The organism is Rhodococcus phenolicus (assembly GCF_001646785.1).
GTDB classification, from domain to species: domain Bacteria; phylum Actinomycetota; class Actinomycetes; order Mycobacteriales; family Mycobacteriaceae; genus Rhodococcus; species Rhodococcus phenolicus.
In genome coordinates, this window is record NZ_LRRH01000011.1 from 57,672 (window position 1) to 114,173 (window position 56,502).

Here is a 56,502-nt window from a genome sequence, read left to right on the forward strand (position 1 = left end):
GCGGCTCGTCGCCGACGGCATCGACCCGGCGCGTGCCGCGACCCTCGCGACGATGATCGTCGGCGCGCTCGAAGGCGGGTTGATCGTCGCGCAGGCGCAGCGCAGTGCGGCGCCGCTGGACGCGGTCGTCGGCGAACTCGAACTGTTGTGCCGCGCTGCGGGGGCCGCGACGCCGGATACGTGAGTGCGAAGACCCGTCACTGCCCGATGCGTGTGCGGATCGCCTCCGCCAGTGCTGCGGGTTCCTCTTCCGGAACCCAGTGACTCACATCGTCCAGGACGACGAATTCGTAGTCGGCGTCGGCGTATTCGTGGCAGCGTTCCGCGCCGGCCCGGGCCACCGCGACATCTGCGGTGCTCCACACGTAGGTGGTGGGCACCTTCACCGACGGAAGATCGCGGAAGTCGCGTCCCATCGCGCGGTACCAGTTCAGCGCCGCGGTCATCGCGCCGGGCGCAGTCAGTACCCGGACGTATTCCTCGACGGCAGCGTGGTCGGGCATCGGGCTGTACATCGCGCGCAGGCGCCGGGCGCCGTCGTCGAGCAGCACCGACTCGGCTTTGCCTTCCAGGCGCAGCAGCTTGATGTACGCCGATCGTGACTTCTGGTCCTCGTCGTGCTGCAGCGCCCAGCTGTAGGCGGCGGGATGCGGCACCGAGACCGCGGTGAATGTGCGGACGCGGTCGGGGTGGTGTGCAGCGAGGTGCCAGCCGACGACGGCGCCCCAGTCGTGCCCGGCGACGTGTGCGGTGTCGATCCCCAAACCGTCCAGCAGCCCGAGGACGTCGCCGACCAGCGCACCGATCGTGTAGGACGACACGTCGGCGGGACGGGCGCCGGGGGAGTAGCCCCGCTGGTCGGGGATGACGACGCGCAGGCCCGCCTCGGCGAGCCACCGGCCCGCATGTTCCCAGCTGCGCCCGGTTTCGGGGAAGCCGTGCAGCAGGACGAGCGGGGCGCCCTCCTGGGGGCCGGCGATACGGACGTCGAAGGTGAGGTCGCCGAGTGCGACGCGGCTGATCTCGAACATGGCGCCACCGTACGGTGCGGGGTTCACTCGTGGGTGGGTTTCCACGCCCCCATGCCGAGGATGATCAGACGCATTTGCTTCTCGCCGCGGGTGATCACGGCCGCCTCGTCCGGCCCACCCGGCGTTTCGACGGCGAGCAGTTCGACGGCCACCTCGAGCAGGGCGACGACGAGCAGGGCCGCAGCCATCTCCAGGTCGTCGTCGCTCCACCCGTCCAGCCCCGGCATCCCACCGAGGTCGAGCGCGAGTTCCCCTGTGAGCAATCGCAATTCGTCGTTGACGGCCCGGGACACCTCGGGTGAACCACCGTGTCGTTCGCGGGCCAGGAATCGGAACGAGGCCTCGTGCGCGCGGATCTGCTCGACCAGCACGGCCAGCGACGCCCGGGCGTTGTCGCCCGCGCTCCGGGCGCGGCGGGCGTCACGCAGTACCTGCCGCAGGACACGCATCGTGTCGGCGGCCAGGGTGACGCCGAGTTCGTCCATCGACGCGAAGTGGCGATAGAACGCGGTGGGGACGATCCCGGCTTCGCGAGCGACCTCGCGCAGGCTCACCGTCGAGAAGCTCCGGTCTGCCGCCAGCGCGAGTGCGGCATCGAGCAGGGTGCGGCGCGTGCGTTCCTTGCGGGCCGCCCTGGTGGTGGGTTCGGGGACGGGGGCTACGGACACGGACCCGAGTCTAGGCAGAGCGGCCTCCAGGAATCGAATACCGGTGTAACGGGCGTCACATGCGTGTTGACAGGCGGCGGGTGGGTGCTGCAACACTATTTGAGTGTACAAGTGTGCACTTAAATCGGATCGGTCGGGAGGTCCCGCAATGGTCGTCTCACCCCTCACACGCGTCGGAGCCGGACGGCGTACAGCGAACGTGTTCACCGGCGCCCTGCGGCTGATGTCCTGGCCGCACCACCCGGATCGCTACCTGGAACTGCTGGATCCGCTGCTCACCACGCAGAGCACCCGCGCGCGGATCGTCGATGTCGACCGCACGGTGCCGGGGATGATCACACTCACGCTCCGTCCCGGGCGGCGTTGCCGGTTCGAGGCCGGCCAGCACATCCAATTCGGCGTCGTCGTCGACGGAGTCCGGCACACCCGCTGCTACTCGCCGTCGAATTCGCAGCACGCCGACGACCGGATCGTCCTCACCGTGCGTGCCCACCCCGACGGCGTCGTGTCCCGCTACCTGCACGAATCCGCCGAGCCGGGTGACGTCGTCGACCTCGGCCCTGCGGCCGGCGACTTCGTTCTCCCACCGGTCCGGTCGGACCGCCTGCTGCTCATCAGCGGAGGCAGCGGCATCACCCCGGTGCTGTCGATGCTGCACACGCTCGCCGACGAACGGCACACCGGTGCGGTCACCTTCCTGCACTACGCCCGTACCGCCGCCGACGTGCCCCAGCGCGCGCGCCTCGACGAACTCGCCGCTCGCGCCAACGTCGAGGTCGTCCTCGCTCACACCCGGGGAGACGGCGGCCATCTGCACGGCCGGTTCTGCCGCGAACACCTCGACGCCGTCGTCCCGTGGTTCCCCGGCACCGCCACCTATGCGTGCGGCCCGGCGGGGCTGACCGCGAGCGTCCGCGAGGTCTACCGCGACGCCGGTGCTGAACAACATTTGCGCACCGAGGAATTCACCCTGCCTGCCGTCACGGTCGCCGGTGGTGCCGAAGGTACGGTCAGCTTCACCACGTCCGGAGTGGTTGCGGACAACACCGGCAGGACACTGCTGGAACAGGCCGAATCCGCCGGTCTGCGGCCCGACCACGGGTGCCGCATGGGCATCTGCCATACCTGCACCACGGTCCGCCGATCCGGATGCACCCGCGACGTCCGCACCGGCGAACTCGATTCCGAACCCGACGCCCGCATCCGGATCTGCGTCAACGCGCCGGTCGGTGACGTCGCGGTCGATCTCTAGACCGGCTTCGCTCCTCGGAGCGCAGCCGATCACCCGATCTTTCGAACCCTTTGGAGGACATCATGTTCGGATTGTCCCTACCGTCGATTCCCTTCCTGCCGTTCCTGTCCGGAAGCCGTGCACCCGACCCGGATCCGGTGGTCCTGAGTCGTGAGCAGGTCGAGGACATCGGCCGCGAACTCGACGCCCTGCGCGATCGCACGGTGGCCTCGCTCGGAGCCGACGACCGCGAATACATCTACCGGGTCATCAAGGCGCAGAGAGGATTCGAGGTGGCGGGGCGTGGCCTGCTGTTCCTAGGCTTCCTGCCACCGGCGTGGATCGCGGGTGTCGCCGCACTGAGCGTGTCGAAGATCCTCGACAACATGGAGATCGGGCACAACGTGATGCACGGTCAGTACGACTGGATGCGCGAGCCCGGACTGAACTCGCGTGTCTTCGAATGGGACACGGTGTGCCCCTCGGATCAGTGGCGGCACTCGCACAACTACGTCCACCACACATACACGAACATCCTCGACATGGACCGCGACATCGGGTACGGCATTCTGCGCATGGATCCCGCACAGCCGTGGAAGCCGTACTACCTGGGCAACCCGCTCTACGCCGCGGCACTGATGCTGCTGTTCGAATGGGGCGTGATGCTGCACGACGCCGAAGCCGATCGCCTGTTGGCCGGCAAGCGCGACCTCCGCGAACTCGGCCCCCTCGCGCGCGGCTGGTGGCACAAGGCCGGACGGCAGGTGCTCAAGGACTATCTTGTGTTCCCGCTGCTCACCGGACCATTGTTCGTTCCCACCCTGCTCGGCAATGCGACCGCGAATCTGGTGCGCAACGTGTGGGCGTTCTCCGTCATCTTCTGCGGGCACTTCCCGTCCGGCGTGCAATCGTTCACCGAGGAGGAAACCGCCGACGAGACGCGTGGCGAATGGTACGTGCGACAGTTGCTGGGCAGCGCGAACATCACCGGATCGCCGCTCATGCACCTGATGACCGGCAATCTGTCGCACCAGATCGAACACCACTTGTTCCCGGACCTGCCGGCCCGCCGCTACCCGGAGATCGCCCCGCAGGTGCGGGCGCTGTGCGAGAAGCACGGTCTGCCCTACAACACGGGGGGCCTGCTCCGGCAGGTCGCGTCGGTGTGGCGCAAGATCTTCACGCTGGCGCTGCCGCCGTCCTGGGTGTCCGAACCGTCCGAGAGCTCGGTCGTGATCGAGCGACGCCCCCGTCCCGCACAGTCGGATCCTGTCCCCACCGCGGAGCGCAGGGCCGACGCGGCGCGAACGGCAGAACCTCCGCGTACCCTCGTCCACGACACCGTCTGAGGGGATGAACGCATGGTAGGACGCTTCGAACGCAACAAGGACACGGTGCAGGAGATGACCGAATCCGCCGCCACCCACGTCGGGAACATCGCGGGCATCATCACCGGAGCCGTGCGGGACGTCACCCGCGAGATCGGCAATTGGATCTCCGACGGCATCGAGATGCGCGAGGCCGCACGCAAGGCGCGGCTCGACCACGACGGCCCCACCGACTGACCTGGTCCGATGTGAAAGGCCCGCTCGAACGAGCGGGCCTTTCACATCGACGGGGCCGGATCAGATGACGCCCAGGGCGAACATCGCGTCGGCAACCTTCACGAAGCCGGCGATGTTGGCGCCGTGGATGTAGTCGCCCGGCTTGCCGTACTCGGCGGCCGTCTCCACACACCTGCTGTGGATGTCGCGCATGATGCCGGCCAGGCGCTCGTCCGTGTAGTCGAAGTGCCACGAATCACGCGACGCATTCTGCTGCATCTCGAGCGCGGAGGTCGCCACACCACCGGCGTTTGCGGCCTTGCCCGGGGCGAACGCCACACCGGCGTCACGGAACACCGTGATGCCGCCGGGGGTGGTGGGCATGTTCGCGCCCTCGGCGACGAACTTGACGCCGTTGTTGACCAGGACCTTCGCCGCCTCCTCGTCGAGCTCGTTCTGGGTGGCACACGGCAGTGCGATGTCGCACGGCACGTTCCAGATGTTGCCGCCGGAGTAGAAGTCGGCGTCGGAGCGCTCGTCGACGTACTCGGAGATCCGGCCGCGACGGACTTCCTTGATGTCCTTGAGCAGCTCGAGGTCGATGCCGGCTTTGTCGACGATGTAACCCGACGAGTCGGAGCACGCGACGACCTTGCCGCCGAGCTGGTGGATCTTCTCGATCGCGTAGATCGCGACGTTGCCGGACCCGGAAACCACGGCGGTGCGGCCGTCGAGGCTGGTGCCGGCGGTCTTCGCCATCTCGTTGACGAAGTACGCGGCGCCGTAGCCGGTGGCTTCCTTGCGCACCATCGAGCCGCCCCAGGTGAGGCCCTTGCCCGTGAGAACGCCCGACTCGTACGAGTTGGTGAGGCGCTTGTACTGGCCGAACAGGTAGCCGATCTCGCGGCCACCGACGCCGATGTCACCGGCGGGGACGTCGGTGTACTCGCCGATGTGGCGGTGCAGCTCGGTCATGAAGGACTGGCAGAAGCGCATGATCTCCTGCTCGGAACGGCCCTTGGGGTCGAAGTCCGAGCCGCCCTTGCCGCCGCCGATGGGCAGGCCGGTGAGCGCGTTCTTGAAGATCTGCTCGAATCCGAGGAACTTCACGATGCCGAGGTTGACGCTCGGGTGGAAGCGCAGGCCGCCCTTGTAGGGGCCGAGCACGCTGTTGTACTGCACGCGGAAACCGCGGTTGACGTGCACCTGGCCCTGATCGTCGATCCACGGGACCCGGAAGATGATCTGCCGCTCGGGCTCGCAGAGCCGCTCGATCAGCCCGGAATCGAAGTACACGGGGTGCCGATCGAGCACGACGTGCAGGGACTCGAACACCTCCGCTGCGGCCTGGTGAAACTCGGGTTCACCTGCGTTGCGAGCCTTGACCTGCTCGTAGATCTCTTCGATGCGGTCCGAGGTCGACACGCCCACCTACCTGACTGTGAGAACACTGTTACATGACATTTACCCAGTGCACTATAGGCCGTAATAACCGGTGTTCTTCCATGAGGTGCCCAGGTGGGAGATAGGACACAGTGCGCGGGCCACCGGTGAATCACCGCAGGTGGCGGTACCGAACCGGATTTTCGGCGCATTTTCCCGGCGTGGTTCGTTCACTCGGCACGGTTTCGGCGCACGGCGTGAATGCGGTCACACCTGCCGTCCGGCCAGCCTCGCGGCGAGCTCTGCGCGACTCCCCGCCCCCGTCTTCGCGTACACGGATTTGAGGTGGTCCTGCACGGTGTTCGCAGTGATGTGCCGACGCCGGGCGATCTCGGCTGTCGACAGGCCGCCCGACACATCGAGGCACACGTCCCGCTCGCGCGCGGTCAACGCGTACGCCGTGAACAGCAGGTCGGTGAACTCGCCCGCGGGGGCCGGTTCGATGGTGACCACCGTGCGGCTCTCGTCGCCGTCGGTGACCAGTGCGGTCGCGCGGACCAGGACCCAGTATCCGTGCCCGTCGTGCACGCGCGCCCGGAACACCCCGGTGCGGCTCGATCGTGCCCCGGAGGTGGCGGCGCGCAGCAGCACCGCCAGACGCACCGGTCCTGCGAGCCGGTCCTGCCAGCGCCGGACCGCGTCCGTGAGCCCGATCGGCTGGCCCGCCGCGTCGGTCAGCACCACCGCCGGGCCGGGGTCGCTCCCGGGATACGGCCGCATCGCGTGGACGGCGGCGGCTCGTGTCGCGGCGGCGAGAGCCGGCGCCGCCAAGGTCAGGAACTCGAGTTCGCGATCGGTGAAATCCGACCCCGACCGCACGAATCCGGCTGCACCCCAGCAGTATCCGTCCGCGGAAAAGGCCACCCGAACCTCACGGTCGAGACCGAGGGGGCGCCACACCGCACCGTGGCGGAGGCTGCGCCCGATGGCGGCGGCCGGCAGATCGGAGGCCCGCACGACGATCCGCCCGCTGCGCGCGAGGTCGGCAAACGTCGCGGGATCCTTTCCACCACACTCGGATTCGGCGAGAAGCGGCTCGTACTCTCGGGGGATGCGGTTGCGTCCGCTGGTCATCGAACCGAAGGTCAGGCTTCCCGGATCGATCAGCGCCCAGCACGTCAGGTCGCTGCGGACCGTGCGATCGACCAGTTCGATCGCCCTGTCGTGCACTTGCGTGACGTCGGCGCCGGTGCCAGCCAACGCGAGGATCTCCCGGCACAGCCGCTCCGCCCGCACTTCGAGCATGAACTCAGTATGCGCTGGTACGCGCAATGCGGGCATCCCCGATTCCTGGGATGTCCCGGCGTCTGCCGGAACCCTAGCGTTGCAGGTATGTCCGGTTTTCATGTCGAGCGGTCCGGTGAAGGCACGCGGCTTTCGCTGCCGGACGCGGTCGTCACGGTCCTGTCGTCCGGCGGCCACACCGAGGGCGCCTACGAACTCATGCTGGTGCAGGCACCCCCAGGCGAACCCCCACCGATGCACACGGAGCCCTGGGCCAAGACGTTCCACCTGCTGCGCGGCCGGATCCGGGTCCGGGTCGGCAGCGCGAGCTGCGATCTGGGGCCGGGTGATTCCCTCACCGTTGCGCCCGGGACCGCGAACTCCTTCTCGGTGCTCACCGCCGAGGCGGTGTTTCTCCTCGCCGCGGCCGGTACGGGCATGAGTGGTTTCTTCACCGATCTCGACGGTCTGCTGCGCGAACAGCACTCCTCGGCCGACCTGTCCTCACGGTTGGTGTCGCTCGCCGGCCGGCACGAGATCCGGTTCACGGGCGGGAGTCGATCGCCATGATCGTCGTCGCCCAGGTCGCCGCGCTGATCGCCGGTGGCGTACATCTGCTGGCGTTCGTGTGGGAGTCGATCCTGTTCCTCCGCCCCGGTATTCACGAGGACCTGTTCCGCATCCCCACGCGGGACACTGCTCCCGTCCGGATGTGGGCCTTCAACGTCGGGTTCTACAACCTCTTTCTCGGTTCGGGCGCGATCGCCGGGGTGGTGTTGTGGTGGGCGGGCCATGAAACTCCGGGCCGCACGCTCGTGGTCTACACGTGCACGTTCATGTTCCTGGCCGGGATCGTCCTGTTCGCCTCGGACAGGATGGCGATGAGCAGACCGCGCGGAGCGGGAGTGATCGGCGCGGCCTCCCAGTCCACGCCGCCGCTGGTCGCGCTCGCGGCTCTGCTCGTGACCTAGCCGCGCGCCGGCGCCCTCGTACGGATCGTCTCCACGAGCGCGGCGAGCCGAGCATGGTGGGATCCGGCCCAGAAGATCCGGCCGCAACCGGTGCACCGCCGGAAATCCTCGTAGTACCGGCGGGTCAACGGCTCCAGCCGATCGAGTACCTCCGATTTCGGTACCTCGACGACCGGCTCGTTGCACCGCAGGCAGCGGGTGAAGGGCGAGATCCGGCGCGTCAGATCGAGCCTCCGGATCACCTCGACCACCTGCTCGACGGGATCGACGGCGTGCACGTAGAGACCGTGGGTGACGACCCTGCGTGCGAGCAGGCCGCGGTCGCGGGTCAGCAGAATGCGCTGATCGTCAGTGCTGATGCGCGCCAGCGTGTCGTCGTCCGCGGACGCCGACCAGTTCACGTCGAATCCGAGCAGGCGCAGATAGCGGGCCAGTTTGCCGACATTGACGTCGGCAACGAACCTCGGGTCGCGCAGCGGCGCCGGCCGCAGTCGTTCGATCGGTTCGATATCCAGTGCCTCGAAGACCGGATACACCGCGATGCGGGCACCGGCGCGCGGCCGGTACGCGAGATCGACCGGTTCGCCGTCGACGACGATCAGATCGATCTCGGTGTGCGGAATACCCATCGCCTCGACGACGTCCTTGACGGTCTGGTGCGGGCGGAACGGCCGGCGCGAGGCGACGCCCCGGCACTCGGGGGCGACGAACGCGTTCAGTTCGGCGTAGGGGCGGACCTCCACGAAACCCGTCACGGGTGTCATCGTCCGTCCGTGTCGTAGGCCGGCGCAACTCGCGGGCGGTGGTCGTGTGGATCGCCGTCGCACCCTCGGGGGTACCGGGCGTGGTTCCGGTCCGCGCATACTGAGGACATGGCCGAGAAGCGGATGGCCGGGGCACTCCGCTCGTCCATCCGAGATGTCGCGCTCGCTACCGCAGGTCCGTCCGAATTCGGGCAGGCGGCCCTGCGGGTCGTCCGCACCCGGATCCCGTTCGATCGGGGTTGCCTCGCCACGGTCGATCCGGCGACGCTGATGCTCACGTCCGCCACGATGATCGACGTGCCGGAATCGATCGGCAGTGGGTTCGCCACCGTCGCGGAATTGGAGTACGGCACATCGCCGTATGCGAACACCTACGGCAGGCTCGCCCACGTTCCGGGCGGTGTACAGACGATCCGGGACGGCATCGACGGGGATGTCCGAAATGCTCTGCCGTACGGAGAGATCCTCGAGCCACTCGGAATGGACGACGAAGTCCGCCTGTTGTTTCGCGGCCGCGACGATCGCGTGTGGGGCGCCGGGACGCTGATGCGTGGAGCCGGCAATGGATTCGGCGATCCGGAAGTGAGGGCACTCGCCGCGTGTGCGCGTGAGATCGGTGAAGGACTGCGTCTGTCGTTGATCCGGCAGGCGCCGCTGGTGATGGCGGAGGTGTCCGGCGGTCCTGCCGTGGTGGTCGTCGGGGGGAACGACGACGTGGAATGGGTGACGTCGCGAGCGTCGGAATACCTCGACCGGATCGGCGGCGATTCCTGCGCCCGGATGATGCCCGCGGTCGCATCCGCCGTGCGATTCCGGAACTCGGGGGTGTCGGTGAGCACCCGTGCGCGGACAGCCGATGGTGAATGGCTCGTGCTCCGGGCCGGGAGGTTGGACGGGCGAGGATCGCGGGGGAGGGTTGTCGTCACGCTGGAACCGGCCCGGCCCGCCCAGCTCGTCGCGCTCGTGACCGAACTCCACCGGCTCACCGCGCGGGAGGCCGAAGTGCTCGGACATGTTCTCGCGTGCGAGACGCGCACAGAGATCGGACAGCGGATGTTCATCAGCCCGTACACCGTCCAGGACCACCTGAAGAGCATCTACGCCAAGATCGGTGTGAACAGCCGTCAGGAACTCGTCGCGCATCTGTTCTACACCCACCACCTGCCGCACTTCGGTGCGCCGGTCGGACCGGACGGCTGGTTCACCGGTGAGCACCGGCACGTCGGCCGCGGCCCGGAGGCGAACGCTCCGTAGCCGAGTGCACCGCCCACGCGGTTGCCGGACCTTCCGGATGCCTGCCCGGGCGACAGCAGAACCCGAGGGGCAGCGCGCTGCTCGCCCGACTTCGGCAGCAGCAAGAAGATCGGAAGGAAACATCATGGGAAACAGGGACATTCGCCGCACGCTCCACGGGATGTTCAACGACCGTGACGTCGATGCACTGCTCGAACTTCCTGAATGACACCGTGGCGCGGGGCGGACGCCGGCTTCCGGCCGGTACACCGCCCCACGTTGCCCGGGTGAGGAGGCATGTCGTGTCCGACATCCTGATCGTGACGTTCGAGGCGGGCGGCAACGTGCCACCGGCATTGGGAACAGGCCGGGAATTGCATCGTCGGGGTCATCGCGTCCGGGTTCTCGGTCACGCGATGCAGAAATCGGTGATCGAATCGGCCGGACTCGAGTTCCGCGCTTACCGGAGCTCACCGCGGTGGACGCCGCACGCCCGGTTGAGCACGTGGACCGTGTTGACCATGGGGCTCGCGATGGTGACCGACCCGGGGATCGGGCGCGATCTCCGGGACGAGGTTCGGGCCGATCCGGCCGATCTGGTGGTCGTCGACTGCATGCTGTTCAATGCGCTCGACGCGGCCGCCCGCGAGGACCTGCGGCACGTCGCGCTGTTCCACACGTTCTACGCAGCGTTCGACGGTTCGTTCCGGCGCGGCCCGTTCGGCGTCGTCGCCCGCTCGAAAGGACTCGGGCCGCGGCGGGTCTGGCACGGGGCCGACCTCGAACTGGTGTGTTCGGACCCGGAGTTCGATTCTGCAGCGGGTCGAACGAACGGTCACGTGGCCTGGGCCGGTGCCGTGCACGACGTCCGGGAGGCGGCGGTGGCTCGCACGCCGCCACGAGTGCTGGCCAGCCTCAGCACGGCCGGGTTCCCAGGCCAGCGCAAGGCGTTGCAGAACATCCTCGACGCCGTTGCCGGCATCGACGTCGAGCTGATCGTGACGACCGGACCCTCCGTCGACCCGGCGGGGTTCCGTGCACCACCGAATGCGTCCGTGCACCGGTACATTCCGCACAACGAGATCATGCGGACCTGCTCCGCGGTGATCGGGCACGGGGGACACGCCACCACGTTCCGCGCGCTCGCATTCGGAATCCCGGTGCTGATCATGCCGATGTCGGCCCTCACCGACCAGCCGATCGTCGGGAGGGCAGTGGCCACCGCGGGGGCCGGAAAGGTACTGCGCAGGACGGCGAGTCCCGGCCGGCTCCGCGACGCGATCGACGACCTGGTGGGCTCGCCGCACTATCGGACCGCGGCGGCCGAGCTCGGCACCCGGCTGCGGGCCACCGACGGCGCCGCCGTCGCCGCGGATCGGATCCTCGCGCTGATCGATTCACCCGGTTGATGCTTCACCCGGAACGACCGCGGGCCGGAGCGGACCGGACGGCCGCGGTGCGACGACGGGCGGAGGCGCGCGGGCCGACGTCGACATCCGGGCCCCAACGCTTCGCCGCCGCGCGCCGATATCGTCCGGCAAACGCGTGCAGCAGGATGAATCGTGCCGGTGCGGGCAACGCATCGGCCACCACTCGACAGCGGTCGTCGTCGAGTCCGTCGACGACCCAGGGGACCTCGCGGGCAAGCTCCATCGTCGGCTTGTCCTTCACCACCTCGTGTCCCCAGTCGTCCCATTGCCGGCGGGTGATTGTTCGGGACACCACCGGCATGACCTCGTCCTCCTCGCTGCGCAGATGCGGTAGCAGCACGTCCTCGAGTCCGCCGAGAGCCGTGACCACCGCCTCCAGCGTCGCCGCCCGGTCGTCGTCGCGATACGCCGAGGCTGCGTCGCCGAGGATGTCGATTCGGGGCGAGATGCGGGCGTGGTCCGCGTCCATCCGGTCCAGCAGCGGGCCGGTGTGCGGGTCGAGCCGCCGGATCAGCGGCCACAGGAACTCGTCCTCGACGCCGTGGTGATAGTGCAGGAATCCCATCATCCAGAGCAGATGATCCGAGATGGCTGTCCGCTGGGTTTCGGCGGGTGGATTCGTCGCGGTCAGAGCGGTGCGGGTGCGGATGAGGTCGCGCCGGAGGGCATCGTGGAGGATGCCCATCATCCGCGTATCCGCAGGTCCGTCCGTATTCGATTTCATGGCGTCGACTCCGATGCGGTGAGCGATCCGGCGTGAGGGAGGTGGCTGCGGACGGCGCCCGCGTCCGGTGTCGAGACGATGTCGTCGGGAAGGGAGTGCAGATACGAGCCCGCCTCGGCCGGGCGAGCGACGGCGGAGGGTTCCTCGGTGACGATCATGATCGGTCCCGTCGAAAGGGGTGGTTGCCGGAATTTCAGGACTCGCCGCGGAACACCATCTCGGACAGCGCGACCTCGAACTCCTGGGTTCGGTCGTCGAATCGAACGGTGTAGACGGTGGGGTAGTAGGCGGACCGCTGATAGGCCGACGGCTGCTTGATCTCCTCCTGGAGCGTCGGCTCGGTGAGCAGCCACGCGCGGGTGATCATCGGCTCCATGAACGTGTAGTTGCCGTCCCAGGACCCGTTGATGAACGTCTCGGTGAAGTCGTAGACACCCGGGATCATGCCTTCGGTCGCGTCGAGCCAATGCGTCCCCATGAACGGCACCGCCTGCTCCGCCGCAGGTCCGGGAGGGAGGATGTAACCCTGGGGAATATATTGCGCGGCAGGAAGATTCGCTGCGCGAGTCGCATAGTCCGGTGCGGCGGGATCGATCCGTCCGATCGACGCCATGTCGGTCATGTAGAAGTGCAGATCGAAATGTGGTTTACCGAAAAGGGTGTCCGGGGGATGGCCGCGCGGATTCCAGTTCAGCATCACATGGTCGAAGGCCGTTGCCGTCGCTGCCTCGGGGAGTTCGAGCATGAGCATCGTGCCTTCGCCGGACAGCCCGTCGAGTGCGGCCGCCGACAACCGGATGCCGACGGCCGTCGGGTTGCCGCCGGGGTCCACCGACGTGAATGTTCGAGCCACCCCGTCGCCGAGGGCGACGGTGGATCCGAAGTGCGTGCGGCTCTCGTCCGGCGCGGCGGTTGCGTTGTGCCAGACCGGCCCGCTCGCTACGACGAACGCAGCGACCGCCAGCCCTGCGGACCGGAACAATCGATGATGTCCCATGATTCGACCTCCTTGCCGAGGTCCGTTCGGGTACTGCAGGATTCGCCTGGGTGCACTGCCTGCCGGATCCTGTGTGCCCAGTATCGGACGGTGCCGGGTCCCGGACCATCCCTTGGACGAGGGGGTGTCACGGCGATGGGTCGCCGCTCGGTCGCGTTGCCGGAGCCGAGGTGCCCCAGCCGCGGAGAACTCGCTCCATGGAGGCGATTGTGGTCTTGACGCCGGAGGATGCGGGTGAACTGCTCACCCTGCAACGCGCCGCCTACGGGTACCGGCAGGGCGAGGGTCTGGGCAGTCGGTTGCTCGGGCTCGTGGAGCAGCGGCTTCCCGCCGCCGTCGGCACCGTGCGGTTGTTCACGGGGGAGCGCAGCACAGGCAATCTCCGCCTGCACGACCGGTTCGGGTACCGCGAAACGCACCGCACGCCGACGCCCGGGGGTTACGCGCGCGTCCATCTGGAGAAGCCGGTGCCCATCCCGGTCACCGGAACACGAGATTGACAGCCGGCGGGCCACACAGTCGAATCCGGCGACCCGTCCTCGTAACCGCAGGAGCCCGCATGACCGACGTCGTCAGTCTCTACATCAACGACGGCCTGTCCGAAGAAGAGATCGCGCGGCAGGCCGCGCTGTACGGGCCGCTGGCCGAGGACATCCGTGGGCTGATCCCGCTCGGCATCGCCTCCCAGGCCGACGACGACGAGGTCCGCCGGGCTCGCGAACACCTCGCGGCGGCCGCCGAGATCCTCGGGCGGCGACGCGACCCCGGGCCGTACGGGACCCGGTTCAACGACTCCGGCAACTTCCGGTCCTGGGGTAACGCCGCGGTGGGTCTGCGCAACGCGGTGGCGCCGCCGCTGAAGGTGCACACAGAACCTGACGGGCGAGTGTGGGCGGACTTCCATCTGCACCTCGGCTACGAGGGGCCGGCCGGCCACGTCCACGGTGGAGTCTCGGCCCTGGTCCTGGATCAGGTGCTCGGTGACGCTGCCCGCGTCGGTAGATCACCGGGCATGACCGGCACCCTCACCCTGCGCTACCGCAGGCCGACCCCGCTCGGTGACCTGCACGCCGAGGCGAAGATCGACCGCGTCGAGGGTCGCAAGGCGTTCGTCGTGGGACACATCGCAGGGCCGGACGGAATCTGCGTGGAAGCGGAGGGGGTCTTCATCGCCCCGCAGTGGATCGCGGACGCGCGGGCCAAGGTCGAATCACAGGACTGATCGATCGGTTCGGCCGCGCCGCAGCGAGCCGAACCAACCGGGAGGATCGGGTGACCCGATTCCGAAGGTGCCCCCGGCAGGATTCGAACCTGCGACCTAGAGATTAGAAGGCTCTTGCTCTATCCACCTGAGCTACGGAGGCGCGAGGAGCATCGTATCCGCTCGGTTCCCGGTCGGAAATTTCGGGCAGTCCCGGAGCGGGTGCCCAGGGTGATCTGCTGGGTGATCGGGGTCCCGATCGGCGGATTTTCCTGCGAGATCCGGGCACGAGGATACACTTCGCAGGTAGGGGATGTGAGGTGTATCACATGCAGGTGCCTGGGCCATTCGAATACGAGCGAGCGACGGGGATCGACCACGCGATCGCGTTGCTGGACGAGCTGGGCGACGAGGCGAGAGTGATCGCCGGCGGCCACAGTCTGCTGCCGATGATGAAACTGCGGCTCGCCGCCCCCGAGTTCCTCATCGACATCAACGACCTGGCCGGAGAGCTCGGCTACATCGACGTCGGCGACGAGTTCGTCCGGATCGGCGCGATGGTCCGCCACCGCGAACTGCTCGAGTCCGACGAGCTCGCCGCGATCTATCCGATCTTCCGTGACGCCGAGAAGGTGATCGCCGACCCGGTGGTACGCAACCGCGGCACGCTCGGCGGCTCGCTGTGCCAGGCCGACCCCGCCGAGGATCTGTCGACCGTGTGCACCGTGCTCGACGCCACGTGCCTGCTGCGCGGACCGTCCGGCACGCGGGAACTCGCGTTGGCGGACTTCCAGCTCGGTCCGTACGAGACCGCCGCCGCGAGCAACGAACTGCTCGTCGAGGTCCGTCTGCCGCGCCACGGCACCGGATCGAGTGCGTACGCGAAAGTCGAACGGCGCGCGGGTGACTGGGCGGTCGCAGCCGCCGGATCCGCGGTTTGGCTGACGGGCGGGACGATCGAGCGGGCGCGGGTCGCGCTGACCGCGGTGCGGCCCGACCCGGCTGCGCTCGCCGAACTGGGTGAATTCCTGCGTGGCGCCGAGCCTTCCGAAGACCTGTTCCGAGCAGCCGGAGCGCGAGCGGCGGCGGCGTGCAACCCCGACGCGGACCAGCGCGGAACCGTGGAATACAAGCGCCATCTCGCGTCGGAACTGACCGTCCGCACGCTGCGGCGCGCCGTCGAACGGCTCGGAGTGTCCGAAAGGGGCTGAACTCATGCAGGTTTCGATGACGGTGAACGGGCAACCCGTGACCGAGGAGATCGAACCCCGGCTACTGCTCGTGCACTTCCTGCGAGACCATCTGGGGCTCACCGGAACCCACTGGGGATGCGACACCAGCAACTGCGGAACCTGCGTCGTCGCGGTGGACGGCGAACCCGTCAAGTCCTGCACGATGCTCGCGGCGATGGCGGGCGGGCACGAAGTGCTCACCGTCGAGGGACTCGAGCAGGACGGCGTGCTGGACCCCGTGCAGGAGGGTTTCATGCGCTGTCACGGCCTGCAGTGCGGATTCTGCACACCCGGCATGATGATCACCGCCCGCGCCCTGCTCGATCGCAATCCCGATCCCGACGAGGCCACCATCCGGGAGGCGATCTCCGGCCAGATCTGCCGCTGCACCGGCTACACCACCATCGTCCGTTCGGTGCGCTGGGCTGCCGAGAACGCCCCCGCCGAGCAGGTCACCGAATCCGAGGAGGCAGTGTCGTGACCGCCGTCGAACCCGACCGGCAGGACCCGGAGACCGTCGACAACGACGGGACCCCGTGCGGGCACGGTCGGATGCTCCGCAAGGAGGACCCCCGCTTCATCCGTGGTCGCGGCAGCTACGTCGACGACGTCCGCCTGCCCGGCATGCTGCACCTGGCGATCCTGCGAGCTCCCGTCGCGCACGCGAAACTGGTGAGCATCGACACCACCGCCGCGCAGGCGCACCCGAAGGTCAAGGCCGTGGTCACGGGCGCCGACCTCGCAGCCAAGGGCCTGGCGTGGATGCCGACGCTGTCGAACGACGTGCAGTCCGTGCTCGTCACCGACAAGGTCCGGTTCTTCGGCCAGGAGGTCGCGTTCGTCGTCGCCGAGGACCGCTATTCCGCGCGCGACGCACTCGAACTCATCGACGTCGAATACGACGTGCTCGACCCGGTCGTCGATGTGCGGACCGCGCTGTCGGCGGACGCGCCGGTGATCCGCACCGACCTCGACGGCAAGACCGACAACCACTGCTTCGACTGGGAAACCGGGGACGCCGCCGCGACCGACGCAGTTTTCGCGAAGGCCGACGTCGTGGCCCGCCAGGAGATCGTCTACCCGCGTGTGCACCCGGCGCCGATGGAAACGTGCGGGGCGGTCGCCGATCTCGACCGTGTCACCGGCAAGCTCACGCTGTGGTCGACGAGTCAGGCACCGCACGCGCACCGCACCCTGTATGCGCTGGTTGCGGGACTGCCCGAGCACAAGATCCGCGTGATCTCCCCGGACATCGGCGGCGGCTTCGGCAACAAGGTGCCGATCTACCCGGGCTACGTGTGCGCGATCGTCGCGTCCCTGCTGACCGGCAAACCGGTCAAGTGGATGGAGGACCGCAGCGAGAATCTGGTCAGCACCGGCTTCGCTCGCGATTACGTGATGGTCGGTGAGATCGCCGCGACCCGCGACGGCAAGATCCTGGCGATCCGCTCACAGGTCCTCGCCGACCACGGCGCCTTCAACGGCACCGCGGCACCGGTGAAATATCCCGCGGGTTTCTTCGGGGTGTTCACCGGAAGCTACGACATCGAAGCCGCCTACTGCCACATGACCGCGGTGTACACCAACAAGGCGCCCGGCGGCGTCGCGTACGCGTGCTCGTTCCGGATCACCGAGGCGGTCTATTTCGTCGAGCGGCTGGTGGACTGTCTCGCCTTCGATCTCGACATGGATCCGGTGCAGCTGCGGCTGAAGAATCTGCTGCGCCCGGATCAGTTCCCGTACGTCAGCAAGACCGGCTGGAAGTACGACTCCGGGGACTACGAGACGACCATGCGCAAGGCCATGGACATGATCGGCTACGACGAGCTGCGTCGCGAGCAGGCGCAGCGCCGCGAACGCGGCGAGCTGATGGGCATCGGCACGGCGTTCTTCACCGAGGCCGTCGGCGCCGGACCCCGTAAGGACATGGACATCCTCGGCCTCGGAATGGCCGACGGTTGCGAACTGCGGGTGCACCCCACCGGCAAGGCCGTGGTCCGGTTGTCGGTGCAGTCGCAGGGGCAGGGCCACGAGACGACGTTCGCGCAGATCGTCGCGGAGGAACTCGGCATCCCGCCGGAGGACATCGACGTCGTGCACGGCGACACCGACAACACGCCCTTCGGTCTCGGCACCTACGGCAGCCGCTCGACGCCGGTGTCGGGCGCGGCGGCCGCGCTCGTCGCCCGGAAGGTCCGCGACAAGGCGAAGATCATCGCGGCCGGAATGCTCGAGGTGTCCGTCGCCGACCTGGAATGGGAGAAGGGACGTTTCCACGTCGCCGGCGACCCGGAGGCCGCGGTCACCATCGCCGACATCGCCATGCGCTCGTACGGCGCCGGTGATCTGCCGGAGGGTCTCGAGGGTGGGCTCGAGGCCCAGATCTGTTACAACCCGGAGAATCTCACGTACCCCTACGGTGCGTACTTCTGCGTGGTCGACGTCGACCCGGGCACGGGTGTGGTCAAGGTCCGCCGGTTCCTCGCCGTCGACGACTGCGGTACCCGCATCAATCCGATGATCATCGAAGGACAGGTGCACGGCGGCATCGTCGACGGTATCGGGATGGCGCTGATGGAGATGATCGAATTCGACGAGAACGGCACGTGCCTCGGCGGATCGTTCATGGACTACCTGATCCCGACCGCGCTCGAGGTTCCGCGCCTCGAAACGGGATTCACCGTCACGCCGTCGCCACACCACCCGATCGGTGCGAAGGGCATCGGGGAATCCGCCACTGTCGGGTCACCGCCGGCGGTCGTCAACGCCGTCGTCGACGCCCTGAAGCCGTTCGGGGTGCGGCACGCCGACATGCCGCTGACACCGTCGCGGGTGTGGGAGGCGATGCAGGGCCGGGCCACCCCTCCGATCTGACCGCAATCGTGAAGGAGCACCGATGGATCTGACCGTGCGGGCAGCGCAACTGTCCGTCGAACGCCTGCCGTTCGTGCGTGCCACCGTGGTGCGGGCGCAGAAGCCGACATCCGCGCGATCCGGGGACTGCGCGCTCGTGCTCGGCGACGGCACCATCGAAGGCTTCGTCGGCGGGCAGTGCACCGAGAACTCGGTGCGGGACGCCGCGCGAAACGTCCTCGACACCGGGGAGAGCGTGCTGCTTCGGGTGCTGCCCGGAAACGCGGAGGCGTTTCCCGAAACCCCCGGCGCGACCGTCGCGGTCAATCCCTGCCAGTCCGGAGGTGCGATGGAGATATTCCTCGAACCGCACCTGCCGGTGCCGGTTCTCGCGATCTTCGGGACCTCGCCGATCGCGGACAAGCTCGCCGCCTTCGCGACGCTGCTCGACTTCGAGGTGACCCGGCTGTCCGGCACCGACGTGCCCGACGGCGCGACCGCCGCGGTCGTCGCAAGTCTCGGAGGCGAGGAAGCGGCGGTGCTCCGGTCCGCCCTCGACGCCGGTGCCGGATACGTCGGGCTCGTCGCGAGCCGCACCCGCGGCCCCGCCGTGCTCGAACAGCTCGACGCCACGGATGCCGAGCTCGCCCGCATCCACACTCCGGCCGGCCTGGACATCGGGGCCCGCACCGCCGCCGAGATCGCCCTGTCGATCGTCGCGGACGTGGTGCGCGCACTCCGGTCCGGGGGACTCGCATCCTCCGCCGCGCACCCGGCTCCTGCGCCGCAGGTCGCGGTGGACCCGGTGTGCGGCATGAGCGTGACCGTCACCGAGTCCACCCCGCACCTGAACCTCGACGGCACCGACGTGTGGTTCTGCTGCCCGGGCTGCCGCCGCGCCTACCGGAAGGACCACGCGGCGTGACCGTGCCCGCATCGGCGTTCACCGACGTCGACGACGTGATCCGGCGTTTCGACGCACACGATCACCTGCTCGACGAAGGGACCGCCACGGCTCTGTATCTCGCGGTGGAACTGAACCGGCCGCTGTTGCTCGAAGGAGAACCGGGCGTCGGCAAGACCACCGCGGCGAAGGTGCTCGCCCGCGCGCTCGGCGCGCCGCTGATCCGGTTGCAGTGCTACGAGGGTCTGACGGCGAGCGAGGCCCTCTACGACTGGAACTATCAGCGCCAGCTGCTCGCGATCCGCCTCGCCGAGTCCCGCGGCGACACTCTGACCGAAGCGGACCTGTACTCGGAGGACTTCCTTCTCGAGCGGCCAGTCCTGCAGTGCGTGCGGCACCGCGGAGCCACCCCGCCGGTGCTGCTCGTCGACGAAATCGACCGTGCCGATGACGAATTCGAGGCACTGCTGCTCGAGTTCCTCGGCGAGTTCGCGGTCACCGTGCCGGAGCTGGGTACGCTTGCCGCGACCCGGCCGCCGGTGGTGGTGCTCACCTCCAACCGAAGTCGCGACCTGCACGACGCACTGCGCCGCCGCTGCCTCTACCACTGGATCGACTATCCCGACCGGGCCCGCGCCGTCGCGATCCTGCGCCGCACCGTGCCCATCGCCAACGCCGCGCTCATCGGCCGGGCCGCCGATTTCGTGGCCACCGTCCGGACTCTGGACCTGGACAAGGCGCCCGGGATCGCCGAGACCATCGACTGGGTGTCCGCCCTCGCCGCGCTCGGCGTCGCCGATCTCGTGCGGTCCGGCGCGTCCGGGCTGGCCGCCCTCGCCAAGACCCCCGACGACCTCGACACGATCGGCGGCGCCTACCGGGAGTTCGCGGAGACACCGTGACACCGCAGGGACCCGGCGACGGAGGTGTGCTGCGCGGTGTCGACCGGGCCGCGTTCGCCGTCGCGCTCGTCGATCGGCTGCGCACGAGCGGCGTCACCGTACCCGCGGATGCAGCCGCAACTCTCAGCCGTGCGCTGCACCTGCGTCCCCCGCGCACTCGCAGCCGCCTGTACTGGGTGACGAGGCTGGCACTCGTCGACCGCCACGACAACCTCGCCGGGTTCGAGGCGGCCTTCACCGAGGTGTTCGAACATGCGGCCCTGCCGGTCGATCCGCACGCGCGCCGGACCGGCCCCGACGACACCGCGCGGCCCGGTAGCGAACCGGCCGCGAGACGAACCGCGGACACCCGCGCCGCGATGGGCCGCTCTGCGGCGCCCGTGCCGTGGATCACCCGTTCCGCCGTCGCGCGCACCGCCGACGACGCCAGAGCGGGGGAGACCCGCCCGATTGCGCTTGCCGGCCTCGGGGATCAGCGCTTCGCGGACATGGACCCGGACGCGCTGTGGGCGCTCGGCGCCAGGCTGGAACAACTCGCGGTGCGGTGGCCGAGCCGCCCGTCGCGCCGCCGCGAACCGAGCACCAGCGGACGCGTCGACTTGCGCCGGAGTATCACGCGGTCCCGCCACACCGGCTACGAACTGGTACGGCTCGTGCACTCGCGGCCGCGCAGACGTCGCCGCCGGATCGTGGTGGTGTGCGACGTGAGCCGGTCGATGCGCGGTTACGCCGAGATTTACCTGCACCTGATGCGGGCCGCGGTCCGGGCCGGTGAGGCGGAGGTGTTCGTGTTCGCGACCGCTCCGACCCGCCTGACCGTGCCCCTCGCGCATCGTTCCGTGGAACGGGCCGTCGACGAGGCCAACGCGAAGGTCGCCGACCGGTACGGCGGTACCCGCATCGCGGGCAGTCTCGCCGAGATCCTCGGATCGCACCGCGGGCATCTGCTGCGCGGCGCGATCGTCGTGATCGCCTCCGACGGATGGGACAGTGACGCCCCGGCCGACCTGGCACGCGCGATGGCGCGAATCCGCCGGCGCGCGCATCGCGTCGTGTGGCTCAACCCCCGTGCCGGCCGCACCGGGTTCGCCCCGGACACGGGTGCGATGGCCGCGGCCCTGCCGTACTGCGACGCCCTGCTGCCGGCGGACACCTTCGACGCGTTGCGCGACGTGCTCGACGTTGTCGTCGCCGCGCGATGACCGGTGCCGGGCCGGCGGACCTCACTGTGCCGGTGGCCAACTCGGGCTGTGCGATCTCGGTCCCGAAACCGGTTGCTTCGCAACGCCATCTGCGCGCCGGATCGCGCACCGATCGGTTTCGTGCGGTCTAAACTTCCGAGACCGGCTGACGGAAGGCATGGCGCGATGCGGAAACTGATCTACGGCATGAACCTGACACTGGACGGCTACATCGCCGCGCCCGGCGACAACCTCGGGTGGAGTGGGCCGAGCGACGAACTGTTCCAGTGGTGGCTCGACGAGGAGCGTGCGATCGGCCTGTTGCTGTACGGGCGCAAGCTGTGGGAGAACATGAGTTCCTACTGGCCGACCGGCGACCGGCAGCCCGGCGCCACCCCGGCGGAGATCGCGTTCGCGCGGAACTGGCGGGACACACCGAAGGTGGTGTTCTCCTCGACGACGGAGAAGGTCGACTGGAACACCCGCTTGGTCACCGGCGACGCGGTCGCCGAGATCAGGCGGCTCAGGGCAGAGGACGGCGAGCCGATGAGGGTCGGTGGCGCGATGCTCGCCGGGGCTGCCGTGCGGGCCGGGCTGGTCGACGAGTACACGATCGTCACTCATCCCGTCCTGGTGGGCGGCGGCATCCCCTTCTTCCCCGCGCTGGACAGCTGGGTGAACCTGAACCTGGTGGAGACGCGGACATTTCCCGGCGGGACGGTTCTGACCAGGTACGAGACGAAGCGCTGAGTTGTCGCTGCGATCCGGGGGCCGGGTCGCAGCGATGCCCATGGAACACGCCCGGCAGGCTTTTCGCGCCGGCACCGTGGTCGGTGCGTCGGCCGGATGAACGGTTGCCTTCGGGCGGCCCCTCGACCGCCCGAAGGCAACACGCCTATTTGAGGTTGCTTCCGGCGTCGACGGTGAGGGGCAGCCCTGTGACGTAGCGGGATTCGTCGGAGGCCAGGAACAGCACCGCATTGCTGATGTCGTCGGGCTCCACCCAGCCGATCGGCAGGACGTGCATGAGCTGTGCGACGACCTTCAGGTCCTCCGGTCCCGGGTTCTCGAGATCGGGGCGGAACATCTTCATCGTCTCCTCGTTCATGAACATCGGAGTGTTCACGTTCGTGGGGTGAACGGTGTTGACGCGGATGGAGTGCTGTCCCAGCTCCACGGCGAAGGTGCGCATCAACCCGACGACGCCGTGCTTGGCGGCGATGTACGGTCCCATGCTCGGGTAGGCCTTCAGGCCGCCCACCGAGCTGGTGAGGACGATCGACCCGCCGTTTCCTGCCGCAATCATGTGCGGTACGGCGGCTTTGACCGACTTCCACACCCCGGAGAGGTTGATGTCGAGCATCTCCTGCCAGTCCACTTCGTCGGTCTGGTCGAGAGTGAAGCCGCCGGTTCCGATTCCGGCGTTCGCCACGACGATGTCGAGCCGGCCCAGCTGTTCCACACCGTCGTCCACCGCGGCCTTCACCGCGTCGAAGTCGCGCACGTCGACCCGTGCCGTCACGATGCGCCGGTCGAGACCCTTGATCAGTTCGACGGTTTCGGCCATGTCGTCCGGAGTGGACGGGGCGATCAGTGCGCCTTCCCGGATCGGTCCGCAGATGTCGATCGCGATGATGTCGGCGCCTTCCTGCGCCAGCCGCACCGCATGACTGCGACCCTGGCCGCGGGCCGCGCCGGTGACGAACGCGACCTTGCCTTCAACTCTGCCTGCCATGAACTGCCTTTCGTGTTGCGCACCGGGTGACTGCCCGATGCGGTGTCCGGGATCGTCGTCAGGGGGTGGGGGTGAACTCGATGTGGAGTTCGGTCAGTCCCCGCAGCAGGAACGTCGGTTCGTAGGAGTACCGGCGATCCGTGGTCGGTCCGTGCTCGGTCTCGCAGATCCGGATATCGCTCATCCGATCGAGCAGGCGGTTCAGGGTGATGTGGCCTTCGATGCGGGCCAGGGGTGCGCCCGCGCACGTGTGCAGGCCCCGCCCGAACGCGATGTGGTCGTGGGAGTTCTTCCGGTCGAGCCGGAACTCGTTCGGATTCTCGAACTTGCGCGGATCACGGTTCGCGGCAGCAAGACCCAGCATGACGACGGTCCCCGCCGGGATGTCGAGATCACCGATCGTGGTGGTCTTGCGGGCGAGGCGGAAGTCGACCTTCGTCGGGCTGTCGAAACGGAGCGACTCCTCGATGAACGGCCGGACGAGACTGCGGTCCTCGCGCAGGAGCTGCTGGTATTCCGGCCGGTCGCCGAGCACCCGCAGTGCCGAGCTGAGCAGCTTCGTCACGGTTTCCTGACCGGCGGCGAACAGGAAGGTCGCGGGCCGGACGACCTCGAGGAGCTCGGGTGTCGATCCGTCCGGGTACGTGGCCGTGGCGAGGCCGCTGAGGATGTCGCCGCGGGGCTCGCGCCGCCGCTCGGCGAGATAGCCGCTGAAGCGATCGTCGAGGTATTCCAGCGGGTTGATCCCCACCGGCTCGTGGTCGAGTGCCCCGACCCGCGCGCCGGGTCGCACGTCCGCGCCGAGTGCCCGGCGGAATTCGTCCCGGTCCTCCTCCGGGACGCCGAGCAGATCTGCGATGGCCAACGTGGCAAAGGGTTTGGCGTATTCAGCGAGGAACTCGCAGCGACCGTTGCCGATGAACTCGTCGAACTGCTGGTTGGCGAGCGTCCACAGGTACTCCTCGTTCTCCTTCAGCCGCTTGGGGGTGAGGAGTCGGCCCAGCAGCGCGCGGGCCTTCGTGTGGTCGGGAGGGTCCATCGTGACGATGTGCTCGAAGATGGGGAACTCGTGGCGGTGCGCCTCGATCTGGTCGGTGATGTCGTCACCTTCGGGCACGAACGGCAGCGGGGGGAACGGGCCGCCGATCGAGTTGACCGCGGAGAGGGCTTCGGTGTTCTTGAACCCCTCGACCACCTCCTGGTAGCCGGTGACGACCACCACGCCGTAGTGCGGTTCGCGGTAGACCGGGTTCCGGTCCCGGAGGTGATCGAAATACTCGAACGGGCTCTGCGCCACCTCTCCGTCGGAGAAGTAGTCGACTGATGCGAGATCGGTCATCGGAATTGTCGGCCTTTCGGATCGGCTCGGTGCGGTCGCTATGCCTCGGCGATGCTGATCGCCTGGCGCGGGCAGGCGCTTGCGGCGGATTTCACCTTGGGCCACAACGCTTCCGGTGGTGATTCGTCGCAGTGGGCGAGGTCGTCGTCGCCGAGGTCGAAGACCTCGGGCGCGATCTCGACGCACAGGGCATGTGCCTCGCAGAGGTCGTGATCGACGTTCAGGTGTATCGATGGCATGAATGCTCCACAGGGTGAGTGCGGGCTGGTACCGGCGGCGCGGACGTTCTCTGTGCGTCCCCCGTCGCGTCGGAGCGGAGTAACCGTGTTACTGGCGATACGATAACCGGGTTACCCCTACACGGCAAGGAAATTCACAAAATGGAGAACGCTGAGGTGGAGGGCGGGGTCGACCGGACCCCGGATCGACTTCTCGACACGGTCGTCGAACTTCTCGACGCCGGGGGCTACGACGCGGTCCAACTGCGTGAAGTCGCGCGACGAGCCCGCACATCGCTCTCGACCATCTACAAGCGGTACCCCACCCGGGACGAGCTGATCCTCGCCGCGATCGAACGCTGGATGGCGGCGAACCACTCCGGCCTCGTCAAGCAGAGCCGCGATCCGAACGAGCCGCTGCATCCGGCGATGATGCGGGTGATACGCGCGATCTTCGAGCCCTGGGTACAGCACCCGACGATGCTCCTGGCCTACTTCCGGGTGCGGACCGCGCCCGGCGGCGAGAGTCTCGCCGTGCGGGGCTTCGACGTCGTCGTGCCGGTCGGCATGGCAGTCCTGTCCGACGTCGACCCCGGCTTCGTCGCCGAGCTGGAGTCGATCCTGTCCAGCGTCGTCTACGGATTGGTCGGACGATGCCGGGAGGGGCACATCGAGATCACCGACATCCTGCCCACGCTCGACCGCACCGTCTTCTGGCTGACGACCGGCTACGAGGCCTCCCTACGGAACGGGGTCGCGGCACCGGCGTCCCCGGGATGATCGGCCGGCAGACCGTGGAGAGGGCGCACCGAGCCGCCGGTGTTCCGCGGGCGTACTCCGACGCCGTGCCCGCGGGCGTACTCCGACGCCCTGCCCGCGGGCGTACTCCGACGCCCTGCCCGCGGGCGTACTCCGACGCCGTGTCGTAGCCGGGTTCGGACAGGTCCTACCCTGGTAGGCATGGCAGCACCCGAGCTCGCGCAGCCCGAATCCAGACCCGCGTCCCCTGCGCGGTCGGGCACGTCCGCCCTGTACATCCTGTTCGGCATCGTCGCGGCGATCGTCGCGGCGGTCGTGGTCGGCTTGTCCGCGTCCCAGGCACTCGTGCTGCTCGGCATTCCCGACCCCGGCCCGCTCACCACCTACGGGCTGCCTGCGGTGCGGGGCATCGCGGAGATCGCGGCCGTCGTGACCATCGGTTCGCTGTTCTTCGCGGCGTTCCTCGTACCCCCGCAGCGCAGCGGCGTCCTCGACGTCGACGGCTACCGCACCGTCCGCACGGCCGGGGCGGCGGCGACCGTGTGGGCGGCGTGCTCGGCGCTGCTGGTTCCGCTGACCCTGTCGGACACCTCCGGGCAGCCGTTCGGCGAGGCGATCAAACCGGCCAACCTGTGGAACGCCGTCGGCCAGGTCGAGGTCGCGTCGGCGTGGGCGTGGACTCTGCTCCTGGCCCTCGTGCTCGCGATGCTGATCCGGTTCGCGGTGCGCTGGTCGTGGGTGCCCTACCTGCTGTTGTTGTCGCTGGTCACACTCATGCCGATCGCCCTGACCGGGCACTCGTCCTCGGGCGGCTCCCACGACATGGCCACCAACAGCCTCGTACTGCACCTGGTGGCGGCGTCGGTGTGGGCGGGTGGTCTGTTCGCGTTGTTCGTGCACGCGCGCCGCGGCGGCGACCACACCGATCTCGCGGCCCGCCGATTCTCGTTCGTCGCCGGAATCGCGTTCGTGGTGATGGCGCTGAGCGGCATCGTCAACTCCGCGGTACGGGTTCCGTTCGACGACCTCGCGACCACCACCTACGGACGGCTCGTCCTCGCGAAGGCAGTCGCCCTGATCCTGCTCGGCATCCTCGGCTGGGCGCAGCGCCGCCGCGCGCTGCCCGCCCTCGAAGCCGACCCCACCAGCCGCGGCGCACTCGTCCGGTTCGCGGCCGTGGAGGCGGTCCTCCTGGCTGCGACGGTCGGCCTGGCCGTCGGTCTGGGACGCACCCCGCCGCCCCCGCCGGCGTCTTCGCCGAGCGTCCTCGAGGTGGAACTCGGCTACAACCTCGACGCCGCGCCGACCTTCACGAACCTGTTCTTCGGGCCGTGGCGCTTCGACCTGATCTTCGGCACCGCGGCGCTCGTGCTCGCCGCCGCGTACGCGCTCGGCATGTGGACCCTGCACAAGCGTGGCGACTCGTGGCCGGTGGGCCGGGCGATCGCGTGGTTCAGCGGATGCTTCGTGCTGCTGGTCGCGACGTCGTCGGGTGTCGGCATGTACTCGCCGGCGATGTTCAGCGTGCACATGGGCGCGCACATGGCGATGTCGATGCTCGCTCCGGTACTGCTCGCGCTCGGTGGCGGGATGACCCTGGCGCTGCGGGCGTTCAAACCGGCCGGCCGCGACGGGGCACCCGGCCCGCGCGAGTGGATCCTCGAACTCCTGCACAGCCCGCCGTCGCGGTTCTTCACCCACCCGCTGGTGGCGTCGGTGATGTTCGTGGGCGGCTTCTACGCGCTGTACCTGGGCGGCATCTTCGCGTCGTCGGCGGACAGCCATGCCGCGCACGTGCTGATGAACCTGCACTTCCTGCTGAGCGGCTACCTGTTCTACTGGGTGGTCATCGGCGTCGACCCGTCCCCGCGGGAGGTGCAGCCGGTGACGAAGCTGGCGATGGTCTTCGGTTCGCTGCCGTTCCACGCGTTCTTCGGTGTCACGCTCATGAGCATGAGCACGGTGATGGCCGAGTCGTACTACCGCGGCCTGGCGTTGCCGTGGAACGACGACCTGTTCTCCGACCAGAAGGTCGGCGGCAGCATCGCCTGGTCCGCGGGCGAGATCCCCCTGGTTCTGGTGATGCTGGCGCTGCTCGTGCAGTGGTCGCGCAGCGACAGCCGCACCGCGCGGCGCGTCGACCGGGCCGCCGAACGGGACCACGACGCCGACCTCGCCGCCCACAACGCGATGTTCGCCGAGCTCGCGCGCCGCGACCGCGAAGGCCGCTGAGAACCACCCGCCGAACCGGTCCGCGTCTGCCACGCTGAAGACGGCGGTTCGCGGAACACGGGGGTGGGCAATGGGTCGGGTTCGGGTCGGGCTCGTCGCACTGCTGGGTGCGGTGGCGCTGTGCGGTCCGACGGCACCCGCCGCCGGCGCGATGCCCCCGCCGGCGGGAGCCGGTCCGGTCCCCGGATCGGTGATCGAGGTGCAGCCCCTCGCCGAAGGTCTGTCGCTGCCGGGGGCTGCGGTCGCCGAGCGGATCGAGTACCGCACGCAGTGGCGCTCGGGTGCCCCCGCCGTCGGCACCGGAGTGCTGTTCCTCCCGCCCGGGCCGGCACCCGCCGGGGGTCGTCCGGTGGTCGCGTGGGCACACGGAACCTACGGCATCGGTGACGACTGCGCACCGTCGACGCGACCGCGCGGCCCCCGCGACACCGCCTATCTCGACCACTGGCTCGCCCAGGGATACGCGGTGGTCGCCGCGGACTATCCGGGCCTCGGCACCGAGGGCGTCCACACCTACCTGGACGGTCCGAGCGCCGCGAACAGCGTCGTCGACATCGTCCGGGCGGCACGCGCCGTCGAACCCGGGCTGTCGGACCGGTGGATGGTGATCGGGCAGTCCCAGGGTGGGCACGCGGCGCTGCACACCGCACACCTGGCCACCGCCCGCGCCCCCGACCTGGACTTCCGGGGCATGGTCGCGACGGGTGCGCCGTCGAACCTCGAGTTGCTGTTCCCGCTCGGTTTCCCCGGATTTCCCGACCTCGGCCTGGAGGGCCTGACCGTCTACAGCGGCTACCTGTTCGCGGGTCTGCGGGCGGCGCGTCCCGACATCGACGTGAACAGCTACCTGTCGCCGCTGGGGGTCGAGGTGATCGATGCCGCCGAAACGTTGTGTTACGACGCCTTCGACGAGCGGTACGCCGATGTGAGCGTGGGACAACTGCTCTCCCGGCCGCTCTGGGACGAGCGGTTCCGGTCGGCGTTCGCGGACTACATCGGGGTCCCGACCCGCGGCTACGACCGGCCGCTGTTCATCGGCCAGGGCCTGCGCGACACGATGGTGCCGGCGCCCTTGTCGGTGAAGCTGGCCGCCGACCTCACCGCAGGGGGCGCCGACCTGCGTTATCGGACATATCCGGGGGATCACGACGACACGATGTTCGCGTCGCTGCCGGACACGACGCCGTTCGTCGCGCAGCTGTTCGCCGGGTAGCGGCACCGGGCCGTGCGGGCGGCGGGGACGGGAAGAAAATCCAGGATGTGGGTTCCCACGCTCGGACCGATACGCTGGAGCGCATGGCGGAGTTTATCTACACGATGAAGAAGGTGCGCAAGGCGCACGGTGACAAGGTCATCCTCGATGACGTCACCATGAGCTTCTACCCGGGTGCCAAGATCGGTGTGGTCGGACCGAACGGCGCGGGCAAGTCGTCCATCCTCAAGATCATGGCCGGGCTGGACCAGCCCAGCAACGGCGAGGCGTTCCTCGACCCGGAAGCGACCGTCGGCATCCTGCTGCAGGAACCTCCGCTCAACGAGGAGAAGACGGTCCGCGGCAACGTCGAGGAGGGCCTCGGCGAGATCAAGGTCAAACTGGACCGGTTCAACGAGATCGCCGAGCTCATGGCGACCGACTACTCGGACGAGCTGATGGAGGAGATGGGCAAGCTCCAGGAGGAGCTCGACCACGCCAACGCGTGGGACATCGACTCGCAGCTCGAGCAGGCGATGGACGCGCTGCGCTGCCCGCCGCCGGACGAGCCGGTCACCCACCTCTCCGGTGGTGAGCGCCGCCGTGTCGCGCTGTGCAAGCTGCTGTTGAGCAAGCCCGACCTGCTGCTGCTCGACGAGCCCACCAACCACCTGGACGCCGAGTCGGTGCTGTGGCTCGAGCAGTTCCTCGCGTCCTACCCGGGCGCGGTGCTGGCCGTCACCCACGACCGGTACTTCCTCGATCACGTCGCGCAATGGATCTGTGAGGTCGACCGCGGCAAGCTGCACCCATACGAGGGCAACTACTCCACCTACCTGGAGAAGAAGGCCGAGCGTCTCGAGGTGCAGGGCAAGAAGGACCAGAAGCTGCAGAAGCGCCTCAAGGAGGAGCTCGAGTGGGTCCGGTCCGGCGCGAAGGCCCGGCAGACCAAGAACAAGGCGCGTCTGGCCCGCTACGAGGAGATGGCCGCCGAAGCCGAGAAGCACCGCAAGCTCGACTTCGAGGAGATCCAGATCCCGACGCCGCCGCGTCTGGGCAACGTCGTCGTCGAGGTCAAGAACCTCGACAAGGGCTTCGACGGCCGCGTTCTCATCAAGGACCTGTCGTTCACCCTGCCGCGCAACGGCATCGTCGGCGTGATCGGCCCCAACGGTGTCGGTAAGACCACCCTGTTCAAGACGATCGTCGGACTCGAGGAGCCCGATTCGGGCACCGTCAAGGTCGGCGACACCGTCAAGCTCAGCTACGTCGACCAGACCCGCGCGAACATCGACCCGAAGAAGACCGTGTGGGAGGTCGTCTCGGACGGTCTCGACTTCATCGAGGTCGGCCAGAACGAGATGCCGTCGCGCGCGTACGTGTCGGCCTTCGGGTTCAAGGGCCCGGATCAGCAGAAGCCGTCGGAGGTGCTCTCCGGTGGTGAGCGCAACCGCCTCAACCTGGCGCTGACCCTCAAGGAGGGCGGCAACCTGATCCTGCTCGACGAGCCGACCAACGACCTCGACGTCGAGACCCTGAGCTCGCTGGAGAACGCGCTGCAGCAGTTCCCCGGCTGCGCCGTCGTGATCTCCCACGACCGCTGGTTCCTGGACCGCACCTGCACGCACATCCTCGCGTGGGAGGGCAACGTCGAGGAGGGCCAGTGGTTCTGGTTCGAGGGCAACTTCGAGGCGTACGAGGCGAACAAGATCGACCGTCTCGGTGCCGAAGCGGCCCGCCCACACCGGGTCACGCACCGGAAGCTCACCCGTGACTGATCGAGGCAGCAAGGCGTTCTCCTGTGAACTCGAGGTGCGCTGGGCCGATTCCGATCGGCTCGGTCACGTGAACAACACCAAGTTCGTCGAGTACATGCAGGAGGCGCGGGTCAAGTTCATGCGCTCCGGCGGCTTCGAGCCGGCCCCGGTGGTGGTTCGCAGGACCGACGTGGAGTTCCTGCGGCCGGTCAAGGACGAGTCGGGTCCGATCACCGTCACGTTGACGGTGATCCGGCTCGGCACCACGTCGTACACGCTCCGGCACACCATCACCGACGTGGACGGCAACGTGTGCGGTGTCGGCGACGCGGTGCTGGTCGGGTTCGACCCGGTGACCGACACCGCGCGTCCTCTCTCCGACGACGAACGCCGGATGCTCGGTGAGTATCTGGCGGTACCGGTCGGCTGAGTCCGTTTCGCTTCCGGCCGGAGATCGGTTCGGCTGCTGTCGCGCCACGCCGCGGATAGGCTCGACCTCGGGCCCGTCCGCGGCGTTCGCATTCGTGCGGGTGGATCCGCGTGAGGAGGGTGGTCATGGCCGAGTCGCCTGCATCGCAGGGTGTTTCGTCGGATCTCGAAGTGCTGGAACGGGCCTATCGACGCGGTGACGGCGGCATCGCCGATCAGGACCGCGCGGCGGCGGCGCATCTCGCGCTGGGGCGGCAACGTCCCGCCGGCACCGCCGTCACACACGTCCACCGGGCCGGACGGCGAGACGGCGTCGGACCGGCCGTGCAGATCGTCACCGACGACATGCCGTTGCTGGTGGAGTCGGTGACGGCACTGCTGGACCGGCTCGGGGTCACCGTCGGCGACCTGGTCCACCCGATCTTCGGGGCGCGGCGCGGACCGTCGGGTGAGCTGGTCGCACTGACCGCGGACCCGGCGAGCGACGACGCGACCGCCGAATCGTGGATGCATGTGCAGTTGCATCCCACGACCACCGACTCGGCGCTCGACGCCGTGGACACGGAGCTGCCCGTGGTGCTCGCCGATGTCCGCCGGGTGGGGCTGGACACCGAGGCGATGCAGGCCAGGGGGCGCGCGCTCGGAGCGGACCTCGACGCCCTCGCCACCGACCCGCCGGGAGCCCGCACCGCCGAGGAGCTGACCGAGACGGCGGCGCTGCTGCGCTGGCTGGCGCAGGGCAACTACACCCTCCTCGGATATCGGCAGTACGACCTGGGTGCGCCGGACGAGCACGGTGCCCGCCGTGCCCACCCGGTGCCGGGCAGCGGCCTCGGGGTGCTCCGCGACGAGACCACGCACGATCCGATCGATCTGCCGGCCGTCGCGGAACCGGCGGACCGTCCGGTGCTGGTGCTCACCCAGGGCTCGCTCCCCGCGACCGTGCATCGGTCGGTGTACCCGTACTTCGTGGACGTGGCGATCCTCGACGACGGGGGCCACATCGTCGGTGAGCACCGGTTCCTCGGGGTGCTCACGGTCACCGCGCTGCACGAGAACGTTCTCGACATCCCCATGCTGTCGCGCCGGGTCCGCGGCGCCATCGCGCGGGCCGGGGTGCCCATGTCCTCGTTCACCGGGCAGGCGATGCTCGAGATCATCCAGTCGATGCCGCGGATCGAGCTGTTCTCGATGAACTCCGACACCCTGTACGACACGGTGTCCTCGGTCGTGGGCATGCGTCGCCAGGTGCGGCTGTTCGTGCGCGTCGACCCGTTCGGCCGCTACGTCTCGTGCCTGGTGTACCTGCCGCGCGACCGCTACACCACCCGCGTCCGCACCGCCATGCAGCAGATACTCATGCACGAATACGGCGGGGGCACAATCGATTACACCGCCCGCGTCACCGAGGGTGACCTCGCGTTGCTGCACGTGACCATCCGGTCGGCGGACGGTGCACCCCCGGTCCGGGTCGACACCTCCGAGGCCGAACGGCTGCGCATCCAGGGTTTGCTCGCCGAGGCCAGCCGCAGCTGGGACGACCGGCTCGCCGAGATCGCCGCGGGCGACCCGACCGTCGACCCGGCGCTGGTGCAGCGCTACGCGGACGTGCTGCCCGACGGGTACAAGGAGGACTTCGGCCCGGCGCACGCGCTCGCCGACGTGGCGCGCCTCGAGTCGCTGCGTGCCGACTCGATCGACATGCTGCTGTACCGTCCCGACCGCGCCGCCCCGCGCCGGTGGCGTTTCGCGCTCTACATCGGCAGTGAGGGCATCACCCTGAGCCGGGTGCTGCCGGCGCTGCAGAGCCTCGGCGTCGACGTCGTCGACGAACGGCCTTACCAGATCATCCGTGCCGACCGGATGAGCTGCTGGATCTACGATTTCGGACTCGACCTGCCGGTCGACGTGGATCCGGAATCGTCGGTGCCGCAGCGCTTCACCGATGCGTTCGCGGCGGTGTGGCACGGGTCGGTCGACAGCGACCGGTTCAACGAGCTGGTGCTGCGCGCCGGGTTGACGTGGCGCCGGGCCGCGATGCTGCGCGCCTACGCCAAATACCTGAAGCAGGCGGGCTTCCCCTACAGCGAATATCGCATCGCCGGAGTGCTGCTCGCCGCGCCGGAGACCACCGGCCTGTTCGTCGAACTGTTCGAGACGATGTTCGACCCCGAACTGAGCCCGGCGGTCGCGGCCGCGCGGGAACGGGATCTCGTCGCCGCGCTCACCCGGGCGATCGACGCCGTCGCGGGGCTCGACGCCGACCGTGTCCTGCGCGGACTGTTCGCCCTGATCCGGGCCACGCTGCGCACCAACTACTTCGTTCCGGTCGACGACCGGGACGCCGCAGGACGTGTCCTGACCTTCAAGCTCGACCCCACCGATATCGACGAATTACCCAGGCCGCGACCGAAATTCGAGATGTTCGTCTACGCGCCCGAAGTCGAGGGCGTACACCTGCGGTTCGGCCCGGTGGCGCGCGGCGGGCTGCGCTGGTCCGACCGCCGGGAGGACTACCGCACCGAGATCCTCGGCCTCGCCAAAGCGCAGGCCGTCAAGAACGCGGTCATCGTGCCGGTCGGTGCGAAGGGCGGGTTCGTCGTGAAGAAGCCCGTCGCACCGACCGGAGACGCCGCCGTCGACCGCGTCGCCGTCCGCGAGCAGGGGGAGCGCTGCTATCGCCGGTTCGTCGCCGGCATGCTCGAGGTCACCGACAACCTGGACCGGGCCACCAGGGCGGCCGTCCCGCCCGCGCGGGTGGTGCGCCGGGACGGTGACGACACCTACCTCGTCGTCGCCGCGGACAAGGGCACCGCGTCGTTCTCCGACCTCGCCAACGCGGTTGCGCGCGAACACGGTTTCTGGCTCGACGACGCATTCGCCTCGGGCGGCTCGGCCGGGTACGACCACAAGGAGATGGGCATCACCGCGCGCGGGGCGTGGGAGAGCGTCAAACGGCACTTCGCCGAATTCGGCGTCGACACGCAGACCCGGGACTTCACGGTCGTCGGCATCGGTGACATGAGCGGCGACGTGTTCGGCAACGGGATGCTGCTCAGCGAACACATCCGGCTCGTCGCCGCGTTCGATCACCGGCACGTCTTCCTCGACCCGGACCCCGATGCCGCCCGCTCCTACCTCGAACGCCGGCGGCTGTTCGACCTGCCGCGATCCTCCTGGGCCGACTACGAGCCCGCGCTGATCGGTGCCGGGGGCGGTGTGTGGGAGCGCACCCGCAAGTCGATTCCGTTGGCTCCCCAGGCGCGGGCGGTGCTGGGGCTGCCCGACGAGGTCACCGAACTGCCTCCACCCGAACTGATCCGTGCGATCCTGCGTGCCCCCGTCGACCTGCTGTGGAACGGCGGTATCGGCACCTACGTCAAGGCAAGCACGGAAACGCATCCCGATGTCGGCGACAAGAGCAACGACGCGGTCCGCATCGACGGCGACGAGATCCGCGCGCGGGTGGTGGGGGAAGGCGGCAACCTCGGCGTGACGCCCCGCGGCCGCATCGAATACGCGCGCGCCGGCGGCAAGATCAACACCGACGCGATCGACAACTCCGCCGGAGTGGACTGCTCCGACCACGAGGTCAACATCAAGATCCTGCTCGACTCGATGGTCGCCGCCGGGAAACTGCCCGAGTCCGAACGCAATCCGCTTCTCGAATCGATGACCGACGACGTCGCGCGGCTCGTGCTCGCCGACAACATCGCCCAGAACGGGGTGCTCGGTGTCTCCCGCGCCTCGGCGCCCGCGCTGCTCGGTGTGCACCAGCGCCAGCTCAACGCCCTCGTCGCCGAACGTGGTCTCGACCGGGCACTCGAGGCGCTGCCGGACAACGAGGAGATCGACCTGCGGCTCGAGGCCGGGGAAGGGCTGTCCTCACCGGAACTGTGCACCCTGCTCGCCCATGTCAAACTCGCCCTCGTCGACGACCTGCTCGACACCGACCTGCCCGACAGCGACACGTTCGCCGGGCGACTGCCCGGCTACTTCCCCGAACCGTTGCGGCAGCGGTTCGCGACCGGCATCAAGGCACATCCGCTGCGCCGGCAGATCGTCGCGACGATCCTCGCGAACGAGACCGTCGACAACGGCGGCATCAGCTACGTGTACCGGCTGAGCGAGGACGCCGGCGCGTCGAGCACGGACGCGATCCGCGCGTACGCGGCGGTCACCGAGATCTTCGGGTTGCCGCAGGTGTGGGCGCGCATCCGTGGCGCCGACATCCCCACCGACCTCGCCGACGATCTGCTGCTCGAAACCAACCGGGTCCTGGACCGGGCGTCGCGGTGGCTGCTGTCGAACCGCCCGCAGCCGCTGGCCGTCGGCGCCGAGATCAGCCGCTACCGGTCGACGTTCGCACAGCTGGCCCCGCGGGTGGGGGACTGGATGCGCGGCCACCACCGCGAGGACCTGGGCGATCGGATGGAACCGCTGCTCTCCCGCGGCGCCCCGCGGGCCCTCACCGAAGAGGTGTTCCGGCTGCTCGACCAGTTCCCGCTCCTCGATGTCATCGACATCGCCGACATCGTCGAATGCGACGAGGACGTCGTCGCCGAGCTGTACTACGCGATGGACGCCCATCTCGGTGTCGACCGGCTCCTGTCGGCGGTGTCCGAACTCGATCGGGGCGACCGCTGGCATTCGCTCGCGCGGCTCGCGCTGCGCGACGAACTCTACGGATCGTTGCGGGCGCTGACCCTCGACGTGCTCGCCGGCGCCGAACCGGAGGAGACCAGCGTGGAGATGATCGAGGACTGGGAACTGTCGAACGGGTCCCGGCTCGTGCGCGCGAGGGCGGCGCTCGAGGAGATCTTCGCGTCTGGAAGCCTGGACCTGGCCACCCTGCTGGTGGCGGCACGGCAGATCAGGACCATGGTGCGCGCGGGTGCACCCGATCGGAGGTAGCACGTGAAGGATGCGGCGGAGCAGTTCGGGTTCCGGACCGAGGTGGTGGTGCGCTGGTCCGACATGGACGCCTTCCAGCACGTCAATCACGCGCGGATGGTGACCCTGCTCGAGGAGGCCCGCATCCCGTGGCTGTTCGCCGACGGCCGGCCCACCGTGAACCTGCGCGACGGCGCGGTGATCGCCGACCTGCACGTGCGGTACCGCGGCCAGTTGCGGCACGAGGACAGCCCGCTGGACGTGGTCATGTGGACCGAGCAGGTGCGCGCGGTCGACTTCACCATCGGTTACGAGGTGCGGCCCGGCGGCGCCCCCGTCGACACCCCGCCCTCGATCGTCGCCTCGACGCAGATCGCCGCGTTCGACATCGACACCCAGCGACTGCGGCGGCTCACCGCCGCCGAGCGCGAGTTCCTGCAGCGGTGGCGTCGTGACTGACCCGGCACGCGCCGAACGGCAGGTGCACATCCCCGACGCACGCGACCGCGCGGACCTCACGACCTTCCTCGGCCGGGCGCTGCACCTCGACGAGGCGGCGGTGGTGCGGCTGCACCGGCGCCGCGACGGGCTGCTCGCGGCGTGGGTGCGCACCGGCTTCGACGCGCTGGCCGTGCGGGTGCTGCCCGGCGCCGTCACTCCGGCGGACACGTGCGTGGCCGCGGACGGACTGCGCGCGGCGCTGACCGAGCCCGGCGCGGGGGAGGGCATCGACCCGGGCTGGGCCGTCGATTCGGCGTGGCGGGGGTCTCTGCCCCCCGAAGCGGGGTACGTGCACGTCGACGACGTCCCGGCTCGCGTGCTCGTCGATCTCGCGCAGCGCGGTGTCGCGGTGACACGGGAGCAGGGTGCGCAGGGACCACCGGTGTCGTTGCTCGCGCAGGAGGTTCTCGAGGTCTCGGGCGGCGGCACCACCGTCGGGGTGCCCATGCGCATGGTGTTCGCGCTCAACGGCATGGGATTCGTGCCCACCGGCAGGGCGGCCGGCGCGACCGCCGACATCGATCTCGCGGGTATCGACCCCGCCGAGGTGGTCCGGGTACGGGCCACCGCGACCTGGCTGCGGCTCGATGCCCGTTACGGTTCGGTGTACCTGCGCCGCAGCGGGGGGATCGGTCTGAATGTCCTGTGACCCACCGTGTCCCGTGGTCTCACAGCAGCCAGACGGCGCTGTTCGGGGGCAACTGGGTCTCCGCGCCCGGGGCACTGGCGAGCAGCACAGCGCCCGGCGGCAGCGGCACCGGAACGTCGGTGGTGTTGAGCGCGCACGTCAGGCCGCCGCGCCGCCGGAACGCCAGGCACCCGGGTGGGCTTCCGTACCAGTCGATGCCGCCGGAGAACTCCGGCCGCCGCCGGCGCAACTCGAGTGCCGAGCGGTACAGCGACAGCATCGACGTCACGTCCTCGAGCTGACGTTCGGCGGTCAGCGCCGCCCAGCACTCCGGCTGCGGTAGCCAGGCCCGCGCCGCCGCGGTGAACCCGAACGGCGGGTGGTCGCCCTGCCACGGCAGCGGGACCCGGCAGCCGTCGCGACCACGGTCGGTGTACCCGGACCGTTTCCACACCGGATCCTGCAGTGCATCGTCGGGCAGGTCGACGTCGGCGAGCCCGAGTTCGGCACCGTTGTAGACGAACACCGCCCCGGGGAGCGCCAATTCGACGAGGATCATCGCCCGGGCGCGCGCCGTCCCGGCCGGCCCGCCCCCGAACCGGGTGACCTCCCGCGGGACGTCGTGATTGGACAGCGTCCAGGTCGGGGTCCCGTGCACCGGAGCGACCGCGGCGAGCGAACCGTCGATCGCGTCCCGGATCGCGGTGGCGTCCCATCCGGTCAGCGCGAGGTGGAAGTCGAATCCGAGGTGCAGTTCGTCCGGGCGCAGATACTCCGCGAATCGATGAGGATCGTGCACCCAGATCTCGCCGATCGCCACGGCGTGCGGGTATTCGTCGAGGACCTTCCGGATCCGCCGGTGGATATCGTGCACGTTCGGGTCGTTGAACCGCGGGTCGGTGTCGAAGTGCGAGAGCAGCTTGTTCGACTGCCACCCGTGGTGGTCGGGCAGGCCGTCGGGTTTGGCCATGCCGTGCGCGACGTCGATGCGGAAGCCGTCGACGCCGCGATCGAGCCAGAATCGCAACGTGTGTTCCAGATCGTCGAAAACCTCGTCGTTCGACCAGTTCAGGTCCGGTTGCTCGGGAGCGAACAGGTGCAGATACCACTGGCCGGGGCGACCGTCGGGTCCGGTGATCCGGGTCCAGGCGGAACCACCGAAGATGCTCGGCCAGTTGTTGGGCGGTTCGTCGCCGTCGGGTCCGCGGCCGTCCCGGAAGTGGTAGCGGGCGCGTTCGCGGCTGCCCGGTGCGGCGGCGAGTGCGGCGACGAACCACGGGTGCGCCGTGCTGGTGTGGTTCGGCACCAGATCCATCACCACGCGGATCCCGCGGACATGTGCCTCCCGGACCAGTTCACCGAGGACGTCGAGGTCGCCGAAGAGCGGGTCGATGTCGCGGGGATCGGACACGTCGTAGCCGTGATCGGCCATCGGGGACCGCATCACCGGGTTCAGCCAGATTGCGTCGACGCCGAGCAGTTCGATGTAGCCGAGGCGGTCGCGGATGCCGGTGAGGTCGCCGATGCCGTCGCCGTTCGCGTCCGCGAACGACCGCGGATAGATCTGATAGAAGACGGCGTCACGCCACCACGGCACCGGTGCGGGGGGTGCCGGGGGCGAGTAGCTGTGCGGCCGGGACACGGGAACATCGTGTCAAAACTCGTGGCCGCGTGCGGAAGGAGATGGGACGCCACGAGATGTGGAACACGAGGTCGTCAGCCGCGGCGCCCATCCGCCTCGGCAAGGACCCGCACGACCGCGGTCGTCAGATCGGCGAATTCATCATCGAATCGGCAGCCATGTCCATGTAGTCGAGCAGCTGGCGGCGGTGCGCGGCATCGAGCGTGACATCGTCGATCGAGGCGATCGCGATGTGCATGCAGCGCAGCCACGCGTCGCGCTCGGTCGGGCCGATCCGGAACGGGTGATGGCGCATCCGCAGCCGCGGATGCCCTCGCTCGTCGGAGTAGGTACGGGGACCACCCCAGTACTGTTCGAGGAACATGCGCATGCGGCGCTCCGCCGGGCCCAGATCCTCCTCCGGATACAGGGGCCGGACGACCTCGTCCCGGGCGACCTCTTCGTAGAAGCGCGCGGTGATCTTCCGAAACGTCTCGGCTCCGCCGACGGCGTCGTAGAAGGTCTGCTCGTCACTCATCGTTGCTCACCATTCCCTCTCGCCGCCCATTGTGCCCGGTTCCGTCACGGGGCCGCCGCCGGGGCGGTACCGGATGTTCACCGCGGCGACCACGATCCGTCGGCGAATTCGGGGTGCGATGTGGCTGCATCCGTGGTGCACTATTGCCAGTCTTCCGGAGGTCGCATGAAGCACCGCAGCAGCTCACATCGACAACTCCCGCCCACGGACACCCTCGACGGGGTGCCGGGGGCCAACACTCTGCGTGTCGTACGCGACCCGGGTGTCGTACCGGACTGGTTCGGGCTGCGGGTGCTGCTGCTCAACGCTACCTACGAACCGTTGACCGCGCTGCCGGCGCGGCGCGCGGTGGTGCTCATGACCTGCGGCAAAGCCGACACCGTCCACGAGGACCCGCTGGCGCCGGTCGTGCACTCGGCGGAACGATCCGTGCAGCTCCCGTCGGTGATCCGGTTGCGGACGTTCGTCCGGGTGCCCTACCACGCGAGGGTACCGATGACCCGGGCCGCGCTCATGCACCGTGACGGCAACCGGTGCGCCTACTGCGGTGCCAAGGCCGAAACCATCGATCACGTGGTCCCCCGCAGCCGCGGCGGGGAGCATTCGTGGGAGAACTGCGTGGCCTGCTGTGCGTCGTGCAACCACAAGAAGGCCGACCGGTTGCTCGGCGAACTGGGCTGGACGCTGCGGGCCGCACTCGTGCCGCCGAAGGGCAGGCACTGGCGTCTGCTGGCGACCCTGCAGGAGCTGCATCCGACCTGGTTGCCGTATCTGGGGGAGGGCGCAGCCTGAGCGCATCGTGCACATCTCGGGCCAAGTGCGCCGGGATGGTACCGCCTGGGCTACCGTTTGCGGTGTGAGCATTCTCGAGACAACCCTCATATTCGTGGGCATCCCGTTGCTGGTGATCCTCGTCGTCGCGGGGCTGGGCTACATCGGGCCGAAGTACACGGCCCCGGATCCGGCCGAGTACAAGCTCGGCGACAAGTGGGAACACGAGCCGGTGTTGTGGAGCGCTGTCGACGAGGTGACCGGGCACGGACACCACGGTGGGCACGGACACGCCGGTTCGGCGACGGAACTGATCGGAGGTACCGCAAGTGGTAAGTGGTGACGTGATCCACGCCCCGGCGATCGCGCCGGAGAACCTGCCGTACGCCGCCGCGCTGACGGCGAGCGGACGCATCTCCCGGGCCATCCCGCTCGGCCGGCCGTTCGACGAGAACCCGCCGTTCGCCAAGTGGGACCTCGTCGCGCTCGACGACGCGCTCACCGACGCCACCCGTGCCACCAAGGTGCGGTTCAACGTCTACATCGCGGATGCGGTGGACCCGGCGTCGGACACCGACACCGTCTTCCCGCACACGCCGGAGGCGGCGCGTTCCGTGCTCATCGCCGTCTACCCGAACCAGCGGTCGATCCAGATCCGCAGCGGCATCGACGTCGCGGACCGCGTGACCGATCGGGTCGCGCAGCTCGGCGTGACCGCCGCGGTCGCGTCCTTCGGCCAGGGTCAGCTTCTCGACGGCCTGGTCAGCGCAATTCGCGTCATCGGCAACGCGATCGTCGCGCCCTGATTTTCGGCGCTTCCCGGTGAGGGGAACCTTCGGCCTGGTCAACCGGCCGAAGGTTCCCCTCACCCGTTTCAGGAGGCGTCGAAGGTGCGTGCCTTCAGCGACCGGACGATGCCGGCGCGCCCCTCGACGACGAGCCGGCGCAGCGCGGGCGGCAGATCACCGGTGAGGAAGTCGTCCGCGGCCGCGACCGACGCCTCCGAGATCGACCACGCCGGGTACAGACCGACCACGACGGTCTGCGCGACCTCGCTCGACCGGCGCTCCCACACCCCCGGGACATCCGCGAAGTACCGCGCCACATACGGCTCGAGCAGGTCGCCCTGGCCGGCCGGTGCGAACCCGGCGATGATCGCGCGGGCGGTGATGTTCGCGACCGAGTCGTCGCCGATCACCGTCTCCCACACCTGCTCCTTGACCGCCGACTGCGGGCGTGCCGCCCGGGCGGCCGCCGCCTGCCGGGCCCCGGCCGCCGTCGGATCGCGCTCGGCCTCCGCGTCGATCACCGGCGACTCGACACCGTCGGCGTCGATTTCCCCGGCTGCAGCCAGGGCCTGCACGACCCGCCACCGCAGATCCGTGTCCACGACCAGCCCCGGCAGCCCCACCGTCGACGGATCGGCGGCGAGCAGCTCGGTGAGCACCTCGGTGTGCCACGGCGACAACTGCGCCGAGGTCAGAGCGTTGACGAACGCGAGCTGATGATCGGAACCCGGCTCGGCGTCGCGGGCCAGCTCCAGCAGACGGTTCGCGTGGTCCGGCCAGCCCTGGCCGTCCGCCCACGCCGGATCCGCGTAGCTGCCCAGTGCCGTGTGGGCCTGCATCAGCAGCCGCTGCACGACACCCACTTCGGTTTCGGCGGCGATCCCGCGCTGCACCAGCGCGGCGAAATCACGGGCCTTGAGCTCGGCCTGCCGCGTCATCTCCCACGCCGCCGACCACACGAGCGTGCGAGGCAGCGGCTCGGCGATGTCGCCGACCCGCTCGATCACCGTGCGCAGCGACTGCTCGTCGAGCCGAACCGAGCAGTACGTCAGGTCGTCGTCGTTGACGAGCACGAACCGCCCGCGCGGCACGCCGACCAGTTCCGGTACCTCGGTGCGGGCGGCGGCGTCGATGTCGATCTCGACCCGGTGGGTGCGCAGCAGCTTCCCGGAGCCGTCGTCGTCGTACACGCCGATCGCCAGCCGGTGAACCCGGAACTCGCCCGCACCCGGCTGCGCGCCTTCCTGCACGACCGCGAACCGCGTGAACTTTCCGTCGTCGTCGACCTCGAAGTCGGGGCGCAGGATGTTCAGGCCCGTCGTCTTGAGCCACTGCGCGCCCCACCCGGACAGGTCGCGACCCGACGCCTTCTCGAGCGCGGCGAGCAGGTCGTCGAAGGTGGCGTTGTCGTAGGCGTGGTCGCGGAAGTAGTCGCGCAGGCCCGCCAGGAACGGCTCCTCACCGACATAGGCGACGAGCTGCTTGAGCACCGACGCGCCCTTCGCATAGGTGATGCCGTCGAAGTTGACCTCCACGGCCGCCAGGTCGGGGATGTCCGCCGCGATGGGATGCGTCGACGGGAGCTGGTCCTGCCGGTACGCCCACGACTTCTCGACGTTCGCGAACGTCGTCCACGCATTCGTGTACTCGGTCGCGCGGGACTGGCACAGCACCGACGCGAACGTCGCGAACGACTCGTTGAGCCACAGATCGTCCCACCAGCGCATCGTGACGAGGTCGCCGAACCACATGTGCGCCATCTCGTGCAGCACGGTCTCGGCGCGCCGCTCGTACGACGCGCGGGTCACCTTGGACCGGAACACGTAGTCCTCGAGGAACGTGACGGCACCGGCGTTCTCCATCGCGCCCGCGTTGAACTCCGGCACGAACAGCTGGTCGTACTTGCCGAACGCGTAGGGCACCCCGAAGTTGCGGTGGTAGAAGTCGAAGCCCTGCTTCGTCTCCGTGAACAGCCGGTCGGCGTCCATGAACTCGCCGAGCGACGCGCGGCAGTAGATGCCCAGCGGGATGGTGCCGTGCTCGTCGGTGTACGAGTCGGTCCACACCGAGTACGGGCCCGCGATCAGGGCCACCAGGTACGTGCTCATCCGCGGCGTCGTGCGGAAGATGTGCTTGCCGGGCATGGCCGCGACGGTCTGTACCGTCTCGGCGTTGGAGACGACCGCCCACTCGACCGGTGCGGTGACCGAGATGTCGAAGGTGGCCTTCAGGTCCGGCTGGTCGAAGCACGCGAACATGCGCTTGGCGTCGGCCGTCTCGAACTGCGAGTACAGGTACACCGAGTCGTCGGTCGGGTCGACGAACCGGTGCAGGCCCTCACCGGTGTTCGTGTACAGGCAGTCCGCGTCGACGACGAGTTCGTTGCGTTCGGCCAGACCGGACAGTGCGAGACCGGTGTCCTCGGTGTAGCCGGAGACGTCGACGGGGGTGCCGTTGAGCGTCGCCGAGTGCACCGTCTGCGCGATCAGATCGATGAATGTCGACGCGCCCGCGGTGGCGCCGAAGGTGACCGTCGTGATCGACCGGAACGTGGTGGTGCCGGGTGCACCCGCACCGTCGGTGAGGTCGAGTTCGATGCGGTAGTTGTCGACCGCCAGGATCGCGGCCCGTTCGGCAGCCTGCTCACGGGTCAGATTCGGTGGTGCCACGGAGATCTCCTTCTCACGACGGGTTGCGACGGTCCAATCCCATCATGTGCGGGCACGGTGAACCGGACGGACCCGCTGCCGGCGGCGAAGCTCACGCTGTGAGATCGGCCGGAGCGATGCTCGGGTCGGCGAGCCGCGCCGGATCCACCGCGGCGCCCGAGGCGAGCAGCGCGCGGATGTCGTCACCGGCATCCCAGATGTTCACGTTCATCCCGGCTCGCACCCGGTTGCCGGAATCGAGCCAGAACGCGAGGAACTGCAGGCCTGCGACGTCGCCGCGGGTCACGACCCGCGCGTCGCGCGGCGCGTACCCCACGTACTCCATGCCCAGGTCGTACTGGTCGGTGAAGAAGTAGGGGAGTCGGTTGTAGGAGGCCGGACGGCCCAGCATCGTCGCCGCCGCGACCGCCGGCTGGTTCAGGGCGTTCGCCCAGTGCTCGACGCGGATCCGCCCGCCCAGCACCGGATGTTCGGCCTCGGCGATGTCACCGACAGCAACGATGTCCGGGTCGCTGGTGGTCAGCGCGCTGTCGACGAGCACCCCTCCGTCGACGGCGAGGCCCGCCGCCCTCGCGATCTCGATGTTCGGCGCCGCACCGACGGCGAGCAGCACCGCGTCCGCGGTCACGACGCTGCCGTCGCCGAGACGGACCCCGGTTGCACGACCGGATTCGACGACGATCTCCTCGACCGACGTCCGCACCCGAAGGTCGACGCCGTGCGCGCGGTGCAGGTCTGCGAATACGGCCCCGATCTCGGGGCCGAGCGCGGCCTGCAGCGGCTGGTCGGCCGTCTCGAGAACCGTCACGTCGGCGCCGTGTCCCCGGGCGTTCGCGGCGACCTCGAGCCCGATCCAGCCGGCACCGACGATCACGAGGCGGGCACCCTCCGCCCGCACCACGGTCAGCAGCGCGTCGGCGTCGTCGACGGTGCGCAGCACGTGCACACCCGCGGCGTCGGCGCCCGGCAACGGAATGAGCCGGGGCCGCGAGCCGGTCGCGAGTGCCAGCTTGTCGTAGTGCAGCGTCGAGTCGTCCGGCAGTGTCACCGTGTGCGCGGCCGGATCGAGTGCCGTGACGCTGGTGCCCAGGCGCAGTTCGACACGGTGGTCGCGGTACCAGTCGCCGCGCTGGACGGTGAAGTCCAGCAGTCGCTTGTCGCCCGCGAAGTACTCCTTCGACAGCGGCGGTCGTTCGTAGGGCAGATGCTCCTCGGCGCCGAGCAGCACGATGTGCCCGTCGAAATCGCGGGCGCGCAGTTCCTCGGCGGTCTTGGCGCCGGCCAGTCCGGCTCCGACGATCACGAACGTTTCTTCGGTGGGCATCGCAGTCTCCCGTGTCACGAGTCGTGCGGTTTCGACTCGACCGTACGGCGTGCCGCACGGGGGCCGGTGCGGTTCGGGAAGAATCCGGCCGACTGCGACGTTGTGTCGTCGACAGCGTTGAGTGCCGTCGACAGGCGACGACACGAACCCGAGGAGGACCCCGTGAGTGAAGCGATCACCAAGGACACTGCCGATTTCTGGTTCGATCCGCTCTGTCCCTGGTGCTGGATCACCTCCCGCTGGATCCTCGAGGTCGCCGAAGTGCGCGACATCGAGGCGCGATTCCACGTGATGAGTCTCGCGGTGCTCAACGAGGGCCGGGACCTGCCCGCGGAGTACGTGGAGTTGATGAAGACGGCGTGGGGTCCGGTGCGTGTGGCGATCGCTGCTGCCCAGAAGTACGGCGACGAGATCCTCTCGCCGCTCTACACGGCGCTGGGCACCCAGATCCACGACGAGGGCAACAAGGACTTCCCGGCGGTGATCACCAAGGCGCTTGCCGATCTGGGACTGGACCCCGAGCTCGCGGCGGCCGCCGACACCGACGCCCACGACGAGGCGCTGCGGGCGAGCCACGCTGCCGGCATGGACGCGGTGGGCCCGGATGTGGGCACCCCCACCATCCATGTCAACGGTGTCGCGTTCTTCGGCCCGGTGCTGTCACGGATCCCGCGCGGCGAGGACGCCGGGAAGGTGTGGGACGGCGTGGTCGCGCTCGCCGGTTACCCTCACTTCTTCGAGCTCAAGCGCACCCGTACCGAGGACCCGAGCTTCGATTAGACCCGGCGGACACCGGGCACGGACGAACAGGACCGGGCAGCGCGGCACTCTCGCCGCACTGCCCGGTCCTGTTCCGTCTTCCGGGACTACTCGTCAGGCCAGGGCGGATTCGATCTGGTCGAGGATCAGATTCGCGCCGACCACACCGATGCCGACCATCCAGGTTTCGTCCTCCATCTCGTGGACGTTGCCCGCCGCGACCGCGGGCTGCGCACCCCACAGCCCGGTCACGGTTGCCATGGTGCCGACGTTCGGGTCACCGGACGGGTTCGTGAAGAACACGACGTCGCCGTCGATCTGCGGGAACATCTCGGGGCTCAGCTCGAGCATCGAGTACTCGTTCCAGTCGCGCTGACCGAGGTCGAAACCGACCTGCGTCAGGATCGAACCGGAGAACGTGCTCGGTCCGTAGAGGCGGAAGTTCTCGGGCCGGAACCGCACGATGGACGCGGTGCGTCCGTCCGCGCCGACCTTCTCGCCGACCTCGACGGCCCGGTCCGACACCGCGGTGAGGAGCGTGTCCATCTCGTCGCTGCGGTTCACCGCGGCCGCGGTGATGTCGGCCTGTTCCTGCCAGTCCGTGCCGGAGTTCTCCGAGAACACCGTCGGCGCGATCGCCGAGAGCTGCTCGTAGAGCGCCTCGTGGCGGACCTTCGCTCCGATGATCAGGTCGGGTGCCAGGTTCGCGATGGCTTCGAGGTCGGGTTCCATGGTGAGGCCGACGCTGGTCGTGCCGTCGAGTTCGTCCGCGAGATAGCCGGGGAAGCCCGCTGCCGCACCGGACTCGGTCGCGCCGACCGGGGTGATGCCGAGTGCGACGAGCGCGTCGAGGTGTGGCGAGTCGATGACGACGATGCGTTCGGGCGTCCCGTCGACGACGGTCGAACCCATGGCGTGCTCGACGGTGTAGGCGTCGTCGCCCATGCTGTCGTCGCCGGAACCGCTGCAGGACGTGAGGAACAGTGCCGTGACCGCCGCGACCGACCCCAGGAGGGCCCGGGTGGAGCGGCGTCGTTGTGATCCGTACATAACCGACACGCTATCGGTTGGATAGGCTAGGCAACCCTTCAGGCCCGGTGCCGGCGGCGCTCCGTGCGGTTCGTCGACGGGGGAGCCCGCTCGTTAGACTCTGCAGCCATGCGCGTTTACCTGGGTGCCGACCACGCCGGCTTCGAACGTAAGAACGAGATCATCGAACACCTGACCGCCAACGGTCACGAAGCCGTCGACTGCGGCGCACACGAATACGACGCCCAGGACGACTACCCGGCGTTCTGCATCGAGGCGGCCCGCCGCACCGTCGCCGACGAAGGCAGCCTCGGCATCGTCCTCGGAGGCAGCGGCAACGGCGAGCAGATCGCCGCGAACAAGGTGCCCGGCGCCCGCTGCGCGCTCGCGTGGAGTGTCGAGACCGCCAAGCTCGCCCGCGAGCACAACAACGCGCAGCTCATCGGCATCGGTGGTCGTATGCACAGCCTCGAGGAGACGCTCGCGATCGTCGATGCGTTCCTCGCGACCGCGTGGTCGAACGAGGAGCGGCACCAGCGTCGTATCGACATCCTCGCCGAGTACGAGAAGTCCGGGGTCGCCCCTGCCGTTCCCGGCGCCTAGAACACAGCCACGCACACGCCCGGAGGTTCGACAGCCCGGTGCCCGAGGGACACATACTCCATCGGCTCGCCCGCCTGCACCAGCAGCACTACGCCGGTGCAGCGGTGCGGGTGTCGAGCCCGCAGGGCCGCTTCGCGGACGGCGCCGCGCTCGTCGACGGCCGGGTGCTGACCCACGCCGAAGCGTGGGGCAAGCATCTGTTCCACCACTACGAGACCGGTGCGGTGGTACACGTGCACCTCGGGATCTACGGTGAATTCACCGAATCCGCGCTGCCGCTCGCGGAACCGGTCGGGCAGGTGCGGATGCGGATGATCGGTGTCGAGCACGGCAGCGACCTGCGCGGCCCGGCGGCGTGCGAGGTGCTCGGACCCCACGAGGTCGACGCGATCGAGGTCAGGCTCGGGCCCGACCCCCTGCGCGCCGATGCCGATCCCGAACGCGCCTGGGCGCGGATCTCGAAGTCCCGCACCGTGATCGGATCACTGCTCATGAATCAGGCAGTGATCGCGGGCGTCGGCAACGTGTATCGAGCGGAAGTGCTGTTCCGGCACGGCATCAGCCCGCAACGACCCGGAAAAGATCTGTCGCGCAGCGAGTTCGACGTCCTCTGGGCCGATCTGGTCGAACTGATGCGGATCGGCACGGAACGGGGCCGCATGCACGTCGTGCGACCCGAACACGACCACGGCGCACCGGCGTACGCGAAGGACCGGCCCCGCACCTACGTCTACCGTCGCGCGGGCGACCCCTGCCGCGTGTGTGGCACGCCCGTCCTGCACTCCGTCCTGCAGGCGCGCAACCTGTTCTGGTGCCCGACCTGTCAACCCGCCTGAACGTCACGCGACCGGTCCGTCGGCACGGTCACCGACGACTTCCCGGAACCCGGACACGATGCCGGAAGTGCGGCACGTCCCGGGTGCCGTGGTCCATCATCGCGACGACGCGATCCCACTCGGGCGCGGAGTCGAGTGCGATGACAGCGACGATCGTCGAGCGCAGTGCGGGATCCTGTTCCATGCTCCAGGTCAGGAAGTCGGTCTGCGCCATGCGCCGCCCGGCGCTGCCCATCCTCGGACGATCGCGCACCGCGCCGGTCCTCGCCAGAGCCGACGAGCCCGACGAGCCCGATCATCGCGGGCGGAAGTCCCCGAACCGCGCGCGGTCGTCGTTCTCGCGGGTCAGGGGGAGGTCAGAATCCGCCGTCGAATCCGCCGCCGTCGAATCCACCGCCGTCGAATCCACCGCCGTCGAATCCACCGTCGAAACCGTCGCCCCCGCCTCCGAACTCGTCACCCCCACCGAACTCGTCGCCGCCCGCATCGCCGGCATCACCGGTGTCGGCGGTACCGTCACCCGCGCCGCTCTCGAACGCCTGCGCGTCGTAGGGCACCCCGGCCATGCCGGAGAACATCGCCGAGAACAACAGCATCGATCCCACGCCCCACGCGCCCGCGACGAGCGCCGGCTTCCACCACGGTTCCGAGTACCAGCCCGCCGGCACCGGACGGCCCGCGACCCGGCCCCCGGGGTAGTAGTTCGGTGTCCGCGGCGACGGCGACGGCGACGCGGCGACCTGCCGGCCCTCGAATTCGATCTGCCGGTCCTCGGTGACGGCACCGGCCGACTTCTGGCCGTCGAGCGACGGAATCTCCGGTCCGGGGTCCATGCCCATCGCGGTGCGCGCGGCGCGGATGTAGTAAAGGCCTTCGAGGGCGCTCTGCTTCGCCAGCCTGGCCTGCGCGGGTGTCTGCGCCTGCTCGATCTGGGAACCGGCGGCGGTGTAGCGCTCGGCCGCGTCCGCGAGTGCCTGCTTCGAGGCGTTGTCGGTGCCGGTCAGGTTGTAGATCTGACCGCCGAGGCGCTCGATCGCCTGGCGGGCGTCGGCTTTCGCGTCGTCGAGCCGGACCGCGCCGTGGCCGGCGGACTTCTTCTGGCTACGCGAGACGAAGTACACGACCGCTCCGACGGCGAGGACGATGAGCAGGAGTTCCACGACGGGGGCCTTCCGACAGTGCGTTCAGGTACAACCCCCAGCGTACCGACGGCTCAGCTCTCGAGGACCGCGCGCAGACCCGCCCGGATGCAGTCGTCGAACATGGCGGGGTCGCGAACCGCGTCGGTGTCGACGGTGAATCCGAGACAACAGTTGTCCAGATACGACATCAGGGTCACGTTGAACGCCGAGCCGAGCGTCGGTCCGAAACCGTAGTATTTCTCGATCTTCGCGCCGGCCACGTACAGCGGCACGTGCGACCCGGGCACCGTGCAGGCGAACACGTCGTCGTGGTCGAGCGGGTCGTCGACCACCGCCGGCAGCAGATTCGGTGGGGGAGCGAGGTGCCTGCCGGGTTCGGTGGCAGGTCCGGCGTACTCGTCGAGCAGCCGCATGAGCAGGCCCGGATCGTCGGCGGGGACCGGGAGGTCCGCCCGGGACAGGCTGATCCCGGTTCCGCCGTTCTCGGTGTCGGCCAGGGGCATCGCCAGGCTCAGTTCGTCGACATCGGTGCCGCGGCGGAACCGGTAGTCGGCGAGCCCGAGCAGTATCGCCGCCAGGAACGCACTGTCCAGGGTGCTGCGGGCGCGCGCCGCCGCCTCGCGCAGCTCGACGATCGGCACGTCCACGACGAGGAGCCGGCGGTCGTCGGACCTCTCCGGTTCGCCCGAGGACACGAGCCGGCGAAACGGTGCCGTCAGGTTCTGCACGAGCCCGGACACCGATTCGACGAGGAAACCGATCGAGTTGAGCGCCCGGTCGCCGACACCGTCCGCGGTTTCCGCGGCGGGCGGACCGGGGGACGGCTCCGCTTCCGGTTGGTCCGGCCGGTTCCGTTCGAGATCGACGATGCGGGCGGTGATGTGGGTGCCGTCCGCGCCGTCGGCGTACGCGTGGTGGATGCGGATCAGCAGAGCGGACTGGCCACCGAGAAGCCCTTCGACCAGGGTCAGCTCCCACCGGGGTTGCTCCGGGGCTGCCGCGGCAGCGGTCGTGCGGGCGTACTCGAGCACGTCGTCGAACGTCGCCGGGGCCGTCAGCGTGACCCGGTCCAGCTGCCACGGCAGGTCCGAGTCGTTCTCGCCTGCCCAGCGCGGCGGGGCCAGGCCGAACGGCACATCGACGACGCGATGCCGGAACGCAGGAGCCTCGAGGGTGCCGCCGGCGAGGATCTCACCGACCCGGTCCCAGTCGGGGGAGGCGTCGAGCAGGACGACGGCGACGATCGTCGACCGCAACGCCGTCCGCTCGGGGGACACGGCGGGGCGGCCGGAAGCGTCGTTCATGATCGGAACGTTCTCATACCGACACCGGTCGAGCCCGTTCGATATCGCTGCGATGACCGTTTCGAGTCGAAACGGTGACCGGGGCGATCCCGGAAACGCCTCACGCCCGCCACCGGAGATCGGTGACGGGCGTGAGGCCCCATGGAGGGGATGACGGGAATCGAACCCGCGTAGCCAGTTTGGAAGACTGGGGCTCTACCATTGAGCTACATCCCCGCGAGCAAGCGACTTCTGCCGGGATCGCCGTCTCCGTCGCTGCCGGATGAGACTGTACCGAACCTCGCTTTGGAATTCATAATCGGGGGGCCGTAGGATTCCTCAGCGGGTCCTCGGGCAGTCTGTTGGTTGCCGGTCGGACAACGGGATGTGGCGCAGCTTGGTAGCGCATCCGCTTTGGGAGCGGAGGGTCGCAGGTTCAAATCCTGTCATCCCGACCAGAACGACGGCGGCGGAGCATCGGCGCCTGTGGTGAAACGACCGAAACAAGAGCACGACACAAGAAGGAGCATGTCCGTGAAGAGCACCGTCGAGCAGCTCAGCCCGACGCGAGTCCGTATCAACGTTGAGGTGCCCTTCGAGGAGCTCCAGCCTGATTTCGACCGCGCATTCAAGGCCCTCGCCGGCCAGATCCGCCTTCCCGGCTTCCGTCCCGGCAAGGCTCCCCGCAAGCTCCTCGAGGCCCGTGTCGGCCGCGGCGCCGTGCTCGAGCAGGTCGTCAACGACGCGATCGGCCCCCGCTACAGCGAGGCCGTGACCGCCAACGACGTCAAGGTCATCGGCCAGCCCGAGATCGAGCTCACCAAGATCGAGGACAACGTCGAGATCGCGTTCACCGCCGAGGTCGACGTCCGTCCCGAGATCTCCCTCCCCGACTTCTCCGGTATCGCCGTCACGGTCGATCCCGTCGAGATCAAGGACGAGGACGTCGCCGAGCAGCTCCTGTCGCTGCGCCAGCGCTTCGGCACCCTCACGGGCGTCGAGCGGGCCGTGCAGGACGGCGACTTCGTCTCCATCGACCTGTCTGCGACCGTCGACGGCGAGGCCGTCCCGGAGGCCGCGACCGAGGGTCTGTCCCACGAGGTCGGCTCCGGCCAGCTCATCGAGGGCCTCGACGAGGCCATCGTCGGTCTCGAGGCCGGTGGCTCCAAGGAGTTCACCTCGACGCTCGTCGCCGGTGAGTTCGCGGACAAGGAAGCCGTCGTCACCGTCAAGGTGAACTCGGTCAAGGAGCGCGAGCTCCCCGCCGAGGACGACGATTTCGCTCAGCTCGCGAGCGAGTTCGACACGCTCGACGAGCTGAAGGCCGATCTGCGGGAGCGCGTCGAGCGTGTCAAGCAGGTCGAGCAGGCCGGCCAGATCCGCGACAAGGTCCTCGAGGCTCTGCTCGAGACCGTCGAGGTTCCGCTGCCCGAGGCCGTCGTCCAGGCCGAGGTCGACAGCGCGCTGCACGACGCCATCCACGCGCTCGACCACGACGAGTCCAAGCTCGACGAGCTGCTCGCGGAGCAGGGTTCGAGCCGCGAGGAGTTCGACAAGGACGCTCGTGAGTCCGCCGAGCGTTCCGTCAAGACCCAGCTGCTGCTGGATGCGATCGCCGAGGCCGAGGGCACCACGGTCGAGCAGCAGGAGCTCACCGAGCGCATCTTCTTCCAGGCGCAGCGCTACGGCATTCCGCCGGAGCAGTTCATCCAGCAGATCAGCCAGGCCAACCAGCTCGGCGCGATCTTCGCCGACGTTCGTCGCGGCAAGGCTCTCGGCAGCGTCGTGAACCAGGCCACCGTCACCGACACCACCGGGGCGACCGTCGACACCGAGACGATGTTCGGTTCGAAGGCCGAAGAGGGCGCCGAAGACGAGGCCGCGGCCGACGAGTCCGCCGAGTAGAAGGCGCGATCGTTCCGCTGTAAGCGAATTGGGGCGGCACCGGGCATCCGGTGCCGCCCCACTTTCGTTAGTGTCTGTGTCAGCAATCCACGATTGACGAGAAGGCAGGTACCGTGACTCCTCAGAATCCGGCGACATCCATCGGTCCGACGATGACCTCGGCCACCGCTGGGCTGAACCTCAGCGACTCGGTCTACGAGCGCCTGCTCCGCGAACGGATCATCTTCCTCGGTACCCAGGTCGACGACGACATCGCCAACAAGCTGTGCGCGCAGATCCTTCTGCTCGCGGCCGAGGATCCGTCGCGCGACATCTCCCTGTACATCAACTCCCCGGGTGGCTCGGTGACCGCCGGCATGGCGATCTACGACACCATGAAGTTCGTCGAATGCGACGTCGCCACGTTCGGCATGGGCCTGGCCGCCTCGATGGGGCAGTTCCTTTTGTCGGCCGGCACCAAGGGCAAGCGGTACGCCCTGCCGCACGCGCGGATCATGATGCACCAGCCGTCGGCCGGCATCGGTGGCACGGCCAGCGACATCGCGATCATGGCCGAGCAGTTCGCGCACACCAAGCGGGAGATGGCCGAGCTCATCGCCGAGCACACGGGGCAGACGGTCGAGCAGATCACCGCCGACTCCGACCGTGACCGCTGGTTCACCGCGGCCGAGGCGCTCGAGTACGGGTTCGTCGACCACGTCGTGTCCCGGGCCACCCAGGCCGGCGGCACCGGCAACTAGGCCGACCCCGACGATCCGTCCCACGCATCACGAACTTCTTGGAGAAGCGATGACCAACCTCTTCGATCCCCGCGCTCTGGGCGGAGCCGCACCGGCCGGCCCCTCCTCGCGCTACATCCTTCCGTCGTTCATCGAGCACTCGAGCTACGGCGTCAAGGAATCCAACCCGTACAACAAGCTATTCGAGGAACGCATCATCTTCCTCGGCGTGCAGGTCGACGACGCGTCGGCCAACGACGTCATGGCGCAGCTGCTGGTGCTCGAGTCCCTGGACCCGGACCGCGACATCACCATGTACATCAACTCGCCGGGTGGCTCGTTCACGTCGCTGATGGCGATCTACGACACCATGCAGTACGTGCGCGCCGACATCACCACCGTGTGCCTCGGCCAGGCCGCCTCGGCCGCGGCCGTGCTGCTCGCCGCCGGCACCCCCGGCAAGCGTCTGGCACTGCCGAACGCCCGCGTGCTCATCCACCAGCCCGCGACCGGTGGCATCCAGGGCCAGGTCTCCGACCTCGAGATCCAGGCCGCCGAAATCGAGCGCATGCGTCGCCTCATGGAGACGACGCTGGCCAAGCACACCGGCAAGGATCCCGAACAGATCCGCAAGGACACCGACCGCGACAAGATCCTCACCGCGGCCGAAGCCGTCGAGTACGGCCTGATCGACAACGTGCTCGAGTACCGCAAGCTCTCGGCACAGAAGTGACCGGCACGGCCCGGTCCGGAACCACCGTCACCGGGGGTTTCCGGGCCGGGCCGGTCCATACGCAGCGGAACGTAGATGCATCGCCCCGCACAAATATGACCTTCGAAACGCGGAGAACCGGTCGACCTGCGTGGTGAACTCCGGGTACGGTCGAACCGAGGCGCGCTCGCCGGACCGGCACTGTCGGCGGTCTCGGGGTCTGTTGCACGCACACTAGGAAGTAGGGGACCTGACAGATGGCACGTATCGGTGACGGCGGAGATCTGCTCAAGTGCTCGTTCTGCGGAAAGAGCCAGAAGCAGGTCAAGAAGCTCATTGCAGGCCCCGGCGTCTACATCTGCGACGAGTGCATCGACCTCTGCAACGAGATCATCGAGGAGGAACTCGCCGAGTCCAGCGAGGTCAAGCTCGACGAGCTTCCCAAGCCCGCCGAGATCCGCGAATTCCTCGACAACTACGTGATCGGCCAGGACCCAGCGAAGCGGACCCTCGCCGTCGCGGTCTACAACCACTACAAGCGCATCCAGGCCGGTGACAAGGCCCGCGACGCGCGAGGTGAGACCGTCGAACTCGCGAAGTCCAACATCCTGCTGCTCGGCCCCACCGGCTGTGGCAAGACCTATCTGGCGCAGACGCTCGCGAAGATGCTGAACGTTCCGTTCGCCATCGCGGACGCCACCGCCCTCACCGAGGCCGGCTACGTCGGTGAGGATGTCGAGAACATCCTGCTCAAACTGATCCAGGCTGCGGACTACGACGTCAAGCGCGCGGAAACCGGCATCATCTACATCGACGAGGTCGACAAGATCGCCCGCAAGAGCGAGAACCCGTCGATCACCCGGGACGTCTCCGGCGAAGGCGTGCAGCAGGCGCTGCTGAAGATCCTCGAGGGCACGCAGGCGTCGGTGCCCCCGCAGGGCGGCCGCAAGCATCCGCACCAGGAATTCATCCAGATCGACACCACCAACGTCCTGTTCATCGTCGCCGGCGCGTTCGCCGGTCTCGAGCGGATCGTCTCCGACCGCGTCGGCAAGCGGGGCATCGGATTCGGTGCCGAAGTGCGATCGAAGGCGGAGATCGACACCACCGACCACTTCGCCGAGGTCATGCCGGAGGACCTCATCAAGTTCGGTCTGATCCCCGAGTTCATCGGCCGTCTGCCGGTCGTCGCATCGGTGACGAACCTCGACAAGGACTCGCTGGTCCAGATCCTGTCCGAGCCGAAGAACGCTCTCGTCAAGCAATACGTCCGGCTCTTCGAGATGGACGGTGTGGAACTCGAGTTCACCACCGACGGGCTCGAAGCGGTCGCGGATCAGGCCATCCTGCGCGGCACCGGTGCCCGCGGCCTGCGCGCGATCATGGAGGAAGTGCTCCTGCCGGTGATGTACGACATCCCGAGCCGCGACGACGTGGAGAAGGTCGTGGTCACCGCCGAGACCGTCACGGACAACGTGCTGCCGACCATCGTGCCGCGCAAGCCCGACCGCGAGCGCCGCGACAAGAGCGCCTGACCGAGCTCCGCGCCGTCGTCTGCCGGCGGGAGAAGGTCGATCTCAGCCCGACCCACTACAGGGCCCTGCCGATGCAGGGCCCTGTAGTGCGTCGTGAGGTCTCGGGGCCCGGGAGCGTCGTCCCGCTGGACTGAAATGTTGTGGTCGCCGCCACACGCTGCTTCCTAGGGTCGTGTCATCCGACGAAGGGAAACGGCCAGAATGCAGTCGCTCGCTTGCCACGCCTGTGGCATCTGCGTGCTCGTCGCCAAGTACAGCCCCGCGCACACGAGCATCCAGTGGACCGATTCATCCGACGGCGCATGCCACGAACTCGCGGCGGCCCGTGCGATCGACCCCGCCGCGTATCTGTTGCGCTGCGAGGCGCTCGACCGGACGGTCGACGCGGCGGTCGCCGAGGGGCGTATCCCGCAGACGACGCGGGTCGAACCGGACCTGCGGCCCCTGCCGTCCGAGGAGACCCTGCTGTCCGAGGAGACCCCGCCGTCCGAGGAGACTCTGCCTTCCGAGGAACACGCCACCGCCACGCGGTGAGTTCTGCTTGCGCCCCCATCTCACCAGTCCTGGAGGACTCATGACCATCGAGCAGGATCGCATCGAGATCCGCAACATCGAAGCCGGCAACAATCCCACTCGTTTCGCGCGTGGGTGGCACTGCATCGGGCTCGCAAAGAATTTCCGTGACGGAAAACCCCACCAGGTGGAGGTTTTCGGGACGAACCTGGTCGTCTTCGCCGACACCAAGGGCGAACTTCACGTCCTGGACGCCTACTGCCGGCACATGGGCGGCAATCTGGCTCGCGGCGAGATCAAGGGCGATGCGATCGCATGCCCGTTCCACGATTGGCGCTGGAACGGAGCAGGCCGATGCGAAGCGATCCCGTACGCACGCCGCACCCCGAAGCTGGCGCGCACCAAGTCGTGGACCACGATGGAACGCAACGGAGTTCTCTTCGTCTGGCACTGCCCTCAGGGAACGCAGCCGCCGGCGGACGTGACCATTCCCGAGATCGAAGGGTACGAGGACGGCGAGTGGAGCGACTGGACGTGGA

At 68.7% G+C, this 56,502-nt stretch carries 56 protein-coding genes and 3 tRNA genes (2 of these 59 running past the window's edge); 38 read left to right on the top strand and 21 right to left on the bottom strand.

The genetic code is table 11. From position 1 onward, the window contains the following. Window positions 1–184, top strand: the 3' portion of a protein-coding gene (locus tag A8G15_RS04710; RefSeq protein WP_068155856.1) for a TetR/AcrR family transcriptional regulator. It extends 410 nt beyond the left edge of the window; 184 of the gene's 594 nt are visible here — the last part of the coding sequence; its start codon lies off the left edge, out of view; its stop codon occupies window positions 182–184. 13 nt (window positions 185–197) lie between these two features. Here the strand turns inward: A8G15_RS04710 and A8G15_RS04715 are convergent, their stop codons facing one another. Continuing rightward, complete coding sequence (locus A8G15_RS04715; protein ID WP_068156037.1) at window positions 198–1,031, bottom strand: alpha/beta fold hydrolase; 834 nt, start codon at window positions 1,029–1,031, stop codon at window positions 198–200. A 23-nt stretch (window positions 1,032–1,054) separates the two neighbouring features. Next, window positions 1,055–1,699 carry a TetR family transcriptional regulator gene (locus A8G15_RS04720; RefSeq protein WP_068155858.1) on the bottom strand — a complete coding sequence of 215 codons (645 nt, stop codon included), beginning with the start codon at window positions 1,697–1,699 and terminating at the stop codon, window positions 1,055–1,057. 148 nt (window positions 1,700–1,847) lie between these two features. Between A8G15_RS04720 and A8G15_RS04725 the strand changes: the two genes are divergently transcribed. From A8G15_RS04725 to A8G15_RS04735, 3 genes are all read left to right on the top strand, one after another. Beyond that, window positions 1,848–2,951: a ferredoxin reductase gene (locus tag A8G15_RS04725; protein WP_068155860.1), complete on the top strand. Its 1,104-nt coding sequence runs from the start codon at window positions 1,848–1,850 to the stop codon at window positions 2,949–2,951. Window positions 2,952–3,013: 62 nt separating this feature from the next. Then, entirely contained in the window at window positions 3,014–4,279 is a 1,266-nt protein-coding gene (locus tag A8G15_RS04730) for a fatty acid desaturase family protein (RefSeq protein WP_082899662.1), read from the top strand. A gap of 12 nt (window positions 4,280–4,291) precedes the next feature. Continuing rightward, window positions 4,292–4,495: a hypothetical protein gene (locus A8G15_RS04735; RefSeq protein ID WP_068155863.1), complete on the top strand. Its 204-nt coding sequence runs from the start codon at window positions 4,292–4,294 to the stop codon at window positions 4,493–4,495. 60 nt (window positions 4,496–4,555) lie between these two features. Here the strand turns inward: A8G15_RS04735 and gdhA are convergent, their stop codons facing one another. Further along, window positions 4,556–5,899: an NADP-specific glutamate dehydrogenase gene (gene gdhA / locus A8G15_RS04740; protein WP_068156040.1), complete on the bottom strand. Its 1,344-nt coding sequence runs from the start codon at window positions 5,897–5,899 to the stop codon at window positions 4,556–4,558. A 225-nt stretch (window positions 5,900–6,124) separates the two neighbouring features. Continuing rightward, window positions 6,125–7,162, bottom strand: coding sequence for a helix-turn-helix transcriptional regulator (locus A8G15_RS04745; RefSeq protein ID WP_068155866.1), 1,038 nt, complete (start codon window positions 7,160–7,162; stop codon window positions 6,125–6,127). An 87-nt stretch (window positions 7,163–7,249) separates the two neighbouring features. Between A8G15_RS04745 and A8G15_RS04750 the strand changes: the two genes are divergently transcribed. Further along, the gene (locus tag A8G15_RS04750) at window positions 7,250–7,711 is read left to right on the top strand and encodes a cupin domain-containing protein (protein WP_068155869.1); all 462 of its coding nucleotides are present in this window, start codon (window positions 7,250–7,252) and stop codon (window positions 7,709–7,711) included. Further along, entirely contained in the window at window positions 7,708–8,112 is a 405-nt protein-coding gene (locus A8G15_RS04755) for a DUF1304 domain-containing protein (protein ID WP_068155872.1), read from the top strand. Before A8G15_RS04750 ends, A8G15_RS04755 begins: the two co-directional genes overlap by 4 nt. Here the strand turns inward: A8G15_RS04755 and A8G15_RS04760 are convergent. Beyond that, window positions 8,109–8,867 carry a Mut7-C RNAse domain-containing protein gene (locus A8G15_RS04760; RefSeq protein WP_068156042.1) on the bottom strand — a complete coding sequence of 253 codons (759 nt, stop codon included), beginning with the start codon at window positions 8,865–8,867 and terminating at the stop codon, window positions 8,109–8,111. The two genes, A8G15_RS04755 and A8G15_RS04760, sit on opposite strands and share 4 nt — an antisense overlap. A gap of 117 nt (window positions 8,868–8,984) precedes the next feature. On the opposite strand from A8G15_RS04760, the gene A8G15_RS04765 reads away from it, so the two are divergent. Then, window positions 8,985–10,130, top strand: coding sequence for a helix-turn-helix transcriptional regulator (locus A8G15_RS04765; RefSeq protein ID WP_068155874.1), 1,146 nt, complete (start codon window positions 8,985–8,987; stop codon window positions 10,128–10,130). 281 nt (window positions 10,131–10,411) lie between these two features. Beyond that, window positions 10,412–11,518, top strand: coding sequence for a glycosyltransferase (locus tag A8G15_RS04770; RefSeq protein WP_068155878.1), 1,107 nt, complete (start codon window positions 10,412–10,414; stop codon window positions 11,516–11,518). 4 nt (window positions 11,519–11,522) lie between these two features. Here the strand turns inward: A8G15_RS04770 and A8G15_RS04775 are convergent, their stop codons facing one another. The 3 genes from A8G15_RS04775 to A8G15_RS04780 are packed head-to-tail and all read right to left on the bottom strand — an operon-like array spanning window position 11,523 to window position 13,260. Continuing rightward, window positions 11,523–12,263, bottom strand: coding sequence for a hemerythrin domain-containing protein (locus A8G15_RS04775; protein WP_068155882.1), 741 nt, complete (start codon window positions 12,261–12,263; stop codon window positions 11,523–11,525). Then, window positions 12,260–12,421, bottom strand: coding sequence for a hypothetical protein (locus A8G15_RS30415; RefSeq protein WP_156665251.1), 162 nt, complete (start codon window positions 12,419–12,421; stop codon window positions 12,260–12,262). Before A8G15_RS30415 ends, A8G15_RS04775 begins: the two co-directional genes overlap by 4 nt. A gap of 35 nt (window positions 12,422–12,456) precedes the next feature. After that, window positions 12,457–13,260 (bottom strand): DUF5602 domain-containing protein, encoded by an 804-nt coding sequence (locus A8G15_RS04780; protein ID WP_068155884.1) that lies wholly within the window; start codon window positions 13,258–13,260, stop codon window positions 12,457–12,459. A 209-nt stretch (window positions 13,261–13,469) separates the two neighbouring features. On the opposite strand from A8G15_RS04780, the gene A8G15_RS04785 reads away from it, so the two are divergent. Both A8G15_RS04785 and A8G15_RS04790 read left to right on the top strand, forming a co-directional pair. Next, complete coding sequence (locus A8G15_RS04785; RefSeq protein WP_245687702.1) at window positions 13,470–13,760, top strand: GNAT family N-acetyltransferase; 291 nt, start codon at window positions 13,470–13,472, stop codon at window positions 13,758–13,760. Between the two features lie 59 nt (window positions 13,761–13,819). Beyond that, window positions 13,820–14,482 (top strand): PaaI family thioesterase, encoded by a 663-nt coding sequence (locus tag A8G15_RS04790; protein WP_068155891.1) that lies wholly within the window; start codon window positions 13,820–13,822, stop codon window positions 14,480–14,482. Window positions 14,483–14,550: 68 nt separating this feature from the next. Here the strand turns inward: A8G15_RS04790 and A8G15_RS04795 are convergent. Further along, window positions 14,551–14,624: transfer RNA gene (locus A8G15_RS04795), tRNA-Arg, on the bottom strand. A 166-nt stretch (window positions 14,625–14,790) separates the two neighbouring features. Between A8G15_RS04795 and A8G15_RS04800 the strand changes: the two genes are divergently transcribed. The 7 genes from A8G15_RS04800 (at window position 14,791) to A8G15_RS04830 (ending at window position 22,283) form a co-directional block, all read left to right on the top strand. Next, window positions 14,791–15,672: an FAD binding domain-containing protein gene (locus tag A8G15_RS04800; protein WP_068156045.1), complete on the top strand. Its 882-nt coding sequence runs from the start codon at window positions 14,791–14,793 to the stop codon at window positions 15,670–15,672. Window positions 15,673–15,676: 4 nt separating this feature from the next. Beyond that, complete coding sequence (locus tag A8G15_RS04805) at window positions 15,677–16,174, top strand: (2Fe-2S)-binding protein (protein WP_068155894.1); 498 nt, start codon at window positions 15,677–15,679, stop codon at window positions 16,172–16,174. Then, window positions 16,171–18,567, top strand: coding sequence for an aerobic carbon-monoxide dehydrogenase large subunit (locus A8G15_RS04810; RefSeq protein WP_068155897.1), 2,397 nt, complete (start codon window positions 16,171–16,173; stop codon window positions 18,565–18,567). Before A8G15_RS04805 ends, A8G15_RS04810 begins: the two co-directional genes overlap by 4 nt. 22 nt (window positions 18,568–18,589) lie before the next feature. After that, window positions 18,590–19,471: an XdhC family protein gene (locus tag A8G15_RS04815; protein WP_068155899.1), complete on the top strand. Its 882-nt coding sequence runs from the start codon at window positions 18,590–18,592 to the stop codon at window positions 19,469–19,471. Between the two features lie 2 nt (window positions 19,472–19,473). Further along, on the top strand, window positions 19,474–20,352 hold the full coding sequence (locus tag A8G15_RS04820) for an AAA family ATPase (protein ID WP_425415064.1): 879 nt from the start codon (window positions 19,474–19,476) through the stop codon (window positions 20,350–20,352). Next, window positions 20,349–21,554 carry a VWA domain-containing protein gene (locus A8G15_RS04825; RefSeq protein ID WP_068155905.1) on the top strand — a complete coding sequence of 402 codons (1,206 nt, stop codon included), beginning with the start codon at window positions 20,349–20,351 and terminating at the stop codon, window positions 21,552–21,554. The genes A8G15_RS04820 and A8G15_RS04825 overlap by 4 nt, the downstream gene beginning before the upstream one ends. Window positions 21,555–21,719: 165 nt before the next feature. Further along, window positions 21,720–22,283, top strand: a complete 564-nt coding sequence (locus A8G15_RS04830; RefSeq protein ID WP_068155909.1) for a dihydrofolate reductase family protein — start codon at window positions 21,720–21,722, stop codon at window positions 22,281–22,283. A gap of 145 nt (window positions 22,284–22,428) precedes the next feature. On the opposite strand, the gene A8G15_RS04835 is transcribed toward A8G15_RS04830, so the two are convergent. From A8G15_RS04835 to A8G15_RS04845, 3 genes are read right to left on the bottom strand one after another with little or no spacing between them, the layout of a single operon-like run. Beyond that, window positions 22,429–23,268: a mycofactocin-coupled SDR family oxidoreductase gene (locus A8G15_RS04835; protein WP_068155911.1), complete on the bottom strand. Its 840-nt coding sequence runs from the start codon at window positions 23,266–23,268 to the stop codon at window positions 22,429–22,431. Between the two features lie 58 nt (window positions 23,269–23,326). After that, window positions 23,327–24,607: a cytochrome P450 gene (locus tag A8G15_RS04840; RefSeq protein WP_068155914.1), complete on the bottom strand. Its 1,281-nt coding sequence runs from the start codon at window positions 24,605–24,607 to the stop codon at window positions 23,327–23,329. 38 nt (window positions 24,608–24,645) lie between these two features. Then, window positions 24,646–24,846: a ferredoxin gene (locus A8G15_RS04845; protein ID WP_211270115.1), complete on the bottom strand. Its 201-nt coding sequence runs from the start codon at window positions 24,844–24,846 to the stop codon at window positions 24,646–24,648. A 141-nt stretch (window positions 24,847–24,987) separates the two neighbouring features. Here A8G15_RS04845 and A8G15_RS04850 point away from each other — a divergent pair, with 141 nt between their 5' ends. The 8 genes from A8G15_RS04850 to A8G15_RS04885 all read left to right on the top strand — a co-directional run bounded on the left by A8G15_RS04850 (window position 24,988) and on the right by A8G15_RS04885 (window position 37,237). Then, entirely contained in the window at window positions 24,988–25,605 is a 618-nt protein-coding gene (locus A8G15_RS04850; protein WP_068155917.1) for a TetR/AcrR family transcriptional regulator, read from the top strand. 180 nt (window positions 25,606–25,785) lie between these two features. Next, window positions 25,786–27,816 (top strand): bifunctional copper resistance protein CopD/cytochrome c oxidase assembly protein, encoded by a 2,031-nt coding sequence (locus tag A8G15_RS04855; RefSeq protein WP_068155920.1) that lies wholly within the window; start codon window positions 25,786–25,788, stop codon window positions 27,814–27,816. A gap of 70 nt (window positions 27,817–27,886) precedes the next feature. Next, entirely contained in the window at window positions 27,887–29,029 is a 1,143-nt protein-coding gene (locus tag A8G15_RS04860; RefSeq protein ID WP_068155924.1) for an alpha/beta hydrolase family protein, read from the top strand. An 83-nt stretch (window positions 29,030–29,112) separates the two neighbouring features. After that, window positions 29,113–30,786 (top strand): energy-dependent translational throttle protein EttA, encoded by a 1,674-nt coding sequence (gene ettA / locus A8G15_RS04865; protein ID WP_068155927.1) that lies wholly within the window; start codon window positions 29,113–29,115, stop codon window positions 30,784–30,786. Then, window positions 30,779–31,195, top strand: a complete 417-nt coding sequence (locus A8G15_RS04870; protein ID WP_068155930.1) for an acyl-CoA thioesterase — start codon at window positions 30,779–30,781, stop codon at window positions 31,193–31,195. Before ettA ends, A8G15_RS04870 begins: the two co-directional genes overlap by 8 nt. A 125-nt stretch (window positions 31,196–31,320) precedes the next feature. Beyond that, on the top strand, window positions 31,321–36,108 hold the full coding sequence (locus tag A8G15_RS04875; RefSeq protein WP_068155934.1) for an NAD-glutamate dehydrogenase: 4,788 nt from the start codon (window positions 31,321–31,323) through the stop codon (window positions 36,106–36,108). A gap of 3 nt (window positions 36,109–36,111) precedes the next feature. Then, window positions 36,112–36,546: an acyl-CoA thioesterase gene (locus A8G15_RS04880; RefSeq protein WP_156665252.1), complete on the top strand. Its 435-nt coding sequence runs from the start codon at window positions 36,112–36,114 to the stop codon at window positions 36,544–36,546. Next, window positions 36,539–37,237, top strand: coding sequence for a DUF8010 domain-containing protein (locus tag A8G15_RS04885; RefSeq protein WP_068155938.1), 699 nt, complete (start codon window positions 36,539–36,541; stop codon window positions 37,235–37,237). Before A8G15_RS04880 ends, A8G15_RS04885 begins: the two co-directional genes overlap by 8 nt. A gap of 19 nt (window positions 37,238–37,256) precedes the next feature. Here the strand turns inward: A8G15_RS04885 and A8G15_RS04890 are convergent, their stop codons facing one another. Both A8G15_RS04890 and A8G15_RS04895 read right to left on the bottom strand, forming a co-directional pair. Next, window positions 37,257–38,858 carry a glycoside hydrolase family 13 protein gene (locus tag A8G15_RS04890; RefSeq protein WP_068155941.1) on the bottom strand — a complete coding sequence of 534 codons (1,602 nt, stop codon included), beginning with the start codon at window positions 38,856–38,858 and terminating at the stop codon, window positions 37,257–37,259. Between the two features lie 124 nt (window positions 38,859–38,982). Then, entirely contained in the window at window positions 38,983–39,375 is a 393-nt protein-coding gene (locus tag A8G15_RS04895; protein WP_068155943.1) for a globin, read from the bottom strand. A 165-nt stretch (window positions 39,376–39,540) separates the two neighbouring features. Between A8G15_RS04895 and A8G15_RS04900 the strand changes: the two genes are divergently transcribed. The 3 genes from A8G15_RS04900 (at window position 39,541) to A8G15_RS04910 (ending at window position 40,952) form a co-directional block, all read left to right on the top strand. Next, complete coding sequence (locus A8G15_RS04900; protein ID WP_082899656.1) at window positions 39,541–40,167, top strand: HNH endonuclease; 627 nt, start codon at window positions 39,541–39,543, stop codon at window positions 40,165–40,167. 64 nt (window positions 40,168–40,231) lie between these two features. Beyond that, complete coding sequence (gene ctaJ, locus A8G15_RS04905) at window positions 40,232–40,489, top strand: aa3-type cytochrome oxidase subunit CtaJ (RefSeq protein WP_068156057.1); 258 nt, start codon at window positions 40,232–40,234, stop codon at window positions 40,487–40,489. Beyond that, the gene (locus tag A8G15_RS04910; RefSeq protein ID WP_068155952.1) at window positions 40,476–40,952 is read left to right on the top strand and encodes a DUF5130 family protein; all 477 of its coding nucleotides are present in this window, start codon (window positions 40,476–40,478) and stop codon (window positions 40,950–40,952) included. Before ctaJ ends, A8G15_RS04910 begins: the two co-directional genes overlap by 14 nt. A gap of 68 nt (window positions 40,953–41,020) precedes the next feature. On the opposite strand, the gene pepN is transcribed toward A8G15_RS04910, so the two are convergent. Then, the gene (gene pepN / locus A8G15_RS04915) at window positions 41,021–43,603 is read right to left on the bottom strand and encodes an aminopeptidase N (RefSeq protein ID WP_068155955.1); all 2,583 of its coding nucleotides are present in this window, start codon (window positions 43,601–43,603) and stop codon (window positions 41,021–41,023) included. A 91-nt stretch (window positions 43,604–43,694) separates the two neighbouring features. Then, window positions 43,695–44,927 carry an NAD(P)/FAD-dependent oxidoreductase gene (locus A8G15_RS04920; protein ID WP_068155958.1) on the bottom strand — a complete coding sequence of 411 codons (1,233 nt, stop codon included), beginning with the start codon at window positions 44,925–44,927 and terminating at the stop codon, window positions 43,695–43,697. 162 nt (window positions 44,928–45,089) lie between these two features. On the opposite strand from A8G15_RS04920, the gene A8G15_RS04925 reads away from it, so the two are divergent. Next, window positions 45,090–45,707 carry a mycothiol-dependent nitroreductase Rv2466c family protein gene (locus A8G15_RS04925; RefSeq protein WP_068156060.1) on the top strand — a complete coding sequence of 206 codons (618 nt, stop codon included), beginning with the start codon at window positions 45,090–45,092 and terminating at the stop codon, window positions 45,705–45,707. Between the two features lie 93 nt (window positions 45,708–45,800). Here the strand turns inward: A8G15_RS04925 and A8G15_RS04930 are convergent, their stop codons facing one another. After that, window positions 45,801–46,736 carry an iron-siderophore ABC transporter substrate-binding protein gene (locus A8G15_RS04930; protein ID WP_082899657.1) on the bottom strand — a complete coding sequence of 312 codons (936 nt, stop codon included), beginning with the start codon at window positions 46,734–46,736 and terminating at the stop codon, window positions 45,801–45,803. 108 nt (window positions 46,737–46,844) lie between these two features. Here A8G15_RS04930 and A8G15_RS04935 point away from each other — a divergent pair, with 108 nt between their 5' ends. Next, window positions 46,845–47,318 carry a ribose-5-phosphate isomerase gene (locus tag A8G15_RS04935; RefSeq protein WP_068155960.1) on the top strand — a complete coding sequence of 158 codons (474 nt, stop codon included), beginning with the start codon at window positions 46,845–46,847 and terminating at the stop codon, window positions 47,316–47,318. 38 nt (window positions 47,319–47,356) lie between these two features. Next, on the top strand, window positions 47,357–48,154 hold the full coding sequence (locus tag A8G15_RS04940) for an Fpg/Nei family DNA glycosylase (protein WP_068155962.1): 798 nt from the start codon (window positions 47,357–47,359) through the stop codon (window positions 48,152–48,154). Window positions 48,155–48,182: 28 nt separating this feature from the next. Here the strand turns inward: A8G15_RS04940 and A8G15_RS04945 are convergent, their stop codons facing one another. The 4 genes from A8G15_RS04945 to A8G15_RS04960 all read right to left on the bottom strand — a co-directional run bounded on the left by A8G15_RS04945 (window position 48,183) and on the right by A8G15_RS04960 (window position 50,816). Continuing rightward, entirely contained in the window at window positions 48,183–48,407 is a 225-nt protein-coding gene (locus tag A8G15_RS04945; protein ID WP_245687703.1) for a hypothetical protein, read from the bottom strand. Window positions 48,408–48,510: 103 nt separating this feature from the next. Continuing rightward, on the bottom strand, window positions 48,511–49,314 hold the full coding sequence (locus A8G15_RS04950; RefSeq protein WP_068155968.1) for a GA module-containing protein: 804 nt from the start codon (window positions 49,312–49,314) through the stop codon (window positions 48,511–48,513). 53 nt (window positions 49,315–49,367) lie between these two features. Continuing rightward, window positions 49,368–50,600: a wax ester/triacylglycerol synthase domain-containing protein gene (locus A8G15_RS04955; protein WP_068155969.1), complete on the bottom strand. Its 1,233-nt coding sequence runs from the start codon at window positions 50,598–50,600 to the stop codon at window positions 49,368–49,370. Between the two features lie 142 nt (window positions 50,601–50,742). Next, window positions 50,743–50,816: transfer RNA gene (locus A8G15_RS04960), tRNA-Gly, on the bottom strand. A gap of 144 nt (window positions 50,817–50,960) precedes the next feature. Between A8G15_RS04960 and A8G15_RS04965 the strand changes: the two genes are divergently transcribed. From A8G15_RS04965 to A8G15_RS04995, 7 genes are all read left to right on the top strand, one after another. Beyond that, window positions 50,961–51,037, top strand: a tRNA-Pro gene (locus tag A8G15_RS04965). A gap of 76 nt (window positions 51,038–51,113) precedes the next feature. Beyond that, window positions 51,114–52,484, top strand: coding sequence for a trigger factor (gene tig / locus A8G15_RS04970; protein ID WP_068156066.1), 1,371 nt, complete (start codon window positions 51,114–51,116; stop codon window positions 52,482–52,484). Between the two features lie 113 nt (window positions 52,485–52,597). After that, entirely contained in the window at window positions 52,598–53,224 is a 627-nt protein-coding gene (locus tag A8G15_RS04975; RefSeq protein WP_082899659.1) for an ATP-dependent Clp protease proteolytic subunit, read from the top strand. Between the two features lie 49 nt (window positions 53,225–53,273). Then, the gene (locus tag A8G15_RS04980; protein ID WP_068155972.1) at window positions 53,274–53,936 is read left to right on the top strand and encodes an ATP-dependent Clp protease proteolytic subunit; all 663 of its coding nucleotides are present in this window, start codon (window positions 53,274–53,276) and stop codon (window positions 53,934–53,936) included. Window positions 53,937–54,172: 236 nt separating this feature from the next. After that, complete coding sequence (gene clpX / locus A8G15_RS04985) at window positions 54,173–55,450, top strand: ATP-dependent Clp protease ATP-binding subunit ClpX (protein ID WP_068155976.1); 1,278 nt, start codon at window positions 54,173–54,175, stop codon at window positions 55,448–55,450. 201 nt (window positions 55,451–55,651) lie between these two features. Beyond that, window positions 55,652–55,984 carry a hypothetical protein gene (locus tag A8G15_RS04990; RefSeq protein ID WP_068155979.1) on the top strand — a complete coding sequence of 111 codons (333 nt, stop codon included), beginning with the start codon at window positions 55,652–55,654 and terminating at the stop codon, window positions 55,982–55,984. A 40-nt stretch (window positions 55,985–56,024) separates the two neighbouring features. Beyond that, window positions 56,025–56,502 carry the beginning of a 3-ketosteroid-9-alpha-monooxygenase, oxygenase component gene (locus A8G15_RS04995; RefSeq protein WP_068155986.1) on the top strand. The gene runs 656 nt beyond the window's last position, so only the first 478 of its 1,134 coding nucleotides appear in the window; its start codon is at window positions 56,025–56,027; its stop codon lies beyond the right edge, outside the window.

Coding starts and splice junctions, on each gene's coding strand:
- A8G15_RS04715 (WP_068156037.1), bottom strand. CDS start 1,031: ATGTTCGAGATCAGCCGCGTCGCACTCGGCGACCTCACCTTCGACGTC.
- A8G15_RS04725 (WP_068155860.1), top strand. CDS start 1,848: ATGGTCGTCTCACCCCTCACACGCGTCGGAGCCGGACGGCGTACAGCG.
- A8G15_RS04730 (WP_082899662.1), top strand. CDS start 3,014: ATGTTCGGATTGTCCCTACCGTCGATTCCCTTCCTGCCGTTCCTGTCC.
- A8G15_RS04735 (WP_068155863.1), top strand. CDS start 4,292: ATGGTAGGACGCTTCGAACGCAACAAGGACACGGTGCAGGAGATGACC.
- A8G15_RS04745 (WP_068155866.1), bottom strand. CDS start 7,162: ATGCTCGAAGTGCGGGCGGAGCGGCTGTGCCGGGAGATCCTCGCGTTG.
- A8G15_RS04750 (WP_068155869.1), top strand. CDS start 7,250: ATGTCCGGTTTTCATGTCGAGCGGTCCGGTGAAGGCACGCGGCTTTCG.
- A8G15_RS04755 (WP_068155872.1), top strand. CDS start 7,708: ATGATCGTCGTCGCCCAGGTCGCCGCGCTGATCGCCGGTGGCGTACAT.
- A8G15_RS04765 (WP_068155874.1), top strand. CDS start 8,985: ATGGCCGAGAAGCGGATGGCCGGGGCACTCCGCTCGTCCATCCGAGAT.
- A8G15_RS04775 (WP_068155882.1), bottom strand. CDS start 12,263: ATGAAATCGAATACGGACGGACCTGCGGATACGCGGATGATGGGCATC.
- A8G15_RS30415 (WP_156665251.1), bottom strand. CDS start 12,421: ATGATCGTCACCGAGGAACCCTCCGCCGTCGCTCGCCCGGCCGAGGCG.
- A8G15_RS04780 (WP_068155884.1), bottom strand. CDS start 13,260: ATGGGACATCATCGATTGTTCCGGTCCGCAGGGCTGGCGGTCGCTGCG.
- A8G15_RS04790 (WP_068155891.1), top strand. CDS start 13,820: ATGACCGACGTCGTCAGTCTCTACATCAACGACGGCCTGTCCGAAGAA.
- A8G15_RS04800 (WP_068156045.1), top strand. CDS start 14,791: ATGCAGGTGCCTGGGCCATTCGAATACGAGCGAGCGACGGGGATCGAC.
- A8G15_RS04805 (WP_068155894.1), top strand. CDS start 15,677: ATGCAGGTTTCGATGACGGTGAACGGGCAACCCGTGACCGAGGAGATC.
- A8G15_RS04815 (WP_068155899.1), top strand. CDS start 18,590: ATGGATCTGACCGTGCGGGCAGCGCAACTGTCCGTCGAACGCCTGCCG.
- A8G15_RS04830 (WP_068155909.1), top strand. CDS start 21,720: ATGCGGAAACTGATCTACGGCATGAACCTGACACTGGACGGCTACATC.
- A8G15_RS04835 (WP_068155911.1), bottom strand. CDS start 23,268: ATGGCAGGCAGAGTTGAAGGCAAGGTCGCGTTCGTCACCGGCGCGGCC.
- A8G15_RS04840 (WP_068155914.1), bottom strand. CDS start 24,607: ATGACCGATCTCGCATCAGTCGACTACTTCTCCGACGGAGAGGTGGCG.
- A8G15_RS04845 (WP_211270115.1), bottom strand. CDS start 24,846: ATGCCATCGATACACCTGAACGTCGATCACGACCTCTGCGAGGCACAT.
- A8G15_RS04850 (WP_068155917.1), top strand. CDS start 24,988: ATGGAGAACGCTGAGGTGGAGGGCGGGGTCGACCGGACCCCGGATCGA.
- A8G15_RS04855 (WP_068155920.1), top strand. CDS start 25,786: ATGGCAGCACCCGAGCTCGCGCAGCCCGAATCCAGACCCGCGTCCCCT.
- A8G15_RS04860 (WP_068155924.1), top strand. CDS start 27,887: ATGGGTCGGGTTCGGGTCGGGCTCGTCGCACTGCTGGGTGCGGTGGCG.
- ettA (WP_068155927.1), top strand. CDS start 29,113: ATGGCGGAGTTTATCTACACGATGAAGAAGGTGCGCAAGGCGCACGGT.
- A8G15_RS04875 (WP_068155934.1), top strand. CDS start 31,321: ATGGCCGAGTCGCCTGCATCGCAGGGTGTTTCGTCGGATCTCGAAGTG.
- A8G15_RS04895 (WP_068155943.1), bottom strand. CDS start 39,375: ATGAGTGACGAGCAGACCTTCTACGACGCCGTCGGCGGAGCCGAGACG.
- A8G15_RS04900 (WP_082899656.1), top strand. CDS start 39,541: ATGAAGCACCGCAGCAGCTCACATCGACAACTCCCGCCCACGGACACC.
- A8G15_RS04920 (WP_068155958.1), bottom strand. CDS start 44,927: ATGCCCACCGAAGAAACGTTCGTGATCGTCGGAGCCGGACTGGCCGGC.
- A8G15_RS04930 (WP_082899657.1), bottom strand. CDS start 46,736: ATGTACGGATCACAACGACGCCGCTCCACCCGGGCCCTCCTGGGGTCG.
- A8G15_RS04935 (WP_068155960.1), top strand. CDS start 46,845: ATGCGCGTTTACCTGGGTGCCGACCACGCCGGCTTCGAACGTAAGAAC.
- A8G15_RS04955 (WP_068155969.1), bottom strand. CDS start 50,600: ATGAACGACGCTTCCGGCCGCCCCGCCGTGTCCCCCGAGCGGACGGCG.
- A8G15_RS04980 (WP_068155972.1), top strand. CDS start 53,274: ATGACCAACCTCTTCGATCCCCGCGCTCTGGGCGGAGCCGCACCGGCC.
- clpX (WP_068155976.1), top strand. CDS start 54,173: ATGGCACGTATCGGTGACGGCGGAGATCTGCTCAAGTGCTCGTTCTGC.
- A8G15_RS04990 (WP_068155979.1), top strand. CDS start 55,652: ATGCAGTCGCTCGCTTGCCACGCCTGTGGCATCTGCGTGCTCGTCGCC.